This window comes from Devosia psychrophila, from assembly GCF_000971275.1.
GTDB lineage: Bacteria > Pseudomonadota > Alphaproteobacteria > Rhizobiales > Devosiaceae > Devosia > Devosia psychrophila.
In genome coordinates this window covers 1-55,568 of record NZ_LAPV01000235.1, presented here as the reverse complement: position 1 = coordinate 55,568, position 55,568 = coordinate 1, and the positions used below count along the sequence as shown (strand labels likewise).

Below are 55,568 nucleotides of genomic sequence, written 5' to 3'. Positions count from 1 at the left end.
GTATGCCGACCTGCCCTCCGGCACGACTACCGACCTGCCACGCCTTGCCAAGCCCTACCAGCAGTCCGAACTGGCGACGCAGGTATCACGGCTGCTGGTGGCACGAGTAGAAGTGCCGAGCTGATCTGCCAAAATCTCGGGCGGTTCTAGTCCGACGCCGTCTGTGCTAGACAGGCCGCTCCCGCGTCAACTGATTGCCCGTTCTGATGGATCTCCTTGTCGGCGTAACGCTGCTTCTTCTGCTGATCGGGATCAGCATAATCATCGCCCTGTCGGAAATCGCCTTTGCGGCGGCGCGGGAATTGCGCATCCGCTCGCTAGCCGAGGCCGGCAACAAGAAGGCGCTGCGCTTCATGGCGCTGCGGGCCAAGTCTGGCGAGGTCATCACCGCGCTGCAGATTGCCACCAATGCCGTTTCGATCCTCGCCGGTACGCTGGGCGAAGATACGCTGGGTCCGGTATTTGGCGGCGGGCTGTTGGCCCTCGGCGTCGAGCCGGGCGCGGCACGCATTGCCGGCTCGGTGCTGGCCTTCGTGCTGGTGACCAGCGCCTTCGTGCTGTTTGCCGACCTGACGCCAAAGCGCATCGCCATGCTGGTGCCCGAGGACGTCGCCTTGGGCGTCGTGTGGTTTCCCGAATTGGCGGTGAAACTGCTCAAGCCCCTGGTCTGGCTGTTCAGCCGAATGTCCGACGGGCTGATCGGGCTATTGCAGCTTGAACCCAAGGTGCCGGGCGACGCGGTGACGGCCGAAGATTTTCGCATGATCCTGGCCGGTGGCGCCGCTTCCGGCGTGCTGATGAAGAACGAGCATCGACTTATCGAGAACGTGTTGGCGCTGGAACTGCGCAGTGTCACCTCGGTGATGACGATCCGCGACGACATCGTCTATCTCGATATTTCCGACCCGCATGACGTGCAGGAAGACAAGGTTCGTCGCCGCCCGTTCTCGCACTATCCGATCTGCGACGGCGGCATCGATTCAGTGATCGGCTGCGTGCGCGCCGAGGACGTGCTGGCCACCGCCATCGACCGGCCGGCCGAGGTCGATTTCGCCAAGGCGAAACGGGATGTGCTGTCGGTGCCGGACACGCTCAACGTCTGGGAAGTGCTGGCGGAATTCCAGGCGCAGAGCACCGGTTTTGCGGTGGTGGTCAGCGAGTATGCGCTGGTCGTCGGCGTCGTGACCTTCAAGGACTTGATGGGCGCACTGATGCAGGGCTTGGCCAATCCCTTCGAGGAGCAGGCCATTCTCAAACGCGACGATAACAGCTGGCTGATCGATGGCATGGCGCCGTTTGTCGATGTGATGCGGGCGCTGGGCATTCGCCATCTGGAAGCCGAGGCAGCCTATGAAACCATCGGCGGTTTCATCGTGCACCGCATGCGTCGCGCGGCCCGCAGGGGCGACAAGGTCGAAGCGGCAGGCTTCGTGTTCGAAGTGGTAGACGCCGACAAGATGCGGCTCAATCAGCTATTGGTCAGCAAATCCGGCAAGGCCAGCAAGCAGGCCGTCTGATCGGATACTGTTGCTGCTAGGCCTGGCCCGGGCGGCTCAACGCAGACCCGCTTCTTTCAGCAGGCCGGCCCGCTTGGCGTCGTAGTAGAAGCCTCGGGCATAGAAGCGAACCGCCTGGTCGGGATTGCGGCGGGCGGTCACATAGGCGCCGGCAAGATAGCGCACGGCATAGCGAAGGTTGGTCTCGGCATCGAGCAGGCCAGACGGCGAACCGCGATAGCCCATGCCGGTGGCGGTGGCGTGGCTGATCTGCATCAAGCCATAATAAGGCCCGTTGCGTGCCGCCGGATTATAGCCGCTCTCGCGTACGATGATGCGGCGTACCAGGGCTTCGGGCACATCATATTGCTGGGCATAATGGGCGATCAGCGGATCGAGCGAGCTATCGGCATAGCCCAATGCGCTGGGTGCGGCAGGAACGGCCGCCGCGGCCGGCACATGACCGGCGGGTGTCGATGGGGCTGCGAAGGTGGCGAGTGCCGCTGTTGCGCCGCCACCCGGCGCCGGCTTAAACCCGCTCATCGAGCACCCCGAGACCGCAAGCGCCACAACTGTCAGTGCGCCAAGGAGCCGGGCATTGCCGAAAAACGTATTTGTCTGAGCCATGTCACTACTCTAGCGCATTTCACCGCATGGCGCGATAGGCGCCAAAAAAGGCAGACTGATGGCAATTGCATGACGGAGCCTGTGCAAGGCGGCGATTGGCAATTGTCATGGCCGGGGGCTAGGCTAAGAGTTTCCGGGCGGTGCCGCATGGGCGCACGGGGGATTTTAAATGGACAGGCGCAATTCAGTGGCAGCTCGGCTGCGCTATGGCTTTGATACCTCGATGTCGGCCGGACCGATTGCGCTGATTGGCTGGCTGGCCCTGCTGTCACTGGTGGTCATCGTTATCGCAGCGGTCTTGTTGACTGGGTTCCAGCTGGCACCCGAAGGGCAGCCGGCCGTCGATTTTCCCGAAGCCATGTGGGAAAGCCTGATGCGCTCGATGGATGCCGGCACCGTGGGGGGCGACACCGGCTGGGGTTTCCGCGCCATAGGCCTACTGGTCACCATTGCCGGTATTTTCATTTTCTCGACCCTGATCGGCGTGCTGTCCTCAGGCATCGAGGGCAAACTCGACCAGCTGCGCAAGGGCCGCAGCACCGTACTGGAGCAGGACCATACCGTGATCCTCAACTGGAGCCCGTCGATCTTTGACGTCATCTCCGAACTCGCGGTGGCCAATCGCAGCCGCAAGAAACCGCGCATCGTCATCATGGCCGAGCGTGACAAGGTCGAAATGGAAGACGAGATCGCCGCCAAGGTGCCGAACCTCGGCCGCACCCGCGTCATCTGCCGCCACGGCGCGCCCACCGATATCCACGACCTGGCGATCGTCTCGCCGCAGCAGGCCCGGTCCATCATCGTGCTATCGCCCGAGGGCGAGGACGCCTTCGACGCCGACAGCCAGGTGATCAAGACGCTGCTTGCCCTGGTCAACGACCCGCGCCGGGCGGCCAAGCGCTATCGCATCGCCGCCGAAATCCGCGACAATGCCAATGCCGAAGTCGCCCGCGTCGTCGGCGGCAGCGAGGCGCAACTGGTGCTGGCCGATGATCTCATCGCCCGCATCGTAGCCCATTCCAGCCGCCAGTCGGGCTTGTCTGCGGTCTATTCCGAACTGCTCGATTTCGATGGCTGCGAGATTTATACGATTGAGCAACCGGGGCTGACCGGCAACAGCTTCGGCGACGCACTGATGGCCTATGAAGCCTCGACGCTAATCGGGCTGGTGAGCCCTGACGGCCTGGTGCAGCTCAATCCGCCGATGGATAGCCTGATCCCGGCTGGCGCCCGCGCCATCATCATCGCCGAAGACGACGCGGCCATCGCCATTGCCACCGCGGCCATCAGCGTAGACCCCGTCGCCATCCGCCATGCCGTTCCCCATGCCGAACAGCCCGAACGCGTGCTGCTGCTGGGTTGGAACCGCCGTGCCCCGATCATCGTGCACGAACTCAGCCGCTATGTCGTGGAAGGCTCAGTGCTGACCATCGCCGCCGATACGCCTGACCTCGACGAGGCGGTGGCAGCAATTTCGGTGGCAAGCGGTAACCTCGCGGTTGAATACGGCCGCATCGATACCACCAGCCGTGCCGCGCTCGATGGCCTCGACATCGCGACCTACGACCACGTTTTGGTGCTGGGTTATTCCGATCTGCTGGCGCCGCAGCCGACCGACACCAGCACGCTGGTGACCCTGCTGCACCTGCGCAAGATCGCCGATACCGCTGGCGTGCATATCAACGTGGTTTCCGAAATGGTCGACGTGCGCAATCGCGAACTTGCCGAAGTGACTCGCGCCGATGATTTCGTGGTGTCCAACAAACTGGTCAGCCTGATGCTGGCGCAAGCCTCGGAAAACGACAGGCTTGGCGCCATCTTCGACGACCTGCTCGACGAGGAAGGCTCCGAAATCTACATGCGCCCCGCCGGGGATTACGTAGCGCTGGGGCAGGCGGTCAATTTCTACACCGTCACCCAGGCCGCCCGCGAACGCGGCGAAGTCGCCATCGGCTATCACCGCCCGCGTCCCAAAGCCAAAGCCAACGGCATCGTGGTCAATCCGGTGAAATCGGCTGCAGTCGATTATCAAGCAGGCGACCGGCTGATCGTGCTGGCACGGGATTAGCCCCCACTCACAATCACACGCGCGGCTTGTGTTTTGGTCTCGGAAGGGTCAGGTACTATTCTTTACAGAAAGAGGCATTCATGGCCCGTCAGCCCAACTATGATTTTGATCGACGCGAACGCGATCGGCTTAAGAAGCTGAAGAACGCTGAGCGCGCTGCGGCCAAGGCGAAGCCAGCCGAAGCCAAGACCGAAGACGAAGTTCCCGACCAGAGCACGGGCGAGGAATAGTTGTCATTGCGGGTGCCAATAGGCCGTCAGGTGCTGCTGTTGCGGGTCAAAGCGTGATGGCTGAGCACTCCGGTCTTTTGGGCCAACTCGGCTGGGACAGCTTTTTCGAGGACCAGCTTGCGGATGACGAAGCCAAGCTTTCGGCTTTGCGGATCGACGGGGTGCATCGCGCCCGACTGACTGGTCTTGTCGGCCCCGATCAGTTCGACATAGATCTGCCTGCGCGCACCGATACCGCTGAATTTGCGGTGGGTGACTGGGTGCTGGCTGATCCGCTGACCAGAATGCTGCATCGGCGCCTGGATCGCCGGACGCTTTTACAGCGTGCTGCAGAAGGCAAACGGCCGCCGCAACTGGTCGCGGCCAATGTCGATACGCTGTTCATCGTGGCCTCTTGCAATGGCGATTTCAATCTGGCGCGGCTCGAACGCTATCTGGCTTTTGCCAATGATGCGGGAACCAATCCCGTCGTGGTCTTGACCAAGGCGGACATGGCCGATGATGCGCAGGATTTCGAGCGCCAGGCATCTGGACTGCAGCGCGGCCTGGCTGTTATCCTGGTCAATGCCCGTTCGGACGAAGCTGCAGCGGCCTTGCAGCCCTGGTGTGGGCCTGGGGCGACGGTGGCAGTTATCGGCTCATCGGGAGTCGGCAAATCGACGCTGGTAAACACGCTGGTCGGCAATGGCTCACAGCAGACAGGCGGCGTTCGCGAAAGCGATTCCAAGGGCCGCCACACCACCACCGCGCGTTCGCTGCATGCGATGGCTGGCGGCGGTTGGGTGATCGATACGCCTGGCGTCAGAAGCCTCAACATGAAAGATCTCGGGCAGGGCCTCGATATCCTGTTCGCCGAGATCACCGAGCTGGCGCCGAACTGCAAGTTTCGCAACTGCACCCATGATCATGAGCCGGGCTGCGCCGTCCTTGCGGCCGTGGCGGCCGGTACGCTCGACCCCGACCGCCTTGTGCGCTGGCGCAAATTGCAGGCGGAAAGTCGGGGCTAATACCGACTTGGAGCCCTATTCCGCTGGTTTCCGACCTGCGGCCCAATCGGGAAAGCTGCTGGCGGGGCGGGCGCCGGTAATAACCTCGGCGAGGCCCGAAGCGATCAGCGGCCCCAGCTTGAAGCCATGGCCGGAACAGGCACTGAGCACCCAGCCAGCGCGGCCGATGGGCTCGACGACAAGGCCTTCATCATCGGTCACTGTGTAGTAGCAGACCTTGTGCTCGAGAACTTTGTAGTCCTCGAAGCGGGCAAAGATCGATGCGGCTGACGCCATGACGGGCGCGATGTCCGCTGCGGTGGCGATGCGGTCGTCGCTGCCCTTGCCGCGGCTGGTAAAGATATGGTCGCCGATCTTGAGGCGGGTGCCCCCGCGCGGTGGCAGGATGTAGGCGCCGTGGCCGCTACCGCTATCCACTAGAATCGGAGCTTCCGACCAAGCTTTGGCGAGGTCGGCGGGGGGCTCCAGATACAGCAGCAATTGACGAGACGGCACCATGCGGCCGGCCGTTTCGGACAGCAGTTCGGGCAACCAGGCTCCGGCTGCGACGACGACCAGATCGGCGTCATGGCGCGTACCAGCGGCGGTTAGCGATCCCTTGGTGGCGTCGATGTCTTCGACCCGGGTGTGCGGGTGTAGCGAGACGCCATGCTCGGCAACCCAGCGCGCGAGATCGCTGACGATACGGCTGGCAAACAACATCCCGGCGCCGCCTGCCTCGAATGCAGCGGTGACGCCATCGGCATGCAGCATGGGCAGGCGCAGTGCAACTTCCGCGGGCGAAACCAGACGGTGCGGGACGTTCACCCTGTCAAGTTCGGCTGCTGAGGCTGACCAGTCGGTTTCCTCGCGCGAGACGAAGACCATGTTGGTGGGCAGGTAATGGCTGGCGCCGATGTCGGTCCATAGCTGGTCATAGGTGGCGAAGGCCTGCGGCATCAGCGCGCCGTAGCCGGGCAGGCGGCCATAGGAGTGCCGGGTGATCCGGTGTTCGTCAAAAGACGACGAGACCGGGTTCGGAATCCGACCGGCATCAAACAGCGACACCTCGACGCCGCGCTTGCGTAGCGCCCAGGCCAGGGACAGTCCGGCAATGCCGGCGCCGACGATCGATACTCTCACGGCACGTTTCTCCATTTTGGCTCACCTCGCACAAAATCGGTTGCTTGTGCACGAGGCTTTAGGCGGGGCTTGCCGCGAAGCTGCGGAAACTGAAAAAGCCTACTGAAAGCGCGGTTTCGAGGCGACCTTCTGTTTATCTATCAAATTAGTAGACTTATAATTCCGGCACAAGAGACCGAACTGGCAGGAATGCAATGAGCTATGCTTTGAGTCTGTTGGACAAGAGCCCCATCGTCAGGGGGGGGACCTCGACGCAGGCCCTGGCCCGGACCGTGGCACTGGCGCGTCGCGCCGAGGCGCTAGGCTTTCACCGCTTCTGGGTGGCCGAGCATCACAACACGCCAGACCTCGCCAGTTCGTCGCCGGAAGTGTTGCTGGCCTATCTGGCAGCGCAAACCAAACACCTCCGCATCGGCTCCGGCGGAGTGATGCTGCAGCATTACAGCCCTTACAAGGTGGCGGAAAATTTCAATCTGCTGGCGGCTCTGGCGCCGGGGCGCATCGACATTGGCATCGGCAAGGCGCCCGGTGGGTTGCCGCTGTCGACGAGGGCGTTGCAGGCGGGTCGAGATCCGGACAAGCGGCCGGACTTTCGCACGCAACTCAAGGAGCTCGACAGCTTTCTCGATGCCGACGCAAGCCGGCGCCCCGAGGGATTGGACGCTACGCCCCGGCCGACTGATGCTAGCGAGCGGCATCTGCTGGGTGCCAGCGTCGAAAGCGCTGCCCTTGCTGCCGAGCTGGGCTGGAACTTCGTTTTCGCTCGCCATCTCAATGGCGACGATGCGACGCTTTCGGCGGCGATCACCACCTATCGCGATGTGACGGGGCGCAGCCCGATTGTGGCACTGGCGGCCATGGTCTCGTCGTCTGCGGCTGAAGCCAAGGCACAGGCCGAGAATTTCACGCCATATCGCGTGCATATTCCCGGCGCGCAGAGCGTTACCGTCGGCAGTGAGGCACAGGCGGCCGAATATGCCCGCCAGGCTGGCGTCACCGATTACACGGTCGAGCGACGCAAATCGACGGTTCTGGCAGGCAACGGCGAGGACATCGTCGAGGCCATCGACCAGCTCTCGATCGGTCATGGAATTTCGGAATTCATCATCGACCTGGCCAATACCGGCGACAGCCGCATCGAGGCGCTCGACCTGCTGGCGGCCGCCCATCGGCCTGCCCTTCCCACCGCCCTTTCCGCATAGAGGACCCTTCCAATGAGCCAGAAACGCATTCCCTTCGGCATCATGCTGCACGGCCCCGGCGGTCATATGAACGCCTGGAAGCATCCGAGTGTGCCGGCTGACGCCAGCGTCAATTTCGAGTACCTCCTCCAAACCACCAAGCGCGCCGAAGCGGCCGGCATTGCCTTCGCCTTCGTAGCGGATGGGCTCTACATCAACGAGCAATCCATCCCGCATTTCCTCAACCGTTTCGAGCCGATCGCGCTGCTGTCGGCACTGGCGGCCGTGACCAAGAAGATCGGTCTGGTGGGCACGCTATCCACCTCCTACAGCGATCCGTTTACCGTGGCCCGGCAGTTCGCCTCGATCGACCTGATCAGCAAGGGCCGGGCAGGCTGGAATGCGGTGACGTCGCCGCTGGAAGGCTCCGCCAAGAACTACGGCCGCGCCAATCACCCCGATCACGCGCTGCGCTATGAAATTGCCGGCGAGCACATCGAGATCGTCAAAGGCCTGTGGGATAGCTGGGACGACGACGCCTTCGTGCGCGACCCGGCTAGCGGGCAATTTGCCGACTTTTCCAAGCTGCACCGGCTCAATTTCAAAGGCAAGTTCCACTCGGCCGAGGGCCCCCTCAATATCCAGCGCTCGCAGCAGGGCCAGACGGTGCTGTTCCAGGCGGGCGGGTCCGATGCCGGTATCGAGTTGGCCGGGCGCCATGCCGATGCTGTGTTTGCCGGTTCGACCTCGATTGCCGAGAACCGCGAGCTGACTCAAAAGCTCAGGCAGAGCGCCATTGCGCACGGCCGCGGTGCCGATGCCTTGAAGGTGCTGCCCGGCATCGGTCCGATTGTCGGCTCGACCGAGGAGGAGGCTAGCCGCAAGTACCAGGAAATCCGCGATCTGGTGAATGTGAGCGAGGCGCTGGCCTATCTGGGCCGCTTCTTCGACCATCACGATTTCGCGCAATATGACGTTGATGCGCCATTCCCCGAGCTGGGCGATCTCGGTTCCAACAACTTCAAGTCGGGTACCGACCGCATCAAGCGGGTCGCCAAGGAGAAGGGCCAGACGCTGCGCGAAGTGGCGCTGGAATCAACGACGCCGCGCAGCGAATTCGTCGGTACGCCCGAGCAGATCGCCAGCAAGATCGAGGAATGGGTCGATACCGGCGCCTCCGACGGCTTCGTGCTGGGCTTTCCGGTACAGGGCATTGGCCTCGACGATTTCGACACCCAGGTGCTGCCGATCCTCGAACAGCGTGGGCGACACTCGCGCGATCAGGTCGGTGGCACCCTGCGCGACCATCTCGGCCTGCCATTCCGCGAGAGCCGTTATGCCCTCGCCGATGCCAAGGCGGCTGGCTGATGGGTGACAGCTTTCTCTATACTACATCAACGGCCGAGATTTCTCGGCCGTTGATCGAGCAATTGACCGTCGAATATCGCGCTCGCTACGGCGATCATTTCGGTGACGCCTCGGTGGAAATGAACCGTTATCCGCCCGAACGTTTTGCCGCGCCTGATGGGGCCTTCGTGCTGCTGCTGCGCGACGGCAAGCCGATCGCAGGGGGCGCATTCATGCGCTACGACGAGACCACGGCCGAGTTCAAACGGATGTGGACCGATACCGACCACCGCAGGCAGGGCCTCGCCCAGCGCGTGCTGGCCGAACTGGAAAGCCATGCCACTGCACTGGGCTACACGAGAGTCTACCTGACCACCGGCTTCCGCCAGCCTGAGGCTTCGGCGCTCTACCTCAAGACCGGTTATTCCGCTCTGTTCGACGTAACGGCCGACCCCGCGACTATCGAGAAACTGCCGTTCGAGAAGGCGTTGGTGCCGGGCGAAGCCGAACGCAACGAACGCCTGACCGCATAGCCTGCTCGGGACAAAATTGTCCCCGAAGTCCCCAAACTCAGAATGGCAGCACATTGAAGTGCGGGGTCGTTCGAAACTAATGTCTATAAATATTGTAGACTATGAGGTTAGCGACATGGCGTCGGCAACAGAAGTCGGGACGGAAACTCAGACTTTCAAACGCGATTCAGCGCGTGACCATGCTGGCCTGCGGATTGTCCCGGCGCGGCATCCCTGGCGCATCGTCGGCAGCGTGGTGGCGGCTTTCGTCATCGCGGTGACACTGCATTCAGTGTTCACCAACGAGCGCTGGGGCTGGGCGGTGTTTGCACAGTACTTCTTCTCGGAGCCGGTGCTGATCGGGCTTGGCCGGACCTTGCTGCTGACCGCATTGGCATCGGTCATCGGTTTCCTGCTTGGTGGTCTGCTAGCCTTTGCCCGCGTCTCCAAGTCGCCGCTGCTGTCGGGTCTGTCCTGGGGCTATATCTGGCTGCTGCGCTCGATCCCGCTGATCGTGCTGCTGCTGGTGCTCAATAATCTGGGCTACCTGTATGCCACCATCAACATCGGCGTACCCTTCACCAAAATCCTGTTTGCTCAATTCGACACGGTGCAGACGCTGAGCCCGTTCTCGGTGGCGCTGATCGGGCTGAGCCTGAACCAGGCGGCGTTCTCGTCCGAGATCATCCGTGGCGGCATCCTGTCGGTCGATCAGGGCCAGCATGAAGCGGCCGCGGCGCTCGGGCTGACCTCGTGGCGCCAGGGCATCCATATCGTGCTGCCGCAGGCGATGCGGGCCATCCTGCCGAGCGGCTTCAACGAAATCATCGGTCTCGCCAAGGCAACGTCCATTGTCTACGTGCTGGCGCTGCCCGAGCTGTTCTACACCGTGCAGGTGATCTATCGCCGCAATCTCGAGGTCATTCCGCTGCTGATGGTGGCAACCGTCTGGTACCTGATCATCATGATCGTGCTGTCCAGCGTTCAGTATTTCGTCGAGCAGCATTTCGCCAAGGGTGCACGCCGCGATGCAGGTCCCACTGCGATCGACAAGGCGCTGCGTTTCTTCGCTAGCCGCCCCGTCGAGAGCAACATCGCACCAATCGTCGCCCGCAAGCCGCTGAGCGCCGCCTTGCGCACCACAGGCGATGGCCATGTGGAAGTGCATGGCGTCAACAAGAGCTTCGGAACCAACAAGGTGCTCGACGATGTCAGCCTCACCATCGCGCCCGGCGAAGTCGTCGCCATCATCGGCCCGTCCGGCGCCGGCAAGTCGACGCTGCTGCGCACCATCAACCATCTCGAACGCGCCGATGCCGGCGTGGTCAGCATCGATGGCGAGTTGATCGGTTACGAGCGCCGCGGCGATGTGCTCTATGAGCTCAAAGAACCCGCCATCCGCCGTCGGCGTTCGGCAGTCGGCATGGTGTTCCAGAGCTTCAACCTGTTCCCGCACCTGACCGCTTTGCAAAACATAATCGAAGCCCCCGTTTCGGTAGGCGGCGTGCCGCGCGACGAGGCGATTGCCGACGCACGCGACCTGCTGGCGCGCGTCGGGCTGGGCGACAAGGCCGATGCCTATCCGCGCCATCTCTCCGGTGGCCAGCAGCAGCGTGTCGCCATCGCCCGCACTTTGGCGCTGCGGCCCAAGGTTCTGCTGTTCGATGAACCGACGTCGGCGCTTGACCCAGAACTGGTCGGCGAAGTGCTCGACGTCATCAAGGAGCTTGCCAAGTCCGGCACCACGCTGATCATCGTCACCCACGAAATCGGTTTTGCCCGTGAAGTGGCCGACCGCGTGGTGTTCATGGAAGGCGGCAAGGTGCTCGAAGTCGGGCCACCCGAGCGCCTGTTCAACGAGCCGTCGCATCCGCGGACCCGCGAGTTCATCGCCAAGGTTCTCTAGGTCATGTGCTCAGTTGGCCGGACTGGTCTGCAAATGGCGGTATTCTCCGCTTCCGGTGCTCACGTACCCAAAAGTACGCTCCGCTCCGGTTCTCGAAAACCGCCATTTTCGCCGCATTCCGACTCAACTGCCCACACGACCTAGCCAACAAACCCAATCGCCTGCGCCAGCCTGACCATGCCGTTCGCGCGGCAGGATGGCGCACGCCTCGACCAACCCAACAAGGTAGTTCTCAAATGCTCTCGCGAAAGTCTTTCATCCTCGGCACCTTTGCCTTGGCCCTCGCTGCATCGACGTCAAGCCTCGCACTGGCCCAGACCAGTTTCAGCCTCGAACCCAATCCGGCGAACCGGCTGCATGCCGACAAGGTCGACGCCATCGCGGCACTGGTTCCGGCAGACTATGATTTTGCAAGGGACGGCGCTCTGAGCATCGCCATTGCCGCCGGCGCACCGCCAATCGCCACTTACGCCACTGATGGCGCGACAGTCGTCAGTTTCGATCCCGATATCGGACGCCTGGTTGGTGAAGTGCTCGGCATTCCGGTCGAGATCGTGCCGATCTCCTGGATCGACTGGCCGCTCGGCCTCACCGCCGGCAAGTATGACGCGGTAATTTCCAATGTCGGGGTGACCGAGGAGCGCAAGGAGAAGTACGATTTCTCCACCTACCGCATCGGGGTGCATGGCTTTTACGTCAGGGCCGAAAGCCCGATCACCTCGATCAAGGAGCCCAAGGACATTGCCGGGCTCAAGATCATTACCGGCTCGGGCACCAATCAGGAGCGCATCGCGCTCGAATGGAATCGCCAGAACCAGGAAGCCGGCTTGGCGCCGATAGAGCTGCAATATTACGACGACGATGCGGCGGCCTCGCTGGCGATCAGCTCGGGCCGCGCCGACGTGCAGCTCAATCCCAATGCTCCACAGGCCTATCACGCAGCACTGACAGGTGACACGAGGCTTGTCGGCACCATCAGCTCGGGTTGGCCGAACCCCGCCGACGTGGGCATCACCACGCGCAAGGATGCGGGCCTCGCCGCGCCGTTCACCGCCGCGATCAACCATCTGATCGAGACCGGCACCTATGCCGAACTGCTGACGCAGTGGAACGTAACGCCCGAGGCCGTGCCGGAATCGCGCACCAATCCGCCCGGCCTGCCCAAGCCGAAGGCCTGAGGCAATCATGTCGCTCAGCATCCGCCATCTCGGCTTCCTCACGCCAGGCAGTTTCAGCAACGATAGCCCGTTCGAGGGCATCGACGCGACGCTGAACCTGATCGCTTTTGGCGAACGGCTAGGCTTCGACAGCGCCTGGGTGCGGCAGCGGCATCTGGAGCCCGGCATCGGCACGGCGGCGGTGTTTTTGGCCGCCGCCAGCCAGCGCACCAGCACGATCCAGCTCGGCTCGGCGGTAATCCAGATCGGCTACGAAAGCCCCTTCCACCTGGCCGAAGACCTCTCGATGGTCGATGTGCTGTCGCGGGGTCGGCTCAATGTCGGCCTCAGCGCCGGCTTGCCGCCCCATGCCGCGATCCTCGCGCCGCTCGTGCACGACGGCGACTGGCAGAGCCACGATCTGAGCCACGCGCGCATCGCCCGTTTCGCGGTCAATCTGCGTGGGAACTATCTGGGTGATGACGAGACCACAATTGCAACGCCATTCGGTCCGCAACGGCCGCGGCTGCAGCCGCACGCAACAGGTCTCGCCAACCGGCTCTGGTATGGCGGCGGCTCGCTGAAATCGGCCCATTGGGCGGGCGAGAACGGCTTTAACCTGCTCACCGGCAATGTCATTTCGGGCGAAGACACCGATGACTTCCACACCGCCCAGCGTAACCTGATCCTTGCCTATCGAGAGGCGCTGGATGGCAAGCCGGGCAGGGTGGCCGTGGGCCGGGTGATGTGCCGACCGACACTGCCCCCGCATCGCGGATCGCACGCTACGAGGCATTCGGAGCAGGTCGCTACGAGCGGACGCTCAGCCCGCAGGGCGAACGGAGAACGCTGTTCCCGCGCGACTTGGTCGGCACCGCCGAGCAGATCGTCGAATGGCTGCTCAACGATCCGGTGTTGCCGCTGGTCGACGAACTGCGGCTGGAACTGCCCTACGAATTCACCCTGCCCGAATACGAGCAGATTCTAACCGACACGATTCAGCGCATCGCGCCTGCCTTGGGCTGGTCGGCAACCCCCTCATTCCCGGCTGGGCGTAATCGCGCCACGGCCTGACCAAACGGCCCGGCGCTACGCAAGCCGGGACTTGATCCTGCGCATTCTTACCAAGAGAAAGACTAAAATGACCGCGTCAAAATCTCTCAAACTGCTGCTGGCGGGCCTAGCGCTTGCAGCCTTCTCGACCACCGCCTTCGCCCAAAGCGCCTTCGACCTCAGCCCGGAACAGCCGGGACGCATTCACGCCCAGCCCAATCCAGAGGCCATCGCGGCCCTGCCGGCAGATTTCAAATTTGCCACTGCTGGCGAGTTCACGGTTGCCCTGGCGCTGGGCGACGCGCCGCTCGGCACCTACGCCACCGATTCCAAGACGCCGGTCGGCTCCGAGCCGGACTTCGCCTGGCTTATCGGTGAAGCGCTTGGCCTCAAGCCGAACCTGGTGCCAGTCGCCTGGGCCGACTGGCCGCTTGGCGTTACCTCGGGCAAGTATGATGCGGTGATCTCCAACGTCACCGTGACGGAAGAGCGCAAGGAAAAGCTGGATTTCTCGACCTATCGCCAGGACGTGCTGGGCTTTTACGTCCGCAATGACAGCCCGATTCAGGCGATCACCGAGCCCAGGGATATTGCCGGTCTCAAGGTAATCACCGCCTCCGGCACCAACCAGGAAACGATCATCCTGGAATGGGATCGGTTGAATGTCGAAGCCGGGCTCGCCCCCCTAGAAATCCATTATTACGACGACTCGGCGGCCAGCCAGCTGGCGATCCAGTCTGGCCGCGCCGACGTCAATTTCAACCCGAACCCGACGCTGTCCTATTCGGCCGCTGTCACCGGAGCTACCCGGCTCGTCGGGGTGCAGAACGGCGGCTGGCCACAGACGGCCGAAATTGCCGTTGCCCTGCGCAAGGACACCGGCCTCGTCAAAGCCGTGACCATCGCCATCAATGGCCTGATCAAGAGCGGCGACTATGCCAAGCTGTTGGAACGCTGGAACCTAGCGGCCGAGTCGGTGCCGGAGTCGCGGACCAATCCCCCCGGCCTGCCCAAAACCTGATCGATCTCGATCCATACCCACTACAGCCGCCCGGACCGGGGCGGCTGTTCCCATTTTCGACACTGCAAGGATGCGCCATGGCCAAGGACAAGCTCTACCTGATCAAACCCGGTTTCACCGATGCCAATCGCGACGACGGTCCGTTCGTCTGTCCATTCTGCAACCAGATCGAAGGCCTGCTGGCGAGCTTCCCCGAGCTTGCCGCCAACATCGAGGTCGAACGCGTGGACTTCCCACGCCCGCGCGCCGCAGTGATTGCAGCGGTTGGTGAGGCCAATCAGGGACTGCCGCTGCTGGTATTCGGCGACGCGCCAGCGGAGGACGCCAAACGCCATGGCGAAACGGCCTACCTGCAGGACACCAATGGCATCCTGACGTGGCTGGCGGAGCGACATGGCTTTCCCAAGCCGCACAAGTTCCTGGGCTAATCGGCGAGGAATGGGTAGTCGGAGTAGCCCCGCTCGCCTTGCGTATAAAACGTCGCCTTATCGGCAGGGTTGAGCGGGGCGCCGCGCTTGAAGCGCTCGGGCAGGTCGGGATTGGCAAGGAAAGGCTCGCCAAAAGCCACCAGTTCAGCCCGGCCCTCGGCAATTGCTGCTTGCGCGGAATGCAGGTCATACTTGCCAGCGAGGATCAGTAGCCCGCTGAAGGCCTGGCGAATGACTGGCGCCACTTGCGGCAGGCTCTCGGGCTGGATCGCGGGCTCGACAACATGCAGATAAGCCAACCCTTCTAAGTCAAGCAAAGCGGCGATGAGGCCATAATGGCTGACGGGGTCGCTATCGGACATGCCCTGGAAATTGTTGGTCGGCGACACCCGGACGCCGATCCTCTGGCTTGGCCAATGCGTCTTTGCGGCAGCGATTACATCCAGCAGGAAGCGCGCACGCCGCTCAGCGCTGCCGCCATAGCGGTCGTCGCGCTGGTTGCTGGCGTCGCGCAGGAACTGGTCAATCAGATAGCCGTTGGCGCCATGCAGTTCAACGCCGTCAAAGCCTGCCTCGCGCGCCAGGCGCGCAGCCTCGCCATATTGCGCGACGACCGTGCCCATCTCGTCTTCGGTTAGAGCGTGCGGCACTTCATAGGGCAGCGGGCCGTTTGCCGTATAGATGCTCCCGGTGGCGGCAATCGGCGAGGGACCCACCACGCGCCCGCCGGCTTCGAGCTGGCTCGAATGCGCGCCCCGCCCCATATGGGAAAGCTGCGCGAAAATCCGTCCACCCGCCGCATGCACCGCGTCGGTGACTGCCCGCCAGCCCTGCTGTTGCGTGGCGTTGAACAGGCCGGGTCGTGTCGGCGCGGCAAGGCCGCTCAATGGATCGACCTCGATGGATTCGCTGATGATCAGCCCTGCGCTGGCGCGCTGCGCGTAATATTGCGCCATCAAAGCCGTCGCCAGCTTACCCGCCGCGGCGCGTCGCCGCGTCATTGGCGCCATCACGATGCGATTGGGCAGGTCGATCTCGCCCAAATGCAGCGGGGCGAAGAGAGCGTTGGTCAAGGTATCCATTCAGTCCAAACCAAAGAAGAAGTTGGTGGCCGCCGCAAGGCGTTGGGCAGGATCCTACCGCCCGGACGGTTTAAGTCTACAGAACTTGTAGATATAAATACTCCGCCCCGGCGGAACTTGAAAAAACTGTGCTCGCTGAGCCCCTCCCCTGATTGCCAACGGCAATCTAGGCTGATTCCAGTCGTGAAGCCCTGACAGTCGATCGTGACAGGAGGCCATACGTGTCTATCATCGATCTTGCGAATTACATGCCCAGCTACCACCCCAGCGTCGATGTTCCCGCCTTCAAGCATGCCATGGGGCGTCTGGCAGGCGCCGTCAGTGTCATTACCGTCGGCACCGGGCAGGCACGTACTGGCTTTACGGCCACGTCGGTCTCGTCTTTTTCAATCGATCCGCCCACCATTCTGGTCAGCCTCAACAAGGCCTCGTCGTCCTGGGCGGCGGTGCTCGATGCAGGCTCGTTTGCCGTCAATATTCTGGCCAATGGACAGTCAGATGTCGCCGACCGCTTTGCCGGTCGCGGTGGCATCAAGGGTAACGACCGCTATGTCGGCTGGGATTGGGATCGTCTCGGTAGCGGCACGCTGGGGCTTGCCGGTGCGGTCTCGGTTATCGATTGCGATCTGGACGAGGCCATCGAGCGGCATTCCCACGCCATCCTGCTCGGCCGGGTCCGTTCGGTCGAGACGTCTACCGATGTTTCCCCGCTGCTCTATTGGCACGGTAGCTATCAGAACCTGGCAGGCGTCTAGCCAGCAACAGAGGAGTTGAGAACTATGGTCGTTCCTTTCTTTGGAATTTTCACGCCTGATTTCGGCCAGCGCAAAATGACTGACGAGGCGCCCTACAAGGCAGGCTTCTTTGGTGGCTTGCCTGATGCGGCAGCCGGCGCGGTGCCGCTCAGCAAGGCTGAACAGGACGCCTGCTATCTCAATGGCAAGTCGTGGGAGCCCGACCCGGTCGAGAGGGCGGCGACGCGGCCCTATTCATTCGTGAGCCGATACACCCCCTAAGCACCATGAGCCGACCCACGCTTATCGTGCCGGGCCTGCATGGCTCCGGTGCCGGACACTGGCAACACTGGTGGCAGCAGGACCAGTCGCAAGCTGTTCTGGTCGAGCAGGCGGATTGGTCGAACCCTGACGAGACACGATGGACCCAGGCACTTGAGCGGGCCATCGTGGCGCGACCGGGCAGCCTGATCGTGGCTCACAGCCTTGGTGCCATACTGGTCGCCAAATTGGCCCGAAGCCGAGTCTCTTCCATGATCGCCGGGGCACTGCTGGTGGCGCCAGCCGACATAAGCCGAACTTCCGCCCGGCATCAGCGCACCTACGAATTTGGCACCATGCCGCAGGACGTCCTGCCGTTTCCCTCGATTGTGGTGGCCAGCCACAACGACCCCTATATGCCGTTCGCCAAAATCCAGATATTGGCTCATGCGTGGGGCAGCCGTCTGCATGACCTTGGCCATGTCGGCCATATCAACATCCAGAGCGGCTTCGGACGCTGGTCAAACGGCTATCTGCTGGCGTCTGGCGTCGGGCACCAGTTGCACTGACCGGGTGGGAGTTTCGTCACCATCATCGTCATTGGCAAAATCTGCTCTTGTTTAGAATTTTTCTAGACATTATTTGCATTCAGGAATTGTCTGCCTACAGTGGGCAGACAGCCAGGATTGCACGACGCCATGCTCACCAAAAAAGGCAAATACGGCCTGAAGGCGCTTTCGGCGTTGTCGGAGCTTGCGCCCGGCCAGCTCGCCTTCGTGGGTGAAGTTGCCAGCGCCAACAGGATTCCCAAGAAGTTTCTCGACGCCATCCTGGCCGAGTTGCGCAATGCCGGTTTCGTGCAAAGCCGCAAGGGCAAGACCGGTGGTTACTGTTTGGCGCGGCCTGCCGACGAGATCAAGATCGGCCATGTTGTGCGTGTGCTTGATGGTCCGCTGGCCCCGATCCCCTGTGCCAGCAAGACCCGCTACCAGCCCTGCACCGACTGCGACGAGGCGACCTGCCAAATCCGCCATCTGATGCTGGACGTGCGCAATGCCATCGCCGACGTGCTGGACAACACCAGCCTGTCGCAGATGCGCGCCATGGGCGGCGCCGACGCCATCGAACTGGGTGCCATGATCGCCTGACAGACTTGTGAATGAAGATGCGGCGCTATCTCCGATAGCGCTGGAAGAGTTGGGGAATGCCGACGTGCGGGACCCATGTCATAAAGTTCGGCGACACGGATGGCGCATTGCGACATCATCCGATCAGTTCACCGGCACGGAGGCGGAAGCTTGAAGGTCATCATTCTGGGCGGCGGCGTTATTGGGGTCACCTCGGCCTATTACCTGGCCAAGGCCGGCCATGAGGTTGAGGTCATCGAGCGGCAGCCGGGCGTGGGGCTCGAAACCAGCTTTGCCAATGCCGGTGAAATTTCGCCCGGCTACGCGTCGCCCTGGGCTGGGCCGGGCATTCCGCAAAAGGCCGTCAAATGGCTGATGATGCGGCATCCTCCCCTGATCGTTAAGCCGACGCTCGACCCCTACATGGTGCGCTGGGTGCTGCAGATGCTGACCAATTGCACCGTGTCGCGTTACGCCATCAACAAGGCCCGCATGGTGCGCGTGGCCGAGTATAGCCGGGACGTCATGGTCGCGCTGCGCGCCGATACCGGCATCAAATATGACGAGCGGACGCGGGGCACGCTGCAGCTGTTCCGCACCCAGAAGCAGGTCGATGGCGCGCATAAGGATATCGAGGTACTCGACGAATATGGCGTAGCCTATGAGGTGCTCGATCGTGCCGGCTGCATCGCTGCCGAACCGGGTCTGGGTAACTCTCCGGCCGATATTGCCGGCGGCCTGCGCTTGCCCGGCGACGAGACCGGCGATTGCCACATCTTCACCAAACGCCTCGCCGAAATGGCCGCCGAACTCGGCGTTGTTTTTCGCTATGGCGTGAACATCGACGGGCTTGACGTGACAGGCGGTGCCGTGACCGGCGTTCGCACCTCCGTAGGCACGGTAACGGGCGACCGCTATGTGCTGGCGCTGGGAAGCTATAGCCCCATACTGGCGCGACAGGTTGGCGTCGACCTGCCCATCTATCCGGTGAAGGGTTATTCCATTACCGCGCCGGTGACCGATGCCAGCGTGGCGCCGGTGTCGACCGTGCTCGACGAGACCTACAAGATCGCCGTAACCCGGCTGGGCGACCGCATCCGTATTGGCGGCATGGCCGAACTCTCGGGCTACACCAACCACCTGCCGCCACGCCGCCGTGAAACGCTGGCGCATTGCGTCAACGAACTGTTCCCCGGCGCGGGCGATACGGTGAGCGCCAGCTACTGGACCGGCCTGCGCCCCATGACGCCCGACGGCACGCCGATTATCGGCGCGTCAAAGCTGGGCAACCTGTTCATCAACAGCGGCCATGGCACGCTGGGATGGACCATGGCCTGCGGATCGGCGCGGGTCACAGCCGATCTCGTGGCCGGCAGCACGCCGGACATCGATATCTCCGACCTGGGACCTGGTCGCTACTAGCCGATCGTCACCGCTTCGCCATCACGCGAAGCAGAGAGCTTGATGGCGTCCCACAGCCGGGCAAAGCGCAGGCCATTGGCCACGGTGGATGGATTGGCCATGCGGCCGTCGCGCACCGCCTGGAACGTGTGCATCGGCGTATCGCGGATTTCGCTTTCTTCGCGCGGTTCGGCGACATCGCCGATCGTAACTTCGCGCCACTTGCCCCAGGCATCGATGCGCACGATGGCATTGGTGTAAAAGAAGGTGATGGCCGAGGCGCAGCCCGGTGGGCCTTCGCCGGCGGCATTGAAGGTGACGACGGCGCCGTTTGTCAGCCGCGCGGCGACGGCCGTCGCCAGGTCCACGGCAATGCCACGATTGTTGGCAAAGGCCGAAAGCCGGGCGAATTCGGCGTCGGCAAGCACGCAGACCGTGTTCATCATATGCGCGCCGGTATCGAACATGAAGCCGCCGCCCGAAATGGCCGGGTTTTGTTTCCACTGGCCGGCATAGCTGGCTTTCCAGCCTTCCCAGATCGACGCATTGACGCTGACCAACTCGCCGAAATCGCCACGCCGCGCTCGGTCGCGCGTGTCATGCACCAAGGGAGACAACCCGCCCTGAAAGGCGATCACCACGGTGCGGCCGCTTTGCTTTTCCGCCTCGACCAGTGCCAGGGCTTCCTCGACCGTGGTCACCATCGGCTTTTCCAGCAGCAGGTCATAACCTGCTTCGATCACTGCCAGCGCATTGGCGCCGTGAAACGCATGCGGGGTGGACACATAGACCGCATCCATCTGGCCCTGCATCGCAGCCAGCATGACCTCGGCATCTGGATACTCAGCAGGGCGCGGCGCACCGGCTGCCTCGCAGGTATCGGCAAAGCGCTTGCGCGACACCTCGCTGACCTCGGCGGTGGCAGCGATGCTGACGTCCTCCATGGCCGCCCAGCCGCGCGCATAATCCGCCGCCTTGAGCCCCGCCCCGATCACTCCAAGTCGCAATGCCATAGCTCTCTCTCCCGTTGCGACCAGCTCTGCACGGTGTGAAATATTCGCACAAGAGGCAGAATTAGGGACTAGCGAACAGCGCCTGGCGCAAGGGCGCAGCGAGGCGCATTCTCGTCCCAGACGATCTCGATGGTGGAGTGGCTGATGCCATAATCGGCCAGCAGCAGCGCCTTGACCGACCGCGTCACCAGTGGAGCATCGGCACCTGACGCCAGCACCACTTCCAAGGTCGCCACCGGCTTGCCCGAGGTGATCGACCAGACGTGGACGTGGCGAACCTCGCGAACCCCCGGCACCTTGCTGACCAGCGCCGTGCTGAGCTCCTCGATCACCACATTGCCCGGCGTGCCCTCCATCAGGATATGCAGCGAGTTGCGGAACAGGGCCCAGGCGCTGCGCAGCACCAGCAGCGACACCAGCACCGACAGGATTGGATCGATCGGCATCCACCCGGTCAGCCATATGGTGACGGCGGCAGCAATCGCCGCGACCGAGCCAAGCAGGTCGCCCAGCACATGCACCATGGCGCCGCGGATGTTGACGTGCTCCTTGTCGCCCCGTGACAGCACGAGGAATACCACCACATTGATGACGAGGCCGAGCACTGCGACGATGAACATCGGTCCCGCCAGCACTTCATGCGGCGTCATGAAGCGCTTGATCGCCTCGTAGATGATCCAGCCGACCAGCGCGAACAGCGTCACCGCGTTGATCAGGCCGGCTACCACTTCGAGCCGCATGTAGCCAAAGCTGCGCTGGTTGTCCGAGGCCCGGCGGCCAAAACGGAACGCCGCCCAGGCCAGCAGCAGTGCCGCGGCGTCGGTCAGCATATGTCCGGCGTCCGCAATCAGCGCCAGCGAGCCCGATAGGACGCCCGCGATGATCTCTGCAAACATGAAGACTGCGGTCAGCAGGAAGCCGATGAACACCACGCGCTCGTTGCTGGCGCTCACCGTCGGCGCGTGGTTGTGCCCGGCATGGTCGTGGTCCGAATGTTCGTGCCCGGCGTGGTCATCGGTGCCGTGAGTGTGTCCTGCGTGGTCATGATCTTGATCGGCGTGACCGTGGCCCGTCGCGCCACGCTCCTTGTGATCTGCCGCCATCGCCACGCTCCTCGAATGTCATTAACATGAATGCATGATCATATGTGCAGATAAAGGCAATTGTCGGGTGTTGCCTGCGCTCATGTGTCGCTGCTGTCGTCATGCTCTTCCATCGCATGCTCGATCATGTCGGTGAGCATGTGGGCGATGTGTTGGTCCGCCGTCTCGTAGAACACCTGCTTGTTGCGCCGCGTTCCCCGCACCAGCCGGGCGCTACGCAGCAGCCGCAGATGGTGGCTGACCGAGGACGGCGAAGCGTTGACCGCCTTGGCGATATCGCCGACTGCGATGGGTTGGGAGAGGCACGCTAGCAGCACGCGCAACCGGGTCGGATCGCCGAGCAGGCGGTAGGTTTCGGCGATGACGTTGATCTGGGCGTCGCTTGGCGTGGTCACTTCGGAAACTCTTGGGCTTGCTTGTTTAACAGGTAAGGCGCTTTGCCGCCTCGCGCCAGAGGGTGGTCCCTCGCGGCCCATCATGCCAAGTTGCGCCAAACATCAAGGGAGTCGAACCATGAGTTTCCGAGCATTGCTGACCGACAAGCATGCCGACGGCAAGGTAACGTCAGCCGTCCAGGAGCTGGATGAGGCCCGCCTGCCCAAGGGCAATGTCACGGTCGACATTGAATGGGCCGGCCTCAACTACAAGGATGGGATGGTGCTGACTGGCGCCGGCAACATGGTCCGCGACTATCCCCATGTTGCCGGGATCGACTTTTCCGGCACGGTCAGCGCCAGTGACGACTGGCGCTATCACAAGGGCGACAAGGTTCTACTAACCGGCTGGCGCGTCGGCGAAACCCAGTGGGGCGGCTATGCCGAAAAAGCGCGCGTCAATGGCGACTGGCTGGTGCCCATGCCCAAGGGCCTCTCGCCGCGCGATGCAATGGTGCTGGGCACGGCGGGCTTGACGGCTATGCTGGCGATAGATCGCCTGGAGGCGGCGGGCGTCAGCAAGACTATCGGCCCGATCCTGGTCACCGGCGCGGCAGGCGGGGTTGGTACCATCGCGATCTCGCTTCTGGCCAAGCTCGGCTACGAAGTCGCGGCTTTGTCTGGTCGACCACAACATGCAGAGGCATTGAAGGCACTTGGGGCAACGACTGCGGTTGACCGGCAGGATTTCATCAGCGGGCCGGACAAGCCGCTCGAAGCCGCCCGCTGGGCCGGCGCCATCGACAATGTCGGCGGCCCGCTGCTCGGCAAGGTTTTGAAGCAGGTACATTACGACGGCGTCGTCGCTAGCATCGGCATGGCCGGCGGTACCGACCTGCCCACGACGGTGCTGCCATTCATCCTCCGAGGCGTAACCCTGATCGGCATCGACAGCGTCATGCGCCCGATGGAGCCGCGCGTTGCCGCATGGAAGCGGCTGGGCGAACTGTTCGACGCCAAGGCTTATGCAGGGCTGGTCGAGGAGATCGGGTTGGAAGGACTGCCGGAGGCTGGGGGGCGGATATTGGCGGGTGAGGTGAAAGGACGCGTGCTGGTGAAGCTGCGGTAGAGCCCTCTTTGGGGTACCCCCACCCAACCTCCCCCTGAAAGGGGAGGAGCTCTATCGAGTATCTGGCGCAATCTTGTCTCACTCACCGGCCGGATTCCTCCCCCTTTTCAGGGGGAGGCTGGGTGGGGGTATTCTTGCTGCTTGTTACCGATACCCGGCCGCCTGCAGCTCGAACAGCTCCGCATACCGTCCGCGCAGGCCCAGCAGCTCCTCATGCGACCCTGACTCGAGGATCGCGCCATTCTCCAGCACCAGGATTCGATCCGCCATCCGCACCGTCGAGAACCGGTGCGAGATGATCACCGCCGTCTTGCCTGACGCCAGGCTCTTGAACCGCGAAAACACTTCGGATTCCGCTTTGGCGTCGAGCGCTGCAGTAGGCTCGTCGAGGATAATCAGGTCCGCGTCGCGCATATAGGCTCGGGCGATGGCGACCTTCTGCCATTCCCCGCCAGATAGGTCGCGGCCCTTCTTGAACAGGCGGCCAAGCTGCTGGTCGTATCCTTCCGGCAACTTGGCTATCACCGCATCGGCAAGGCTGCGCTCGGCTGCATCACCGATCCGCGCCATGTCGTCCTGGTCCTCGATGCGTCCGACGCCGATATTCTCGCGGGCCGACAGGCTGTAGCGGATAAAGTCCTGGAAGATCACGCCGATATGGGCGTGGATATCGCCGACGGCGAAGTCCTTGAGGTCGATCCCGTCAACGGTAATGCGCCCCTCGCCGGGGTCGTAAAGCCGCGTCAGCAGCTTGACGATGGTGGTCTTGCCGGCGCCGTTTTCCCCCACCAGTGCCAGCGTCTCGCCCGCCATCAGCGTGAAGCTCAGGTGCCGGATCGCCCAGCCTTCGGTATCGGGATAGCGGAAGCCGACATTCTCGAAGCTGATGCCCCGCCGGATCGGCTGGGGGAACGGCTTCGGACTTACCGGCGACAGAATGGTCGGTTCGATTTCAAAGAACGAAAACAGGTCGTCCAGATACATCGACTGCCCCGCAATGGCGGTAAACCCGAGCAGGATTTTTTGGAACAAGCCGTTGAGCCGCAGGAACGAGCCGGACAGGAATGCCAGGTCGCCGATGGAGAAATCGCCGGTCACGGTGCGCCAGACGATGAAGGCGTAGGCGCCATAATATGTCAGCGACGAGATCGACGAAAACAGCGCACCCCAGACGGCGCGCTGCGTCGAGAGGGATCGGTTCTCGACATAAATGGTCTGCGCCAGCTGCTTGAAGCGGGCGATCAGGAAATCGCCAAGCCCGAACAGCTTGAGCTCCTTGGCCGTCTCGGCGCTGGCCCCGATATAGCGGATATATTCCAGCTCGCGCCGCTCCGGCGTGCGCCAGCGGCTCATGAAATAGGCCAGCGTATTGAACCGCGTCTCACCCCAGATGGCGGGCACGAAACTCAGGGGCAGCAGCAGGACCAACCACGGTGCGTAAAAGAACAGGCCACCGGCCAGCGTGACCACGGTGATCATGTCCTGCGCCTGGCCGAACATCTGGCTCAGCAGCGCATTGCGTCCCGCCGCCTGCCGTCGCGCTCTCTCAAGCCGGTCCTGATATTCGGCGGACTCGAAATGCATCAGGTCGAGCCGGGCGGCATGCGCCATAAGCTCGACGCTGACCTGGTTGGAATGCAGTTCCGACAGGATCGAATCGACCAGCCCGGTGGCACGGGCAATCAGGTCATTGGCCAGCACCAGCGCAAATTCCAAAGCTAGCAGCAGGAACACGTGGTTCAACTCGCCGCTTTGCCACCAGTCCAGGAAACCGGGGCCGGGCGGTTGCACGCCGGTCAACCGCACCACCTCGTCGACGATCAGCTTGGCGGCATACAGCACGGCGACGGGCTGCAACGACGCGATCAGTCGCAGGCCAATGCTGGCTGACGTCATCGAGCGGCTGGTGCGCCAGATCTGCGCCACCAATCGGCCAAGATGGCGCAGGTTTTCAAGGCGTTCGCGGAATGTGGGAGCTTTGTCAGGCGTAGGCGGCGGGCGGCGCCCGGGGAGATCGGTCATGGGATGATTGTATCGGGGAGCGATGGAGCGTGGAAGTTACCGAGTGGTAAGGATTGGCAACAATCCACGCCCACCGATTTTCCCTCGGACTTGATCCGAGGGTCTTTCGCGGCTTGTGCCGTGCTGAGGGTGGCCCTCGGGTCGAGCCCGAGGGAAAAAAATTGTGGGCGGGATGTATCGTCGAGATCAATACCGCTCAAACGCCTTGGGCTTGTTGCCCATGATAGCTTCGATTTTTTCCGCCACGTCGGGGGTCAGCTTGGCCTTGGACTTCAACGCCGAGAGATTGTCCGCGAGCTGGGATTTTTTCGATGCGCCGAGAATGACCGTCGAGACGTGCGGGTTGGACAGGCACCACAGCAGTGCCAGGTGATGCACCGGCAGGCCGATTTCCTTGGCCAGCGCCGCCAGCTGCTTGATCTGTTCCAGCTTGGCCTTGCCCTCTTCGCTGGTCCATTCCGTCTTGAGCCATTCATAGCCCGGCAAGTTCATCCGGCTGTCTTCGGGGATGCCGTCATTGTATTTGCCGGTCAGCGCGCCCGAGGCGAGCGGCGACCAGATCGTGGTGCCGAGGCCCATCAGGTCATACAGCGGCAGGTAGTCATGCTCGACCTTCTCGCGGGTGAACAGGTTGTACTGCGGCTGCTCCATGGCTGGGCCGATCAGGCTGTTGGCGCGGGCAAAGGCCCATGCCTCGGTGAGCTGCTGGGCGTTCCATTCCGACGTGCCCCAATACAGCACCTTGCCTTGGGTGATCAGGTTATGCATCGCCCACACGGTTTCCTCGATCGGTGTATCGATGTCGGGGCGATGGCAGAAATAGAGGTCCAGATAGTCCACCTGCAGCCGCTTTAACGCCGCATGGGCGGCTTCGGTCACATGCTTGCGGCTGAGGCCCTTCTGCGTCGGCTTTTCGCCACCCCAGAATACCTTCGACGAAACCGAGTAGCTGTCACGGCTCCAGCCCAGCTTGCTGAGTGCGGCACCCATCAGCGCTTCGGATTCTCCGGCCTCATAGCCTTCGGCATTGTCGAAGAAGTTGACGCCTTCGTCATAGGCCAGGCTCATAAGCGACAGGGCTTCTTTTTCGTCCACCTGCTTCGAGAAAGTGACCCAGCTGCCCAGCGACAGTTCGCTGACCTTGAGGCCGGATTTGCCCAAGCGACGATATTCCATAGCAGTGTTCCTAATTTTGCATCGGTAGTTGCCGATGAAGTTAAAGTTGCGCCGGCTGTCTGTAAAGCCGCTTGCCATTCGTCATTGAACGAGGCGCCGCCCACGGCGTTGCATCAGGCACACAGGAAAGGATGCGAAATGCTCAAGCACCAGGATTCTGCCGCCATAGTCGCCGTCACCGACATGGCCCGCGCCAAGGACTTCTATGCCAACACGCTCGGCCTCGATCTGGTCGAAGGCAATGACAATGTGATGCAGTTCCAGACCGGTGCCACGACGCTCGTGGTCTATAAGTCAGACTTCGCCGGCACAAACATGGCCAATGCGGTGGTCTGGGGCGTCGGCGACGAAATCGAGACCATCGTCGCCGATCTGCGGGCGAAGGGCGTTCGCTTCGAGCACTATCCCGGCATGGACTACAAGGACGGTATCCACTCGGGCGGTGATTTCAAGATGGTCTGGTTCAAGGACCCGGACGGCAACATCCTGCACCTGAACAATATGTAGCTCAGGGCCGCTCGCGCAAAAACTTGGCTAGGTCATCGGTGACGTGATGCACATGCGGGCCGATGGCGCGGTCGAGTTCCCAGGCATCGACTTGCTCGTGCACGAAGTCGGGACCGGCCACCACCTGCACGGTGGACATGCCGACGTCATGCGGCACCACGAGGTTCTTTTCGAGATCGTCGAACATCACGGCGCGGGTTGGGTCGATATCGTGCAGCGCAAAGAACCCGTCATAGGCCGCCTTGTGCGGCTTGGGCACATAGGTCATGGCGCGGATGTCATGCACATGCTCGAACAGGTCATCGCCACCCAGGCGTTTCAGCACCGAACGGGCATGGCCGACGTCGCCATTGGTCAGGATGAACTTGCGCCCGGGCAAGGCGCGAATAGCCTCGACGAGGTCAGGATGGGCATCGACCGGTGCATAGTCGATGGCGTGGACGTTGTTGAGAAAGTGATCGGGATCGATAGTGTGGCGGGTCATCAGCCCGTTCAGCGTGGTGCCGAAGTCTCGGTAATAGCTCTTCTGCAGGCTCCGCGCCGCGTCGAAATCGAGCTGCGTAACATCCATCACATAGTTAGTGATGCGGATATCGATCTGCGCGAACAAGTTGCAGGTGCGCGGATAGAGGGTGTTGTCGAGATCGAACACCCAATCGGTAATGTGGCTGAGACTGCGAGGAGCGAGGGGCGACATGTCATTCATGGTCACGCCGATATAGTGCGGATTGGTGAAGTTTTCACGTCAAGAATTCCGGAGCGGGACAAATGCACCGCTCCGGAGGGTTTTATTCGTCGGCAGTGTTGGCTTCGACGGCAAGTCCGAGCGCGGTGATCAGGCCGGCCGGGTTGGCGGCAGCGGCCATCAGCACCAGCAGCGAGGTCGGCGACGGCGGCGCAACCTTGATTTCAAGGCTCTGCGGATCGTCGAGGAAGGCCTCGACTGGTGGGATAACCACATCGTTCAGCGCCGGAATGCCGGTACCAGCCAGCATCAGCGGCAGTTGCGCCTTGAGGCCCGTGACAAACGTGGCGCGATCAGTGCCGGACTGCTCGGCGAAATAGTCGAGCAGCTTGCCCGCCAGCGAAGCGTCGTCATAGCGCACCGAGGTGTTGACGATATTGACGCCCTGCATGATGGCCATGCCCTGCATCATCTGTGCCTGGGCCTGCTCGTCGGTCGGCGCTGCATCGCCAGTCGTCCCCATCGCGGCCTGCATGGCATAAAGCTGGTCGAGCACAGCCGGGGTCAGCCCGGTGAAATCGGCCGTCAGGTTGAGCGCGCCAACATCGGCGAAGTCGAACAGGAATTCGTTCAATGCCATATGGCCGTCAGCCATCGACCATTCCAAATCCTGGGTAATGTCGCCGGTTATGGACGTCAGGCCGAGCGCCTCGATGGTCGCCGCCGCCGACGGGTCTTCTTCGCCGACGGTCGACAGGTCGAGCGAAATGCCGGAGATGTTCAGCACGGACTTGAGATCCACGAGATCGGCAGTGCCCTGCGACGGAGTGAAGGTCGAGGTGGCGTCCATGCCTTCGACCGAGAACACTTCCTCGCCATCGCGCGTCACGACGACCGAGCCGCTGCTCAGCGATCCGACCAGTTGCAGTAACATCACGGCGGGCACGGTCTCGCCAGTGGGGATATAAAGGCTATCAGCGCGAATATCGCTGGCGGTGACGTGGCCAACTGGCTCGGGCGCGCTGGCAAATTCGGTATCGATATCGGGAATGGTCAGCGACTCGACGGTGTAGCTGCCATCGGTGCCTTCGGCGACGCCGGAAAAGGTCAGTTCGGTGTCAAAGGTCATCGGCTCCATCGTGTCGGCACTGGCGCCGACAAAGCCAACCGTCACGCCATCGACAGTGACGGTATCGCCATCCAGCGTCGCCGCGCCAAAGCTGAGATCATAGCCAATATGCTTGTAGACCTCGGCAACGCGATCAACGAACACCTGTGCGTCCAGCGCCATGGCTGGGCTCATCAGGGCGGCGGTCGCGACGCTGCTCAGCAGCAGCAGGCGGGCAGTCTGGTTGGTCCTCATCGTCTTCTCCGGCATTTGTTATAGTTGGTCGGGTGAGCGCCTATCGACAGTAGAGCCAACGCCCGTGGGCGGCAGATGGGTCCTTGGGCATTGAATTGCAATAGATTCTGGCCACAAAGCGACGTGTCGCCTCTATTGTCGATTTACTGCAGCATAGCGCCGACGACACGATTGTGACACTCCCGGTTTTAACCGCGATCGTGATCGAGAAACTGACGGTAGGCCGGGTTGTTGGTCTCGTCCCAATAGGGAAAGCCGATGGCTTCGATATGGGCGATAAAATCGGCGCGGGTGGCCGCCGGCACCTGGATGCCGACCAGTACGCGGCCATAATCGGCGCCGTGATTGCGATAGTGGAATAGCGAGATGTTCCACTCGTCGTTGAGCCCTTCGAGGAATTTCAGCAGGGCGCCGGGTCGCTCGGGAAACTGGAAGCGATAGACGACCTCATCGTTGAGATCGGCAACCCTGCCGCCAACCATATGGCGGACGTGTAGTTTTGCGACCTCGTTGTCGGTCAGGTCGAGCACGCCCAGGCCGTGGCCTTGCAGCAGGGCGATGATCTCCTGCTTTTCGACGTCGCCACCGCTGAGCTTGATGCCGACAAAAATGCGGGCCTTGGCGCCATGCGCGTAGCGATAGTTGAACTCGGTGATCGAGCGCTGGCCGAGCAAGCGAATAAAGGCGCGATAGCTGCCGGGCTGTTCCGGAATTTCGACGCTGAGCAGCGCCTCTGCCCGCTCGCCGATCTCGGCGCGTTCGGCCACATAGCGCAGCCGGTCGAAATTGACATTTGCGCCAGAATTGATGGCGATCAGCGCACCTTTCGGCGCCACGCCGGTTTCCACCTGACGCCGCAACCCGGCCAGCGCTAGCGCGCCAGCGGGTTCGGCAATGGCCCGCATGTCGTCGAAAATATCCTTGATCGCGGCACAGATTTCGTCGGCGGTCACGGTGACGATATCGTCGAGCAACTCGCGGCAAATCCGGAACGTCTCGTCGCCGACCTGGCGCACGGCGACGCCATCAGCGAACAGGCCGACCTGATCCAGCGCCACCGGATGACCTGCCGCAATGGCGGCCTTCATGCTGGCGGCCTCCTCCGGCTCGACCCCGATAACGCGAATTTCGGGGCGCAGAAATTTGACGAAAGCTGCAATGCCGGCCGCCAATCCGCCACCGCCTACGGGCACATAGATGGCGCCGATTTCACCCGGATGCTGGCGCAGCAATTCCATGCCGATTGTGCCTTGGCCAGCAATGACGTCGGGATCGTCAAACGGGTGCACGACCACATAACCATGCTTTTCGGCCAGGTCAGCCGCATGGCCGCGCGCCGCGTCGAAGCCGTCGCCAAACAGCACGACCTCCCCACCCAGCCGGCGCACCGCACCGACCTTGATGGTCGGCGTGGTGGTGGGCATGACGACAATGGCGCGAATGCCCAGCCGCGACGCCGACAAAGCCACGCCCTGCGCATGATTGCCGGCCGAGGCACAGATCACGCCACGCGCACGCTCTGCCTCGGTCAGTTGCGCAATCCGATTATGCGCACCACGGATCTTGAACGAGAACACCGGCTGCATATCCTCGCGCTTCAGCAGCACCTTGGCCCCAAGGCGCGCCGATAGCAGGTTCATGGTGTCGAGCGGCGTTTGCTCCGCGACTTCATAAACCGACGAAGTGAGAATACGGCGGACATAGTCCTGCATGCGGTAGCTCCGGTGTGGCCGTGATGGAGCGCCCGACTGAGAGTTTGTCAAGCCGCAGGCCGGGTCCAAGTCTGCGGAAATTGCATGGCAGGATTGTCTACTCAATCATTTGATTGATTGAGGTTTGGCGCTATAGCCTCCCGCCATGAAAGCTGACTCCACCCCATGTGCCTTCCCGGCCAGCAAGCGCGAGAGCGGCGATGAGCGTCGTATCGCGGTTGCCAGTGCAGCCCGGCAGATCATCGTCGAGAAGGGGCTCGAAGGCCTGCGCACGCGCGACATCGCGGCCCGCGTCGGCATCAATATTGCCACGCTGCATTATCATGTGCCGACCAAGGAAGCATTGGTCGCCCTCGTTGCTGAGAGCATCCGTCATGACTTCCGAACCCAGGCCATGCGCCACCCCCGTGTCGGCAAAACCGGCCTCGAACAACTCCACATGGAGTTTGACGATTTCCGAGAAACCACGCGCGAAATGCCCGAGCTCATCATCATACTGACAGAACTTGTCGAACGCGCGAGACGTGATGCGACAGTGGCAGAGATCGTGCTGCCGATGCACCGATTCTGGCGCGGTCAGTTCGTCGATATTTTCCGCCTCGGCGTCGCCGACGGCTCCTTCCGTCCCGACCTCGATCCCGAGGCGGGTGCAATGATTGCCACTGGCGCCCTGTCCGACTGCTGGCGTCGGCCCGACACTTCGCCTTCCATGATCGAGCAGGCTTTGGCCGAACTCGAACGCGCCTTTATCCGAAAATCGTAAGTCCAAGGAAAATCCGATGTCCACCGATACAATCAATCCTCGAGCGCCGGCCGCTCCCGATGAGCGCCGCTGGCTAGCGCTGTTCATCCTGCTGATCGCCAATTTCATGAACCTGATCGACGTGACCATCGTCAACGTCGCACTGCCGTCGATGCGCACCGACCTCGGCGCCACCGATAGCCAGATCGAATGGGTCATTGCCGCCTATATCCTGGCCTTTGCGCTGGGCCTGTTACCCTTTGGTCGCCTCGGCGATATCCTGGGCCGCACCAAGCTCTTCCTGTGGGGCGTTGCCGGCTTTACCGCCGCCTCGGCTCTGTGCGGTCTGGCGCCCAACATCGAATTCCTGATCGTCGCTCGCGTGATCCAGGGTCTCGCTGGCGCCATGATGACGCCGCAGGTGCTGGCCATCGCCACCGTCACCTTCCCGCCGCATGAACGCGGCCAGGCCTTCTCGCTGTTCGGTCTTTCGGCCGGTCTTGCCTCGGTTTGCGGTCCCATCCTCGGCGGCGTGCTGGTTTCGGCAAATCTGTTCGGCATGGAATGGCAGCCGATCTTCCTGGTCAACATCCCAATCGGCATCGCTGCCGTCATCGCCGGCTGGTTCCTTATTCCGCGCCTGCCGGGCCACGCTGCGCTCAAGAACGACTATGTCGGTATCGGTCTGTTCGGTCTTGGAATTCTCGCGGTGGTGTTCCCCATCGTCGAAGGCCGCACCTACGGATGGCCGCTGTGGGCCTTTGCCATGATCGCCGCCGGCGTCGTACTGCTGGTGCTGTTCGTGCTGTGGACCCGCTCGCGGGCCAAGATCGGCGCGCCACAACTGCTCAACTTCGATCTGATCACCAACCGGCAGTTCATGTTCGGCGCCTTTGTCACCACCGTGTTTGCCTCGGGCATTCCCGGCATGTTCATGGTGATTTCGCTGCTGCTGCAGGGTGGCTTCGCATTCACCCCGCTTGAATCCGGCCTGACCAACACGCCGTTCTCGGTCGGCGTGCTGATCGCCTCGGCTATTGCCGGTCGATTTGGCTCGCACTATCTGCGCGCCCGCCTTGCCTCGTCCGGTGCGCTGCTGGTTATCGGCATCGGCTGGATGCATTTCTACATCGCAGGCGTTGGCGACAGCATCGATCACTGGCAGCTACTGCCGCCGCTGCTGATCGCCGGTATAGGCCTCGGCCTTGGCTTCTCGGCGCTGTTCCAACTCGTGTTGTCCAATGTGCCACCGCGCGATGCGGGCGCAGGCTCGGGTGCCCTGCAGGCCTTCCAGCAGGTTGGTGGAGCGCTTGGTGTCGCCATCATCGGCCAGATATTTTTCACCAACCTGGGAAATTCAATGGCCGCAGGCTCCGCGCCGCATGCCGCCTTCGCCAATGCCTCGAGCCTGGCGCTCTGGTACGTGGTGGGCAGCTTCGCATTGGTGTTGCTGATGTCGCCGTTCTTCAAGCGACCCGCCGCCCCGGCCCACGGCCATGGCGCGCCGGCCCAGCAAGTTGCCATCGAAGTCTGACCCAACAAAAAGGCCGCCCCTCGGGGCGGCCTTTTAATTCATATTCGGTAGGTCCTAGAACTTCCAGGCAAGGCCCGCGCGGATAACCGCATTGCTCGGCTCGCTGGTGCGGCCCGCTGGGCCCGGCACGGTGTTGACGCCATAATGCGTCCATGTCGCGTTAAGGCGCGCCATGATATTCTGGGTGACCATCATGTCGACACCCAGCCCGAGCTGGAAGCCGCCGGCTGTGAACTCGGAACCGCCGCCCAGACCTGGCGACAGGTCAAACCGGCCCCACGAATAGCCCACGGTACCATAGGCCAGAACGTTGTTGGCGATGGGATAGCCCAGCGTCGCGCGGACTGCGGTGTCCCACTTGAGCGCGCCGTAGTTGAGGCCGTTATATTCGAACTGGGTCGCAACATTGTTCAGCTCGGCATCCACGCCCAGCACGAACCAGTCACTGAGCTGCATGCGATAACCGGCAAACACACCAGCGCTGCCGCCGATATCGCCTAGCAACTGTTCCTTTGCGGGAGGAGCAGCGACGACGGTATTTGTCTCGTGGCTCTTCATGCCGATCAGGCTGCCCTGCGCACCGATATAGAACCCGTCCCAGGCCGAATAGGCAGGCTGATAGGACTGGTTCGTAATCACCGGTGCAATCAGCTGCTGCGCGTTTGCGCCGACGACGGGCGCTCCGACAGCTACTGCGATCAGCGCTGCGGCCAGCTTGATCTTGAAACCCATGAAACTATCCCCAAAACTGAACTGGCTAAAATTTGCCACGTTTTGTTAAGGTGAGCCTATGACCAATGGGCCACACACCCGCCAAAACGTATTGCGAGCTCGCCATGGTTAGCGAACGATGAGCGTACCGGCGCCGAACTCTGTGAAAAGCTCGACCAAAACCACATGCGGCATCTTGCCGTTGAGGATCACCACGCCCTCGACGCCATTCTCCAGCGCCTCAAGGCAAGTCTCCACCTTGGGAATCATGCCGCCCGAAATCGTACCATCGGCGATCAGCTCCTTGGCTTCGCGCACGCTGAGCTCGGAGATCAGCTTGCCGTCGCGGTCAAGTACGCCCGGCACGTCGGTCAGGAACAGCAGGCGCTTGGCGCCCAGCGAGCCGGCAATCGCACCAGCAAAGGTATCGGCATTGATATTGTAGGTGTTGCCGTCGCGCCCGGGTGCCACCGGAGCGATGACGGGAATCATTTCCGAGCGCGCCAGCAGGTCGAGCAGCGTGCGATCGACTTCCACCGGCTCGCCGACAAAGCCCAAATCCAGCACCCGCTCGATATTGGAGGTCGGGTCCTTGACGGTCTTTACGGCCTTCTTGGCAAACACCATGTTGCCGTCCTTGCCGCACAATCCGATGGCCCATTCGCCTTCGGCATTGATCAGCGCGACGATTTCCTTGTTGATCGAGCCGGCCAGAACCATCTCGACCACTTCCATCGTACGCGCATCGGTGACGCGCAGCCCGCCCTCGAACTTGGATTCGATGCCCAGTTTGGCCAGCATCGAGGCAATCTGCGGCCCGCCGCCATGCACCACGATCGGGTTGACCTTGCTCTGCTTGAGCAAGGCGATATCCCGCGCAAAGGCCTGGCCGAGCTTGGCATCGCCCATGGCATGGCCGCCGTATTTCACCACGACGGTCTTGCCCTCATAGCGCTGCATGTAGGGCAGGGCCTGTGCGAGGATGCCGGCGTCATGACTGAAGCGGTCGTTCGAAGTCTGATCGGTCATGGACGGACCCATTCTGTTAGCAAGGCGGCATAAAAGATCGGAACGGGTCTAGAGCATCAATGCAGAAAGGAAAAGACAGTTCTGCCGCAAATGCCAATTGATCCAAAACCCTTTTTAGGGCGTTGTAGCCACGCCAGACATCGCGCCGGGCAAGGGCGAGACAGGCAATATGGGAGGCACGCTACCGATATGGCCACGCAGAACACCCCCACGCAGGATATTGCGGATCTGATCGCACGCTGTGCATTGCGAGATCGTGATGCATTCCGCACCCTATATGAGCGGACCAGCGCGAAACTCTTCGGGGTGACGCTGCGTATCTTGAAGGACCGATCAGAAGCCGAAGAGGCAGTTCAGGAAGTCTATGTGAAGGTTTGGCAGCGTGCCGACCGTTACGTCGCCGGCAATACCAGCCCAATAAGCTGGCTCGTTGCAGTCGCACGTAATCATTCACTCGATATTCTGAGGGCCCGACGTCCGCCTTCCGCCGATATCGATGTGGCTCTCGAAGTGCCTGACGCTGCTCCCTCTCCCGAGCGGGCAGCCCAGAACAACGAGGAAAGAGGCCAGATTGAGAAGTGCCTGGGCACGCTTGAAAGTGATCGTGCCGATGCGGTGCGCGGCGCCTACCTCGATGGCTATAGCTACGAGGAACTGGCTAGCCGCTACGCCGTGCCCCTCAACACGATGAGGACCTGGCTACGCCGGAGCCTCATCAAACTGAAAGAGTGTTTGACAGCATGACCACGAGCGATGACATCTCCGGAGATTTCGAGGGACGCAATGCCCTTGTGGCCGAGTATGTGCTCGGCCTGCTTTCATCCAGCCAACATGCCCGCATCGGCAATCTGATCGACAATGACCAGAACTTGCGCGCCGATCGCGACTTTTGGATTTCGCGTTTCGCTTCACTGAATGACGAATTTTCCGAAGCCCAGGTTCCTGGCCATATCTACCCGGCAGTTGCTGCGCGGGTCTTTGGCGAGCAAGGGCGCGCCTCTAAATCCTCGTCATTCTGGGAAAGCCTCATGGTCTGGCGCGGTATCGCTGCGGGAGCCGTGGCTATTGCAGTCGCGGCAGTTGGTTTCAACTTGGCTCAACCCGGCCCCGACATCGGCGCCCTGACTACGCAATTGGTTGCGGCTCTTGAAGAAGAGGGGAGCGACGTCAAGTTTGTCGCGCTGTACGACGGTAGCGGCAACGTTCGGTTGACCGCGCTGTCGGGGGCCGCTGTTCCGGATAAGGACTTCGAGCTTTGGGCGATCCAGGGTGGCAACAGCCCGATTTCGATGGGTGTCATTCCCGTTAACGAGCGCAGCTCAGTCGTTGTGTCGCCAGATGTGATGTCCGGTCTGGGCGATGGATCGGTGCTGGCAATCACCCTTGAGCCTAAGGGCGGCTCGCCGACCGGTAATCCCACTGGTCCCGTCGTGGCAAAGGGTGCCGTTACGGAAATATAGCGGTTTTGGATCACTGAATAAATTTGTGATTTCAGGTAGTAATAATGACATATCGCAGGCCATCACTGGTCTGCGATTTTTCGTTTAAGTCCTTGCATTGTAAGGTGAAAAGTAGCGTCGCCCACGGGCGAGAATTTTACTTTTGCTAAAATATCAAAAACTGAAACTTTGCCTGAAACCGCCCGTTCCTCTCCATGTCCCAGCCGAACAATGGGAACGAAACACAGGAAGGAACTACCATGAATTTCCGTACCCTCACGCTTGCTGCCATGCTTTCGGTTTCCGCTCTTTCGGGCGCTGCTTTCGCCCAGGAAAATCCGATGGTCGGTGGCGCTGCCATGTCCGCTGAAAAGAACATCATCGAGAACGCCGTGAACTCTGCTGACCACACCACCCTGGTCGCTGCAGTCAAGGCTGCCGGCCTTGTCGAGACCCTGTCCGGCCCTGGCCCGTTCACCGTTCTGGCCCCAACGAACGAGGCGTTCGACGCACTGCCCGCTGGCACCGTCGACACGCTGCTGAAGCCAGAAAACAAGGAAATGCTGTCGACCATCCTGGCTTGCCATGTGATTCCGGCCAAGGCCCTCTCCACCGACATCGTCGGCATGGTTGAAGCCGATGGCGGCGAGCATGTTGTTGACACCGTGGGCGGCTGCAAGCTGACCCTCAAGGCTGTTGACGGCAAGGTCACCGTGACCGACGAAAACGGCACCGTTGCCAATGTGACCATCGCCGACGTGATCCAGTCCAATGGCGTGATCCACGTCATCGACGCCGTCCTGACCCCCAAGTCGGCAATGTAATAAGACCGGTCCTTCGGGATCGGCGATGTAACCAAAGGCGATGCCACTTCGAATGGCGTCCATAGAGAGGGTGCCCGCCCCCGGCGCCCTCTCAAAACAACTCGACGAGCCAATACCTTGCCCTAGGATTTATATTGGCCGTCACTTCCCCCGCGCCGCCGCCCGCAACCTCCGCGGACCGGGGCGCGGGGTTACTTCTGGAAGGGAAGAGAAATGGCAATCGATCGTCGCAACGTGCTCCTAGGTGGTTCAGCCATCGCCGTGCTTTCCGCTTTTGCCCTGCTGCGCCCCATGAGCGGCCCGGCCGAGGCTGCCGAAGGCGATTTCCCCTTCAAGCTGACCGACGCCGAATGGAAAGCCAAGCTCTCGCCCGAGGCCTACGACGTGCTGCGCAACGAGGGCACCGAGCGCGCCTTCACCTCGCCGCTCAACGATGAGCATGCTGCTGGCACCTTCGTCTGCGCCGGCTGTGACCGGCCCCTGTTTGCCTCCGAGACCAAGTTCGACAGCGGCACCGGCTGGCCGAGCTTCTATACCTTCATCGAAGGCGGCATCGGCGATTCCGTCGACGATAGCCTCTTCATGAGCCGCACCGAAGTCCATTGCTCCAACTGCGGCGGTCATCAGGGCCACGTCTTCGAAGACGGCCCGCAGCCAACCGGCCTGCGCTACTGCATCAATGGCGTATCGCTGAAGTTCGTGGCGGCTTAGGCCCGTCGCGATAAATCTGGCCTTGGCGCGCTAACCGTCGCCAAGGCCTTGCTTTGTTCAGCGCTATATCAAATGCTGGATCGACCCGATCCAATTCGGCTACTGCGATATCGACTCCGTCGCCGCAGCGCGCCAGCCAGTTCCCATCCGGTCCTATAATCCCTGACGCAGGATCGGCGTGGTTGGATGCGGTAGCGACTGCCAGCCAAAAGCAGTTCGTTGCGGCATGACTGCGCAGCAGAACATCCCCTATCGCACCCATTCCATAAGTCGCGTGCAGCACGCAATCCACGTCCTGCGCTTCATAAGCAGCAAAGAGTTCGGGAAACGACGTCTCAATGCAAATGGTCATGCCGAAGCGATAATTGCCGAGCTCGAATTCCACCGGCTCGAACCCCGGCGAGTACCAGTCCGTGATTTCCGTATTTGACAGGAAGCGCTTGTGGTATCGAAGCCCTGTTGGGATCACCTCAAGACTGTTGTATGGCCGTTTACCCGGTAGTTCAGTTGCCGTGCCCACGTCGGCCACGATTCCAAGTTTTTTGGCTAGGGTAGCGATGTCGTGCCGCTGCTGCTTCAACTCCGCCCAATCGACCTGTGCCCAATCAGTAATCTGCGATTTAACGTAGCCGGAAAGCGCACCCTCACCGAACAAGGCCAGTTGCGCGCCCCGCGCCCCGGCCTGTTCCAGCAAGTCCCGGATATGCGAGCCATTGGCGGCAATATCCGGCTGTACGAGGCTCTGCACCACTGCAATGCGTATTGTGTTGGGCATCGTCCCTCCTGAAGCGGTTGATTCCATTGCCGACATTGTCGATATGTCTCGTCGTCCGTGTCCAGCCCGAATGATCCGCCGATGAAACTCACCATCATCCAGACCGGCGATGTGCCGGCACCGCTGCGGGGCCGATTTGGGCCATACCGCCGCATGTTCGAGACCATGTTCGATGCGACCGGGCAGGGCTTTACCTACGACATGATCCCGGTCTCCGATGGCGCGCCGCTGCCCGATCCGGCCAGCCTCGAGGGCATCGTCATCACAGGTTCGGCCGCCGGGGTTTACGACGACCATGCTTGGCTCAATCCCCTGCGCGCTTTCATCCGCGATGCCTATGGCAAGCGCACCCCGATGCTCGGCGTTTGTTTCGGCCATCAAATCATGGGCGATGCGCTGGGCGGCGATGTGCGCAAATCCGAAAAGGGCTGGGGCCTCGGGCGCCACAATTACAAAGTCAAATCGCGGCCCGATTTCATGCCCAGCGGTCCGCCTGCATTGGCGGTGGCCTGCTCGCACCAAGACCAGGTTATCACCCGGCCCAAGGACGCCGACGTGATCCTTGCCTCGGATTTTACGCCAAATGCAGGCCTCGTCTACCGCAATGGCGCGGCGCTGAGTTTCCAGCCGCATCCCGAATTTGCCGACGATTACACGCTGGCATTGGCCGAGTTGCGCCGCGGCTCGGCGCCGGATAATCTGGTGGATAGGGCCGTGGCCTCCGTTGCCACGCCTTCAAATAGCGGCGACGTTGCCGGATATATCGGGCAGTTCTTCAAGAGGCGCTGACATTGCTGTGGCGGAAAAGCTGGCTGCGGTCGACAGGATGACCTGCAGCACGGACGCAAAGCGGAGGTCGAGGCATTGCGCCGGCTGGTTCTCGATGCGGTCCCAGAACTGAACGAGCGCATCAAGTGGAATGCGCCGAGCTTCGGCAAGGGCGACGATGACCGCATCACCATGCGTCTGCATCCCGGAGACGGGCCGCAACTGATCCTGCATCGCGGCGCAAAGTCAGCTGCCGACGGCCTGTTCCGCTTCGAAGAGCCGGACCAGTTGATCACCTGGGCCGCGCCAGACCGTGGCGTCGTCACCTTTAAGGACGCGGATGACCTGTCGGCCAAGTCCGCCGCGCTACCTGACATCTTGCGCCGCTGGGTGGCCTGCACCACCCGCTAGTCCGGCAATCAGTCCTGCTTGGGTGTAACGCCTGCGCTCTCGAGCAGCATGGCGATCTCGGTCCGCAGTTCCTTGAGGCCTTCGCCCTTGACCGACGAGGTCAGGATGACATGCGGATGCGCGGCGGGGCGCTTAAGGATCGCCGCCTTTGTCGCCGCGATAACCTTGACCAGCTCTTCTGCACTCGGCTTGTCCGACTTGGTCAGCACCACTTGGTAGCTGACCGCAGCCTTGTCGAGCTCGTTCATCACCGTCAGGTCGTTGTCCTTGGGCCCATGGCGGCCATCGACAAGCACATAGACCCGGCGCAGCGTGGCGCGGCCGGTCAGATAGCGATGCACCAGCTTGGTCCACTGCCTAACCTTATCTTCGGGTGCGCGGGCATAGCCGTAGCCGGGCATATCGACGACGCGAAGCTGCTCGCTCTGGCTCTCGAAGATATTGAGCTCCTGCGTGCGTCCGGGCGTGTTCGACGTGCGGGCCAGCCCCGAGGTGCCGCACAGCGCATTGATCAGGCTCGACTTGCCAACATTGGAGCGCCCGGCGAACGAGATCTCGACTTTATCCATCGGTGGCAGGTCGGCAATGCTGACGCAGCCCTTGATGAACAGAAATGGCCGCGCGAACAGCAGCCGGCCACGCTCGATCATGTCGGTAGGATAGTCGATGTCGCTCATGGTCTGCTCACTTTAAACAAGAAGCCCGCCGGGGATCTCCGGCGGGCAGTATCATTTCTGATCGGGTCTGGCGATCAGGGCTTGGCCGGCTCGTCCGCCTTGGACTTGCGCTTGAAGGTGTCGAGGATATTGCCGAGCAGGTTCACTTCGGCGCCATGGCGCTTCATGATGAACCACTGCTGGGTGACCGACAGGGTATTGTTCCATGCCCAGTAGATCACGAGGCCCGCCGGGAATGTGCCCAGCATGAAGGTGAAGATGATCGGCATGTAGTTGAAGATCATCGCCTGGGTCGGATCCGGTGGCGGCGGATTGAGCTTCATCTGGACCCACATGGTGATGCCCATGATCACCGGCCAGATGCCGAGATGCAGGAACGAACCGAAGAACGGCACCATGGTCGGATCCCAAGGGATCAGGCCGAACAGCGTGAAGATATTGGTGGGATCGGGTGCAGCCAGATCCTGGATCCAGCCAAAGAACGGCGCATGGCGCATGTCGAGGCTGATGAAAATGACGGTGTAGAGCGAGAAGAACACCGGGATCTGGATCAGGACCGGCCAGCACCCGCTGAGCGGATTGATCTTTTCCCGCTTGTACAGCTCCATCATCGCCTGCTGCTGGGCAGGGCGATCTTCCTTCAGACGTTCCTGGATCGACTTCATCTCGGGCTGTACGCGACGCATCGCAGCCATCGAGGCATACGAGCGGCTGGCCAGCGGGAAGAAGATCGCCTTGACGATAACCGTCACGGCCAGCACGGCGACGCCGAAGTTGCCGATGATGCCGTTGAGGAAGGTCAACAGGTAATACATCGGCTTGGTGAGGAAGTGCAGCCAACCCCAGTCGATCAGCAGTTCGAGCCGGTCGAAGCCATATTCGGTCTGGTAGGCCGAGATGACGGCTTCTTCCTTGGCGCCGGCAAACAGGTAGCTCTCGCGCTCTGCGGTGGCGCCAGCGGCGATCACTACCGGCGTCGTTTCGACATAACTGGTCTGGTAGTCGTCATAACCGGCCGAATTGGACCAGTTGAAGCGCGCATTGAGCGTGGTGCCGGGCGGCGGCAGCACGGCAGTGGCCCAGTACTTGTCCGAGAAGCCGAGCCAGCCCGTGGTGTTCTCGTAATCGGCCCGCAGATCCTTCTGCAGGTCGGTATATTTCTTCGAGATCAGGTTGTTGCTGCCCAGCACGCCATGCGGGCCTTCATGCTGGATGAAGAAGTTGGCGACCTTGGGCGTATTATGACGGGTCACGCGCGCATAAGGATACAGCGCGACGTCGCCGCCAGACTGGTTGTCGATGCTCTGGCTGACGGTGAACAGGTAGTGCTCATCGACCGAAATGGTGCGGCGGAAAATCAGCCCGGCGCCATTGTCCCAAACCAGCGTCACCGGCGTCTCGGCGGTCAGCGTGGTGTTGGCGCCATCGACGGCCCAGACGGTCTGGGCGTTCGGCGTGACGATGGTATTGCCCGATACCGGCAGCCAGCCTTCTTCGGCGAAATAGGCATTGGGCAGGCCCGATGGAGTCAGCAGCGTAATGATCGGCGACGTGTCCGACGTGGTCTCGCGGTACTGCTTGAGGCGCAGGTCATCGAGCAGCGCGCCGGTCAGATTGATCGAACCCGACAGGTCTTCGGTGTCGATGCTGACGCGCTGGGTCGCGGCAAGCGCCGCATCACGGCTCTCGAACGTCGCAGTGCCGGTTGCAGCCACCGGCGCTCCCGCTACTGCTGCGCCGGGGGTGCCCGGCGTTGCGAGGCCCGGATTGGCGGCAACCTGCTGCTGGGCGGCAATCTCGGCCTGCTGCTGTGCCCGTTGCATCTGCGGCCCGGCAACGAAGAACTGCCAGCCGAACAGCACTGCCATGCTGAGCACGATGGCCAGGATTATGTTGCGATTGTTTTCCATTATCTCGGTTTCCGTGGGCCGCGGCCGGAAGATGAGCGCTCGTCGGGGGACCTGGGTTTGTGTACGCGCACGATCAGCGCGCCCAGATCGTCAACCAGCTTCGTAAAGGGTTCTGTCAGCGCTTCACGCCGACCGACCAGCACATAGTCATGGTGGGGCACAAAGTCACGCGCACATGCTGTCACAGCCGCGCGAAGACGACGTTTTATGCGATTGCGCTCGGGAGAATTGCCGGTCTTTTTGGTGACGGTGAAACCGACACCGGGTGGCGCTTCTTCAGCGGCAATCACCTGCAGCCCAAACGCAGAGCGCCCGGCGCGATTGCCCCGGGCAGCCCGTTGAAACTGGCTTCGTTTGATCAGCCGACGCAGCGCGTCAGGCGTCTGCTCTATGGCCGTCATCCGGCCACAGGGCCTTACGCCGTGAGCTTGTTGCGACCGTCGCGGCGACGCTTGTTGATGATCGCGCGGCCGTCCTTGGTGGCCATACGGGCACGGAAACCGTGGCGACGGGCACGCACGAGCTGGGACGGCTGATAAGTACGCTTCATGACATCAAACCGCGCCGGGCACGGTTCCTCTAGTTTGGCTCTGCACAAGCAGGAAATTTCAGACACACATGAAGCGGCTAGCGCCCACGGTGCGGGTTGGTGGCGTCTATAGGGAAAACTCGGGCTCAAGTCAACGCGGCAGCAGCCACTTCCTTGCCTGCTGTCCCCCGTTGTTTTCAAGGCCATATCCGCTCATAAGTCCAGCAGCATTCGAACTGGCCGTTGGCGGTAATGGCGGATTTATTGAAACCTGACCTTTGCGTCATCGGCGCCGGCGCTCTTGGCACGGCCCTCGCCACCATGGCCCGGCAACACGGCCTCAACGTCGTCCTGCTCCGGCGCCCCAATGATGAGGCTAACGATCCAACGGCTGGCAGCCTGCGCCGCGGGGCCTTCAGCGCCAGCGCCGAGCGGGCACAGGCGTTGCGCACCGCTGGCAGCCTTGGCCTCAACAATGCCGAACCCAAGCCCAATTTCCGCACCATCGGCGAACGCGCCGATGCCATCGCCGATGCCGTGGCACTGCGCGATACCGACGACCGTCTCACAGCGCTGGGGATCACGGTTCTCTCCGGCGATGCGGCCTTCCTCGACCGCAACACTTTGCGCTGCGGCGAGCAGACCATCCGTCCGCGCCAATTCGTGCTGGCCACCGGCTCCCGGCCGATGATTCCTGCGTTGCCAGGGCTCGATCATGTCAACTATTTTACGCCCGACAGTATCGGCGATAACCTGCGCAAGCTCAGCCATCTGGTGGTCATCGGTGGCGATCCGTCGGCGTTCGAGTTGGCCCAGGCCTATCGCCGGCTTGGCGCCATGGTCACGCTGGTGCCACAGGATGGGCTGCTGCCGGGGTTCGATGCCGAACTGGTTGCCGTCCTGCTGCGCGATCTGCGCGAAGAAGGGCTGGTCATTCTCGACGATGCCGAGGTGACCGCCATCCACAAGCGCAGCCAGGGCACCGGAATTATGCTCAGGCACGGCGACGGCGAAGACAATCTCGACGTCTCCCACATTCTCGTCGCCATGGGACGGCTGCCCGATTTCGACGGCGGGTGGCTCGACGCAGCCCAACTCCGACCCAACCGCCTCCGCGCCGACCAACTGCTACTCGGCCCCGACGGCCAGACCTCGAATGGCCGGATAACCGCCATTGGTGGTGCCGCCGGCACGGACGCGCCCCATGTTGCCCTGCGCCAGGCCAACCTGTTGCTCGACCGTCTGACCGGCCGCGGCAATGGCCGGCTCGATCCCGCCCTCGTGCCCCGCCTGGTCCAGACCCAGCCCCCTTTGGTCCAGCTTGGCCCGCTTTCAGCCGAACTCCGCCCTGGTCAGCTCGTGCTGCGCAGCAACCTCGCCGAGAACGACGCGGCGCGGGCTCACAGCCTGCCGCAAGGCGCCGCCAAGCTGGTCGTCGATAGCAAGGGAACCATTAGCGCAGCCGGCATTGTCGGTCATGGGGCCGGCGAGATTGCCGGCGTGCTGGCACTGGCTTTGTCGAATGGGCTCAGGCTCGGCGAGTTGGCACACCTGGCCCTGCCGCAACCGAGCGCCGCCGCCGCACTGATCGATCTGGCCGATCAGTTCCAGGTGCAGCACCAGCCGCCCGCCGGCTGGAAGGCGCGGCTGCCGCGCCTCTCGCGCTGATCTAGCGTCGAGGGGCTTCCGTGCGCGCCCGGTTTCCCTATAATGATTTGCAATGACAGCCGAACGCAGCGTACTGCCCGGCCGGTTTTCCGGCCTCTCGATCAAGCTCATCGCCACTATCATGGCGGTGATACTTCTGGTCGAGATTGTGGTCTATCTGCCCTCCCTCGCCAATTACCGTGCCAGCTGGCTCGATGACCGCCTGCGTGTCGGCGTGGTGGCGGCGCGCGTGCTCGACGCCGTCCCCGACGTCATGGCCCTGCCGCGTAACCTCACCGATCGCCTGCTGACCTCGGCCGGGGCCAATGCCATCGTCTATCGCCGCGAGGGCCAGAGCCAGCTGATCGAACTCGCCGATCCGGTCACGCCGGATGTCGTGGTCACCGCCGACATGCGGCAGCGCGATCTGATGACGCTGATCGCCGGGGCACTCGATACCCTGTTTGCCGGTCCCGGCCGCACCCTGCGCATCGTGGGGGAGGGGGATGTTGATCAAAGCCTCGTCGAGCTATTGATGCCCGAGCGGCCACTGCGTCAGGAAATGCTCTCCTATTCACGCCAGATCGGCTTTATTTCGCTGACCATTGCCGCTATCACCGCAGTGGCGCTGTATCTGCTGGCCAGCTACCTGTTCATCTATCCCGTCCGTCGCCTCACCCAGAACATCTTGGCCTTCCGTCAGGCGCCGGAAAACGCCAGCCTGGTCATTGTTCCCTCCAAGCGCCGCGACGAAATCGGTATCGTCGAGCGCGAGCTGGCCGCCATGGAATCCGACCTTTTCTCCATGCTGCGCCAGCGCCGCCATCTCGCCGACCTGGGCCTAGCCGTCGCCAAGATCAATCATGACCTGCGCAACACCCTGACCTCGGCGCAATTGCTGTCCGACCAGGTGGCGACGCTCGACGATCCCAAGGTGCAACGTCTCGCCCCGCGCCTAGTCACCACGCTCGACAAGGCCATCGGCTTTGCCCAGTCGGTGCTCGACTACGGCCGCGAGACCAGCGCCCTGCCGGTCCTGGCTCCGGTCGTGCTGCGCACTCTGATCGATGATGCGGCCTTCGATGCACGGCTGGTCGGTCACCCCAATGTGGTCTTCACCAATGGCGTACCCGAGAACCTTGTGCTGACGCTCGATGCCGGCCAACTCGGCCGGGTCTTCCTCAATCTGCTCAAGAACGCCCGCGAAGCCCTCGAGGCCTCCGGCGCAAATATCGAGCATCCCGAGGTTTCGGTCAGCGCCAGCGAAGATGCCGAAAACATCACCATCACCGTGTCCGACAACGGCCCCGGCCTGCCGCCCCGCGCGCGCGACAAACTTTTCGTCGCCTTCGAAGGCTCGGCGCGGGCAGGGGGCACTGGCCTGGGTCTGGCCATTGCCCGTGAAATTACCGAGGCCCACGGCGGCAAGCTGGTGTTCATCGACCAGCCCCACGGCACGCGTTTCGATCTCATCCTGCCCGTGAGCCTGCGCGTCACAAGCTAGCCGGTGCTGGTTTCTCCAACCCAATGCAGGCCCTAAGTCCTTGTTGGGCCGCGTCTCCCTGTGCAAAACCGGCAGCCGCCGAAAAACTGTCATCTGTCCGCTTGCCAAGCCCGGATCGCCCATGTATGGGTTGCGCCGCTTCAGGACGTTGAGCGTTTCGCCTCCGCCCTGAACCGCCGATCACATCGGCAGTGCGCGCCCTTAGCTCAGCTGGATAGAGCACCAGACTACGAATCTGGGGGTCAGGAGTTCGAATCTCTTAGGGCGCGCCATTTATTTAAACAACTTAGCTGTTGTCTTGCCTTCGCCGCGGTCCGTGGTTTGCAGCCGGTTTGCAAAATCTGTGCTGCTTGCGTTCTCGAACTTCTCGATAGCGGCTGTTGCCAGCGTCGCCGTGCGGGCCAGATAGCGTTCAATAATGCCGTGCACCGACTTTAACGTGTGGCCGGTGATCGAGGCAATCTCTGGAACGCTACAGCCGGCCTCGGCGAGCATTGTTACAGCCGTCCCCCGGAGATCATGAAAGTGCAATTCGGTGATGCCAGCGGCCTTGCTGGCTTCCTCCCACTGGCGCTTAAAATAACGTGCCGCCCACGGCCGGCCGGTCTTGGTGCTGAGGATGACCATAGCGGACCTTTCCATGCCGTCCAGCATGCGCGAAAGGGCCTGGGTGCAGGGCACGGTGACACGCTGCGCGCCCTTCCTCTGTCGCAAGCTGATCCTGCTGCCATCATAGTTGGTCCAGACCAGCTTCAGAAGGTCGCCCTGCCGCTGACCAGTGTGAAGGGCTAGGATGAGCGCCCTCTGCATCTCGCGTGGGGCAACCTTCATGAAGGCCTCGATGTGTTCCGGAAGCCAGAGCTTCTCGGACCGATCGACCTTGTGAAGACGCTTGAACCCCGACACTTGGTTGCTGAACACCTGTCCGTTGTCGATACCCCATGACAGCATCGCAGAGACCACGCTGAGCCGATTGTCCGCCTCGCGTTCGCCCGAACTTATTGCGATGTCCGCGCGCCACTTTAGAAAGTCGCTACGCACCCTCGGATCTTCTAGAACTGCCAGCGGCATGGTGCCGAACTGGATTTCTACCTTGGTTAGCATGCGCCGATATTCCTTCTGCGTGCTCTCAGCGCGCTTCGCGAACTCGGGCGACAGAGTATAGTCACGGATCAAGCCGACGATTGTCCCCTTGCGTTTTTGCACCTGTGTCTGTTCCGCGTCCGCGTAATCCCGCACGAACTCGGGCGACCCAAGCGAACCCTTAAGACGCCGGCCGGTAGCCCGATGATAGTAATAGAGGACCACCGTCCCGCCTGCGAGCGTCTTGCGGACGGTGTTGACGCCCTTGAGGTTAGCCCTGACCACGAGCGCTGCTCCAAGCTTCGTAGGCACTGGGCGCGACCTCGTTAGAATCAGCGGTGCCACTCATGTCGTCAAGGACCGTGTTGAGTGCTGCTTTGTCCCAGCGGCGGACACAACCTAGGTTCGCCAGCGGCATCGGCATATCGCCGTTGTCGACCAGTTTTTTGAAGTGTCCGGGACTGACGCCGACATAGCTGGCGGCTTCCTCGCGGTTGAAAACGCGACGCTCGTGGACGGGCAGCGCATGGATAAGGCCGGCAGTGAGGTGCATTTGGCAGATTTCTCCATCTTACACTTCATATTATAGCGGCGGGGTCGACGGAGTGCAGAAGATCGAGTTTTCGCTTGCTAGGCGTCAGAGCCTGTTCCACCTCCGCCCTTGAGATCGCCCAGCGTTCGTCGATTGTAGATGCGGCTATCAAAGCCAGGCTGATGCTCTGCAATTTATGCCCCCAAAGGTATGCCCAGAGCCACTCAATGTGACGGACCCACACTCATCACAGAGGGTCGCGAGAGCATGCATCACGACTTCGGCAGCGTCGCTGGGAAGAAGGCTCCAGAAGGGCGCTGGCGGCGCTTAGGGGTATTGATGTGACCCAAAAGCTGCCCGATATCATGAAGGCTGGTGGAGGCCCCTCGCAGGGACTCCGGAGGCGACTTGCCTCCACAGACCAGGACAAGCATGCCGCTCTCCCTGAGACGGCATGCTAGCGGGTCGAAGAGGCGTCGCTGTCTACGATGACGAAGGTGTCGACATCCAGGGTCAACAGCACTTCGATGGCATCAATAGCAAGTGCGATTTTGATCGCGTTCCTTCCCGGAATTAGGGACCGCATCTGGCGTGCGATGTTCCTCAAACTGCGAATGAGCTTCCCCAGGCTTTCATAGGCCCAGGCGGCGCGAGGGGTCTTAGCAGACCCCGCCATCACGTCGAAATCGCGTGCGACACCCTTCCATTCGCAAAAGCTGCTGCCTTGCACCGGGCGCAGTGTGGCGTGGATATCTTAGGGCGGCAGGGTAATAGGTTGGCGCGTGGTGGGTTTCCAACACCCGCAGGCCGCGGCTGGTGTCAGCCACGATCACACCACCAAGCCGGATGGTGATCCGTTGGGGCACCGGTTCCAACGCAAGGGGCGCGTGGGTAGGATTGCACGTTTTCGCGCGGCACGTCGGTCATGCAACGGACCCCGCGTCAACGGGCTTCCGCGCAATCCCCATGTAGAGGATGGAAGTCAGCGGCAGGGGGCCGAAGGTCAGGTCAAGGCGTCGGTTGATCCCGCGCGGGCCAAGGCCTGTCGTCGCACCCGGCACCAGCCCCGCGAGCTGCATCGCCGCGCGCAGTTCGGCGGGCTTGATGAACATGGCCGGATCATGCGTGCCGCGCGGAAGCAGGCGCAAAATATCTTCGGCGATGGTGATGGTGGCCAGCCGTGCCAGCGGATTGCGGTTGATTGTGTCGAACAGGAACATCCCGCCCGGCCGCAGGGTGCGTGCAACTTCGGACAGGACCTTGGGCAGGTCGGACACATGCTCCAGCACATCGACGCACACTACGGCATCGAAACTGGCGGAGTCGTAGGGCAGGGCCTCACCCACGCCCACGTCGTAGCCGATCCGCAGGCCACCCTCGCGGGCATGGGCGCGCGCGGCGTCTATCGCGTCGGTGGCCGGGTCGATCCCCGTCACCCGCGCGCCGCGCAACGCTAGCGCCTCGGCCATGAAGCCCCCGGCGCAGCCCAGATCCAGCACCGCCTTGCCCTGCCAGTCGATCTGGCCGTCGAACCACTTGAGGCGCCCCGGAACAAGGTTCTTCAGCGTGCGGACCCAGCGGATATCGTCCGACCACCAGCGGTCGGCCACCTTGTCATAGATTGTCAGGTCATTGCGCATCGGGGCGGTCCTTGGCTTGGGTCAGGCGGGGCAGGACGTAGGGTACGTCGGCGCGGTATCGATCAAACCGGTCGCCATAGCGGGCGGCAAAGCGGCGTTCCTTCAGGCGCGGCGCAAGCAGGCAATAGACGGTGAAGCTGACGGCCAGCGCCAACTGGTCCGGCGTCCAGACTGGCACGGTCCACAGCGTCAGCGCAAAGGCCACATAGATCGGCTGGCGGATCAGGCGAAACAGCCCCTGCGTCGGCATGTCGGGGAACACCGGGCGAACGCGCGCCAGAAGCGACATCCAGCCAAGCGCACCCGACTGCACCTCGGCCCCGGCGTCAAAGGTGGCTTTCAGCAGGATCAGCCAGCTTGTGGCGTAGGCAGCCGTAACCGCCCAGAACACCGCCCCGTCCGCTCGCCACCAAACGATGCCCGACGGTGTCCACAGCGCAAACAGTGCCAGAAGCTGGGCCGAGGCAATAATGGCATAGGTGGTGGTGGCCAGTGTCTGCCCATGCGGGCCGGGGATAAGCCGGGCCAGCAGTCTTCCGCCGGGGCCGGTCAGCAACAGCGAATGGGCCAGCGGGAACTGCAAGATCAGTGCGGCATTGGTCAAAGCCGCCCAAGGCCATGGCACATTGCCAAAACTTTCGCTCAGGCCAAAGAACATCGCCACGATCATTGCCAGCACGCCCGCCGCAAAGAGGATGTGGCACAGCGCCCCGAGGCCAAGCGCAAGGGCGATGCGCGCCGTCCCGGCAGGCGGGTGCAGGGCGATGCGGATCAGGGTGACCAGCCGGGCGATGCGCGGGTCCGTCAGCGTCATGCGGGCAGCACCTGATCAAGGATGTGGGGGATGTTCTGCTTTACCCTGAAAAAACCTGCAGTAGCGTGGGGCCAGATCGCCGTGTCCCAGTCCCGCCGCCATTCGCAGAAGGAAATCCCCGCTTTGGCAAGGGAAGGGGCCGCCTCATCCAGCCAGTCGTGCAGCGGGCCGCGCGTGATGTATGGCGTTGCAATCTGCATAGCCCCGGCGCCTGTGGCCCACTTGGCCAGAGCGGCCGGGTCACTGGCGCGCATGACGGTTAAGGTGAAGCCCGACCGCAAGGCGGCATCGGCGAGCGCGCCGTCTTCGAACCGCTGCACCAGATCCGACACGGGGAGGGGAGAGCGCAAGTGGCTAACCGACAGCGTAGCAGTCGTGCGGATATCGAGGGCTGCAAGATCGAAATCCTCGACCCGGCAATCCTCATCCGTGATCAGCAGCGCGGTCGGGCGGCCCGGTTGCGGTGGCTTGAACGCGCGCAACGGCAGCACGGTCGGCAGGCCGTCAGGCTCGGTCGCCTCCAGCCCCTGCGTCACGTCGGCCAGATCGCCGTGGCGCGGCGTGAAGCGTCCGGCGGTGAAGGTGGCGATGTTCTGCGCGTCGGCGAGATAGGGCTTGCCCCGCGTGTGCAACCCCGCCACCCATCGCCAACCCAGCGTGTTCGATGCCGCGTCGCCATCCAGCAGATGCCGGTAAAAGAAATCCGCCCCCAGCCGCCACGGCAGCCCCAGCGTGAAGATCCAGATCGAGGCGAACCACATCCGCGCGTGGTTGTGCAGATAGCCGGTGTCCATCAGTTCGGTAGCCCAGGCATCGAAACAGGCAAGCCCGGTCTGACCGTTCATCGCGCGGTCCACATCGCGGCGCAGACGGCGGTCGCGGTCAAGGGCGGACAGATCACCCTCCAGCCCGGTGCGATAGCTGGCCCAGACCTGCGGGCGGCGTTCCAGCCAGCCTTTAAAATAGCCGCGCCAGATCACCTCTTGCACGAATTTCTCGGCATCCTCCGGCCCGTGTTCGGCAAGAGCGGCAGCAACGGCATCGGATTCCAGCACCAGCCTGCGCCGGATATAGGGCGACAGCACCGACACCGCTTTGTGCGCGCCGGGGCCATGGTCGGTGTTCCGGCCATTGGCATAGCGCCGCCCCATGCGGCGGGTGAAGGCGGCCAGGAGTTTCTCACCTTCGGCGCGGGTCGGGGTCCAGTCGGTCATCGGGTCCATCTTGCTTTGGTTGTAACGAGACGTGGTGTCCGCGCCGGGAATGTCAACGCGGCGGGATGTCCGCGCGGTAATAGAAATCGACCATCGGGCGCAGGGCAATGCGCGCCCGAAGTCTCGCCTCCGTCAGATACATGCCGCGGATTTTGCGGTGCAGGAACAGCGTGGCGGCTGGCGGGACATGGGCAAGCTCTGCCCATATCGCGCAGGCGCCCCAGCAGATCGCTGCGGCCGAAATCGAACGGGGTATCCTGCCGCAAGGGGCGGTCGGTTGCGGTCGGGCGGTGAAGGTAGAGCGAGAAATCCTCGGGTAACCTTTCATTCCTGAAAATCTCGGCGAGCCAATTCGCGGTGGCCGGTGCCAAACCAGATGGTGTGGTGCGCCACATCCGCCCATTGCCGCTGCGCGCCGAAGTACATCACGTACAGCCCCATCGAGGATGTCGCATGTTTGGCGCGGAACCGGGCAAGCGGCGAAGCCGTCTTTTGCGGCAGCATGTTGCGGCAAAGGCGGACCGGGTCAACATCGGTGACCACAATGTCAGACCGGATCACTTTTCCACCGGCCAGCCACACACCACGGGCACCGCCATTTTCCAGTTCAATCTGATCTACCGTTTCCCCGGCTCTGATCTCGATCCCTTCCTCAGTCATCAACGTTGACAGTGCATCCACCAGTGCCCGTGTGCCGCCCATCGCAAACCAGATGCATCACGTTGTTCTACATAGGTGATCAGTCCGTAGATGCCGGTGTTGGCATAGGGATTGCCGCCGACCAACAGGGGCTGCACCGAAAATGCCTGACGCAAGCGGTCATCGGCCAAATGCCGGCCGACCATCTTCCAAACGCTTTGATAGCTTTTCAGCCGCAGCAGATCGGGGATTTGCCCAATCATAAACCACAGGCTGTGAAAGGGCCGGTCTGACAGTTTCGTAAAGCCCACGTCATAAATCGTCTTGGAATGTGCGATCAACCTGCGAAACCCTGCCACATCGGCATAGTTGAACCGGGCTATTTCGGCTTCGGTCCGTTCCTGGGTCGGGCCATAATCTAGCGTCGCACCATCGGGAAAGTGAAAGCGATACCAAAGGTCTGGCGTCACCAGCGTCACATAGTCTGACATTTTCTTGGCAAAAAGCGAGAACAGCTCTTCTAACAAAAAGGGGCCGTGATGACTGTCGGCCCGGCATCATGGCGAAACTCGTCACGTTCGAACACCTGCGCCCGCCCGCCAAGCCGCGCACAGCGGTCGATGATGGTCACGTGATAGCCGCGTGCGCGAGGTCGCAAGGCTGCAGCCAACCCACCAAAGCCGCCACCCACAACAATCGTGGTCGTTGCTGACTTGGTTCGAAAATCGCGTGGCATTATTGATATCCATGCAGTTTATAGGTGATGCGTTGGGCAAGCTCTGACAGGATCGCGTCTGTCTCGCTTGGCAGATCGGCCGCTATGGCAAGCGCCCTCTGCCAGCCTGATGCGCGCCATCTGATCGGCGGCCATCTTTGCAGTTGCGCGGTCGCGACCGCCCGAAGTTTCCAGAACAACCACGATGTTCGTTGCGGCGCCACGAGCAGTGCGCGTTTCGGCTTCAAGGTCGGCCAGATCATCGGCAATCTGATAGGCGATCGAGAATGCACGAACGGCACGGACCGAAGTCGCCGCGAGGTCGGGCCGGTTGCAGTAACTAAGGACCAAAGCGAATGGCAGGCTTAGAAGTGGTCCGGATTTTGCGCCTGCCATCACCTGATAGGCTGCAAGCCGGTGAAAATCGGCGTGCGGTGGCAAGGCAGGAGACGCTTGCCCGTGAATGATTTGTGCGACTGCCGCGTGTGTCGGCGCGACCAAGCGCGGGATTGCAGCATTGTCTGTCACATCTGACAGCGCCCAATAAGCTTCCAAAAACAAAAGATCGCCCGCACACAGGGCGACATCATCGCCAAACAGGCTCCACACCGCTTGCTTGCCCCGGCGCAGATAATCGCGGTCCTGCAGATCATCGTGGATCAAAGATGCGGTGTGCAAGAGCTCGCAGCAGGTGGCCATAGTTAGGGCGGACGGCGCATCAACGCATAGGCAATCGGCTGCATGCAGCGCAATCTGGCTGCGAACCCGCAATCGGGGGTGCCAAGGTGGTTGCTAACAGCGTGGAACACGGGTGACCGTGGATCGCCGGAACATCTTTTGGCTTACTTTCGCAAGCCGTACCGTCATGTCGGGTTTGATGGGGGCATAATGCATGTCTGGGGGGGCGCTCTGACTTGATGGGCTGTGCGAAGAGTTCCGGTGGCGACGAAGCCGTCACCGGTCAGGCTTTCCAACGATCAGGCTGTTTGAGCGCGACCCATGTCCGCTTCAGACTTCCGCACCGCGATCAAAAAGATCAGCACGCCAAAGCCCGCTTTTGCGACCAGATCGGCGATGGTGTAGCCGACCTGCACCACGGTCAGCGCCGTTGTGCCTTCAAGCCCGACAGCACCCGCAAAGAACACCACCGGATAGAACGACCACGACAGAACGGTCACCCAGATTGCCGCTTTGACAAGTCCGCGCGCACTTTCGGGTTGCTGTGCGACAGACCGGCTGAGGCCGACAAACAGTTCATAGACAATCCACAGGAACGGGATCATCGACAGCCCACCCCACAGCCAACGTCCAGACGCGGCATCGGCAATCTCGCCGGGGTAACCCAGACCGACCATCAGAGCTGCAAGCAGACCCAGACGAATGGCCTTAGATGAGGTTTCCTTGCGGCTCAGACCCATGACAAGGATAAGTTCAACAAGCAACAACGGTACCGTCAGAAACCAGTCGACATAGCGGTAGGCATCGTTGAAGCCGATGGGTGACGCAGTGACGACGCCGTTTGCTGCGGTGTAAGCCTCTGCCCAGCTTTGCGAGATTCGCAGGTAGTGGTAAGCCGCAACAAATGTGACCAAGCCGGTCACTGTCATTGCGGTTTTGTACGCGTCCGACACTTGCGAGCGGCCGAACCAGAAAAACAGCGTCGCCGCCATCATCGCTGCAAAAGTGAACGAGAACACGTTATAAATAAGGTCATATTGACCGATAGAGATGGTTTCCACAGAACTTTCCTCATGTTAAGCGATCGACTTAAAAGAGTTGAGCAGTTTCAGCAGGTTGTGATTCAGTTCGGTTGTGAGACTGAACGGAGACCACGATGGCATGGACCGAAGCTGCCCGGCGCGAGTATGCGCGACGTGGGCGGCGCTATTCAAGTGACCTGAGCGACGATGAGTGGACACTGGTCCATCCGTTTCTACCATCAGCCCGGCCGACTGGGCGCTCCAGAACGACAGATTTGCGGGCGGTGGTGGACGCGGTTCTCTACATGGCCTCGAGCGGCTGCCAATGGTCGCTACTGCCCCAGGATTTTCCACCGCCATCGACAGTGCAGCGCTACTTCTATGACTGGCGTGACAGTGGCCTGCTCGCCACCATCAACCACCACCTGGTGATGGCCGTCCGCGAACTCGAAGGTCGCGAGGCGTGCCCCTCGGCCGGGGTGATCGACAGCCAGAGTGTGAAACAGCGCAGGGTTTGGACGTCGATCAGCATGATAAAAGAGACGATTTACGAAAGAATTTGAAGCCGAAGCTGTTCGTCTGGTGCAGACCAGTGGGCGCACGCAGCGCGAGGTGGCCGACGATCTGGGGATCGGGCTTTCGACGCTGGTGCGCTGGGTTGGTCGCAGTCGGGACCGTTTGATCGACGAGCCTGCCAAGCCCGGTTCAGAAGATGTATTGGCCGAGTTGAAGCGGCTTCGCCGGGAGAACGAAATTCTTCGGCAAGAACGCGAGATTCTCAAGCGCGCCGCCGCTTTTTCGCCAAGGAGGGAAGTCGATGAAGTTCTCGTTCATCGATGCGAAGAAGGCAGAGTTCCCCATCAACCGCATGTGCAAAGTGCTTGGCGTCAGCCCGAGCGGCTTCCATGCCTGGAAGGATCGACGCCTGGAAGGATCGACGCCTGGAAGGATCGACCGGCCTGTTCCAGGCAGCGTCAGGACATGGTTCTACTCGCCCATGTTCGATCGGCGTTCAAACTCTCGAATGGCACTTATGGGAGCCCGCGCACGACGCGGGAGTTGCAGGATGAGGCGCATGCCGTCGGGCGTCGCCGCACCGCCAGACTGATGCACGAGAATGGCTTGGTGGCGCGCCAGAAGCGCCGCTTCAAGCGCACCACCGACAGCGAGCATTCC

Annotated in this window: 59 protein-coding genes, 1 tRNA gene and 3 pseudogenes (1 of these 63 running past the window's edge); 33 read left to right on the top strand and 30 right to left on the bottom strand. The window is 62.0% G+C overall.

Translation table 11 applies throughout. The features are described from left to right. Together WH91_RS21615 and WH91_RS21610 are read left to right on the top strand one after the other, a co-directional pair. On the top strand, positions 1–124 hold the end of the coding sequence (locus tag WH91_RS21615) for a hybrid sensor histidine kinase/response regulator (RefSeq protein ID WP_046173073.1). It extends 2,228 nt beyond the left edge of the window; the window shows 124 of its 2,352 coding nt (coding positions 2,229–2,352); the start codon falls outside the window, past its left edge; its stop codon occupies positions 122–124. 82 nt (positions 125–206) lie between these two features. After that, positions 207–1,517 carry a hemolysin family protein gene (locus WH91_RS21610; protein ID WP_046173072.1) on the top strand — a complete coding sequence of 437 codons (1,311 nt, stop codon included), beginning with the start codon at positions 207–209 and terminating at the stop codon, positions 1,515–1,517. 36 nt (positions 1,518–1,553) lie between these two features. Here WH91_RS21610 and WH91_RS26290 read toward each other — a convergent pair whose 3' ends face one another. Next, on the bottom strand, positions 1,554–2,123 hold the full coding sequence (locus tag WH91_RS26290) for a lytic transglycosylase domain-containing protein (protein WP_046173071.1): 570 nt from the start codon (positions 2,121–2,123) through the stop codon (positions 1,554–1,556). Between the two features lie 169 nt (positions 2,124–2,292). On the opposite strand from WH91_RS26290, the gene WH91_RS21600 reads away from it, so the two are divergent. The 3 genes from WH91_RS21600 (at position 2,293) to rsgA (ending at position 5,428) form a co-directional block, all read left to right on the top strand. Further along, positions 2,293–4,191 carry a CASTOR/POLLUX-related putative ion channel gene (locus tag WH91_RS21600; RefSeq protein WP_046173070.1) on the top strand — a complete coding sequence of 633 codons (1,899 nt, stop codon included), beginning with the start codon at positions 2,293–2,295 and terminating at the stop codon, positions 4,189–4,191. Between the two features lie 80 nt (positions 4,192–4,271). After that, the gene (locus WH91_RS25045) at positions 4,272–4,421 is read left to right on the top strand and encodes a hypothetical protein (RefSeq protein WP_171910586.1); all 150 of its coding nucleotides are present in this window, start codon (positions 4,272–4,274) and stop codon (positions 4,419–4,421) included. Between the two features lie 56 nt (positions 4,422–4,477). Continuing rightward, positions 4,478–5,428: a ribosome small subunit-dependent GTPase A gene (rsgA, locus tag WH91_RS21595; RefSeq protein WP_046173069.1), complete on the top strand. Its 951-nt coding sequence runs from the start codon at positions 4,478–4,480 to the stop codon at positions 5,426–5,428. A gap of 15 nt (positions 5,429–5,443) precedes the next feature. On the opposite strand, the gene WH91_RS21590 is transcribed toward rsgA, so the two are convergent. Beyond that, complete coding sequence (locus tag WH91_RS21590; protein ID WP_199533570.1) at positions 5,444–6,565, bottom strand: NAD(P)/FAD-dependent oxidoreductase; 1,122 nt, start codon at positions 6,563–6,565, stop codon at positions 5,444–5,446. Positions 6,566–6,744: 179 nt separating this feature from the next. Between WH91_RS21590 and WH91_RS21585 the strand changes: the two genes are divergently transcribed. From WH91_RS21585 to WH91_RS21545, 8 genes and pseudogenes are all read left to right on the top strand, one after another. Next, complete coding sequence (locus tag WH91_RS21585) at positions 6,745–7,752, top strand: MsnO8 family LLM class oxidoreductase (RefSeq protein ID WP_046173068.1); 1,008 nt, start codon at positions 6,745–6,747, stop codon at positions 7,750–7,752. A 12-nt stretch (positions 7,753–7,764) separates the two neighbouring features. Continuing rightward, on the top strand, positions 7,765–9,099 hold the full coding sequence (locus tag WH91_RS21580; RefSeq protein WP_046173067.1) for an LLM class flavin-dependent oxidoreductase: 1,335 nt from the start codon (positions 7,765–7,767) through the stop codon (positions 9,097–9,099). Continuing rightward, positions 9,099–9,611, top strand: coding sequence for a GNAT family N-acetyltransferase (locus WH91_RS21575; protein ID WP_046173066.1), 513 nt, complete (start codon positions 9,099–9,101; stop codon positions 9,609–9,611). The genes WH91_RS21580 and WH91_RS21575 overlap by 1 nt, the downstream gene beginning before the upstream one ends. Positions 9,612–9,726: 115 nt before the next feature. Further along, complete coding sequence (locus WH91_RS25880) at positions 9,727–11,496, top strand: amino acid ABC transporter permease/ATP-binding protein (protein WP_074797690.1); 1,770 nt, start codon at positions 9,727–9,729, stop codon at positions 11,494–11,496. Positions 11,497–11,732: 236 nt separating this feature from the next. Next, complete coding sequence (locus tag WH91_RS21560; RefSeq protein WP_046173065.1) at positions 11,733–12,674, top strand: ABC transporter substrate-binding protein; 942 nt, start codon at positions 11,733–11,735, stop codon at positions 12,672–12,674. A 7-nt stretch (positions 12,675–12,681) separates the two neighbouring features. Continuing rightward, positions 12,682–13,727, top strand: a pseudogene (locus WH91_RS21555) (LLM class flavin-dependent oxidoreductase). A 67-nt stretch (positions 13,728–13,794) separates the two neighbouring features. Beyond that, a complete protein-coding gene (locus tag WH91_RS21550) occupies positions 13,795–14,727 on the top strand; it encodes an ABC transporter substrate-binding protein (RefSeq protein ID WP_046173064.1) in 933 nt (310 codons plus the stop codon). 77 nt (positions 14,728–14,804) lie between these two features. Then, positions 14,805–15,155 carry a DUF3088 domain-containing protein gene (locus WH91_RS21545; RefSeq protein ID WP_046173063.1) on the top strand — a complete coding sequence of 117 codons (351 nt, stop codon included), beginning with the start codon at positions 14,805–14,807 and terminating at the stop codon, positions 15,153–15,155. Here WH91_RS21545 and WH91_RS21540 read toward each other — a convergent pair. Then, positions 15,152–16,237 (bottom strand): alkene reductase, encoded by a 1,086-nt coding sequence (locus WH91_RS21540; RefSeq protein WP_052953040.1) that lies wholly within the window; start codon positions 16,235–16,237, stop codon positions 15,152–15,154. The genes WH91_RS21545 and WH91_RS21540 overlap by 4 nt on opposite strands. 221 nt (positions 16,238–16,458) lie before the next feature. Between WH91_RS21540 and WH91_RS21535 the strand changes: the two genes are divergently transcribed. The 5 genes from WH91_RS21535 to WH91_RS21515 all read left to right on the top strand — a co-directional run bounded on the left by WH91_RS21535 (position 16,459) and on the right by WH91_RS21515 (position 19,781). Further along, positions 16,459–16,992, top strand: coding sequence for a flavin reductase family protein (locus WH91_RS21535; protein ID WP_244542429.1), 534 nt, complete (start codon positions 16,459–16,461; stop codon positions 16,990–16,992). Between the two features lie 24 nt (positions 16,993–17,016). Beyond that, on the top strand, positions 17,017–17,253 hold the full coding sequence (locus WH91_RS21530) for a hypothetical protein (protein ID WP_046173062.1): 237 nt from the start codon (positions 17,017–17,019) through the stop codon (positions 17,251–17,253). 5 nt (positions 17,254–17,258) lie between these two features. Further along, positions 17,259–17,801 (top strand): RBBP9/YdeN family alpha/beta hydrolase, encoded by a 543-nt coding sequence (locus WH91_RS21525; RefSeq protein ID WP_046173061.1) that lies wholly within the window; start codon positions 17,259–17,261, stop codon positions 17,799–17,801. A 129-nt stretch (positions 17,802–17,930) separates the two neighbouring features. Next, positions 17,931–18,380, top strand: a complete 450-nt coding sequence (locus WH91_RS21520; RefSeq protein ID WP_046173088.1) for an RrF2 family transcriptional regulator — start codon at positions 17,931–17,933, stop codon at positions 18,378–18,380. A 99-nt stretch (positions 18,381–18,479) separates the two neighbouring features. Beyond that, complete coding sequence (locus WH91_RS21515; RefSeq protein ID WP_342028127.1) at positions 18,480–19,781, top strand: D-amino acid dehydrogenase; 1,302 nt, start codon at positions 18,480–18,482, stop codon at positions 19,779–19,781. On the opposite strand, the gene WH91_RS21510 is transcribed toward WH91_RS21515, so the two are convergent. From WH91_RS21510 to WH91_RS21500, 3 genes are all read right to left on the bottom strand, one after another. Further along, positions 19,778–20,773: a Gfo/Idh/MocA family protein gene (locus tag WH91_RS21510; RefSeq protein ID WP_046173059.1), complete on the bottom strand. Its 996-nt coding sequence runs from the start codon at positions 20,771–20,773 to the stop codon at positions 19,778–19,780. The genes WH91_RS21515 and WH91_RS21510 overlap by 4 nt on opposite strands. Positions 20,774–20,841: 68 nt before the next feature. After that, positions 20,842–21,876: a cation diffusion facilitator family transporter gene (locus WH91_RS21505; RefSeq protein WP_082102317.1), complete on the bottom strand. Its 1,035-nt coding sequence runs from the start codon at positions 21,874–21,876 to the stop codon at positions 20,842–20,844. Between the two features lie 80 nt (positions 21,877–21,956). Further along, positions 21,957–22,271: an ArsR/SmtB family transcription factor gene (locus WH91_RS21500; RefSeq protein WP_046173058.1), complete on the bottom strand. Its 315-nt coding sequence runs from the start codon at positions 22,269–22,271 to the stop codon at positions 21,957–21,959. 118 nt (positions 22,272–22,389) lie between these two features. On the opposite strand from WH91_RS21500, the gene WH91_RS21495 reads away from it, so the two are divergent. Next, positions 22,390–23,379, top strand: a complete 990-nt coding sequence (locus tag WH91_RS21495; RefSeq protein ID WP_046173057.1) for an acrylyl-CoA reductase family protein — start codon at positions 22,390–22,392, stop codon at positions 23,377–23,379. 144 nt (positions 23,380–23,523) lie between these two features. Here the strand turns inward: WH91_RS21495 and WH91_RS21490 are convergent, their stop codons facing one another. Both WH91_RS21490 and WH91_RS21485 read right to left on the bottom strand, forming a co-directional pair. Next, positions 23,524–25,401, bottom strand: a complete 1,878-nt coding sequence (locus WH91_RS21490) for an ABC transporter ATP-binding protein (RefSeq protein ID WP_046173056.1) — start codon at positions 25,399–25,401, stop codon at positions 23,524–23,526. Positions 25,402–25,587: 186 nt separating this feature from the next. Next, positions 25,588–26,577, bottom strand: a complete 990-nt coding sequence (locus WH91_RS21485) for a potassium channel beta subunit family protein (protein WP_046173055.1) — start codon at positions 26,575–26,577, stop codon at positions 25,588–25,590. A 138-nt stretch (positions 26,578–26,715) separates the two neighbouring features. Here WH91_RS21485 and WH91_RS21480 point away from each other — a divergent pair, with 138 nt between their 5' ends. Further along, complete coding sequence (locus WH91_RS21480; protein WP_046173054.1) at positions 26,716–27,084, top strand: VOC family protein; 369 nt, start codon at positions 26,716–26,718, stop codon at positions 27,082–27,084. A 1-nt stretch (position 27,085) separates the two neighbouring features. Here WH91_RS21480 and WH91_RS21475 read toward each other — a convergent pair whose 3' ends face one another. From WH91_RS21475 to ilvA, 3 genes are all read right to left on the bottom strand, one after another. Beyond that, entirely contained in the window at positions 27,086–27,790 is a 705-nt protein-coding gene (locus WH91_RS21475) for a pyrimidine 5'-nucleotidase (RefSeq protein WP_074797688.1), read from the bottom strand. Between the two features lie 82 nt (positions 27,791–27,872). Continuing rightward, positions 27,873–29,132: a hypothetical protein gene (locus tag WH91_RS21470; protein WP_046173053.1), complete on the bottom strand. Its 1,260-nt coding sequence runs from the start codon at positions 29,130–29,132 to the stop codon at positions 27,873–27,875. A gap of 188 nt (positions 29,133–29,320) precedes the next feature. Further along, positions 29,321–30,844, bottom strand: coding sequence for a threonine ammonia-lyase, biosynthetic (gene ilvA / locus WH91_RS21465; protein ID WP_046173052.1), 1,524 nt, complete (start codon positions 30,842–30,844; stop codon positions 29,321–29,323). A 145-nt stretch (positions 30,845–30,989) separates the two neighbouring features. Between ilvA and WH91_RS21460 the strand changes: the two genes are divergently transcribed. Further along, a complete protein-coding gene (locus WH91_RS21460) occupies positions 30,990–31,607 on the top strand; it encodes a TetR/AcrR family transcriptional regulator (RefSeq protein ID WP_052953039.1) in 618 nt (205 codons plus the stop codon). 16 nt (positions 31,608–31,623) lie between these two features. Next, entirely contained in the window at positions 31,624–33,120 is a 1,497-nt protein-coding gene (locus WH91_RS21455; protein ID WP_046173051.1) for a DHA2 family efflux MFS transporter permease subunit, read from the top strand. A 54-nt stretch (positions 33,121–33,174) separates the two neighbouring features. Here WH91_RS21455 and WH91_RS21450 read toward each other — a convergent pair whose 3' ends face one another. Beyond that, positions 33,175–33,852 carry an outer membrane protein gene (locus WH91_RS21450; RefSeq protein WP_046173050.1) on the bottom strand — a complete coding sequence of 226 codons (678 nt, stop codon included), beginning with the start codon at positions 33,850–33,852 and terminating at the stop codon, positions 33,175–33,177. A gap of 108 nt (positions 33,853–33,960) precedes the next feature. After that, a complete protein-coding gene (argB, locus tag WH91_RS21445) occupies positions 33,961–34,860 on the bottom strand; it encodes an acetylglutamate kinase (RefSeq protein WP_046173084.1) in 900 nt (299 codons plus the stop codon). 189 nt (positions 34,861–35,049) lie between these two features. On the opposite strand from argB, the gene WH91_RS21440 reads away from it, so the two are divergent. From WH91_RS21440 to msrB, 4 genes are all read left to right on the top strand, one after another. Next, on the top strand, positions 35,050–35,604 hold the full coding sequence (locus WH91_RS21440; RefSeq protein WP_046173049.1) for a sigma-70 family RNA polymerase sigma factor: 555 nt from the start codon (positions 35,050–35,052) through the stop codon (positions 35,602–35,604). Continuing rightward, positions 35,601–36,320, top strand: coding sequence for an anti-sigma factor (locus tag WH91_RS21435; protein ID WP_046173048.1), 720 nt, complete (start codon positions 35,601–35,603; stop codon positions 36,318–36,320). Before WH91_RS21440 ends, WH91_RS21435 begins: the two co-directional genes overlap by 4 nt. A 239-nt stretch (positions 36,321–36,559) precedes the next feature. After that, positions 36,560–37,123 (top strand): fasciclin domain-containing protein, encoded by a 564-nt coding sequence (locus WH91_RS21430; RefSeq protein ID WP_046173047.1) that lies wholly within the window; start codon positions 36,560–36,562, stop codon positions 37,121–37,123. Between the two features lie 213 nt (positions 37,124–37,336). After that, the gene (msrB, locus tag WH91_RS21425; RefSeq protein WP_046173046.1) at positions 37,337–37,834 is read left to right on the top strand and encodes a peptide-methionine (R)-S-oxide reductase MsrB; all 498 of its coding nucleotides are present in this window, start codon (positions 37,337–37,339) and stop codon (positions 37,832–37,834) included. Here msrB and WH91_RS21420 read toward each other — a convergent pair. After that, complete coding sequence (locus WH91_RS21420) at positions 37,800–38,609, bottom strand: carbon-nitrogen hydrolase family protein (RefSeq protein ID WP_046173045.1); 810 nt, start codon at positions 38,607–38,609, stop codon at positions 37,800–37,802. The two genes, msrB and WH91_RS21420, sit on opposite strands and share 35 nt — an antisense overlap. Before the next feature lie 81 nt (positions 38,610–38,690). Between WH91_RS21420 and WH91_RS21415 the strand changes: the two genes are divergently transcribed. Beyond that, positions 38,691–39,398: a glutamine amidotransferase-related protein gene (locus WH91_RS21415; RefSeq protein WP_046173044.1), complete on the top strand. Its 708-nt coding sequence runs from the start codon at positions 38,691–38,693 to the stop codon at positions 39,396–39,398. Positions 39,399–39,440: 42 nt separating this feature from the next. Further along, positions 39,441–39,788: a DUF1801 domain-containing protein gene (locus WH91_RS21410; protein WP_046173043.1), complete on the top strand. Its 348-nt coding sequence runs from the start codon at positions 39,441–39,443 to the stop codon at positions 39,786–39,788. Positions 39,789–39,796: 8 nt separating this feature from the next. Here the strand turns inward: WH91_RS21410 and yihA are convergent, their stop codons facing one another. The 4 genes from yihA to rpmH form a co-directional block, all read right to left on the bottom strand. After that, positions 39,797–40,465 (bottom strand): ribosome biogenesis GTP-binding protein YihA/YsxC, encoded by a 669-nt coding sequence (yihA, locus tag WH91_RS21405; protein WP_046173042.1) that lies wholly within the window; start codon positions 40,463–40,465, stop codon positions 39,797–39,799. 74 nt (positions 40,466–40,539) lie between these two features. Next, the gene (gene yidC / locus WH91_RS21400) at positions 40,540–42,375 is read right to left on the bottom strand and encodes a membrane protein insertase YidC (RefSeq protein WP_046173041.1); all 1,836 of its coding nucleotides are present in this window, start codon (positions 42,373–42,375) and stop codon (positions 40,540–40,542) included. Further along, positions 42,375–42,776, bottom strand: coding sequence for a ribonuclease P protein component (gene rnpA, locus WH91_RS21395; protein ID WP_046173040.1), 402 nt, complete (start codon positions 42,774–42,776; stop codon positions 42,375–42,377). The genes yidC and rnpA overlap by 1 nt, the downstream gene beginning before the upstream one ends. 14 nt (positions 42,777–42,790) lie before the next feature. Beyond that, positions 42,791–42,925, bottom strand: a complete 135-nt coding sequence (rpmH, locus tag WH91_RS21390; RefSeq protein WP_046173039.1) for a 50S ribosomal protein L34 — start codon at positions 42,923–42,925, stop codon at positions 42,791–42,793. Positions 42,926–43,168: 243 nt separating this feature from the next. On the opposite strand from rpmH, the gene WH91_RS21385 reads away from it, so the two are divergent. The 3 genes from WH91_RS21385 (at position 43,169) to WH91_RS21375 (ending at position 46,327) form a co-directional block, all read left to right on the top strand. Then, positions 43,169–44,572 carry an FAD-dependent oxidoreductase gene (locus tag WH91_RS21385; RefSeq protein ID WP_046173038.1) on the top strand — a complete coding sequence of 468 codons (1,404 nt, stop codon included), beginning with the start codon at positions 43,169–43,171 and terminating at the stop codon, positions 44,570–44,572. Between the two features lie 52 nt (positions 44,573–44,624). After that, entirely contained in the window at positions 44,625–46,055 is a 1,431-nt protein-coding gene (locus WH91_RS21380; RefSeq protein ID WP_046173037.1) for a sensor histidine kinase, read from the top strand. 195 nt (positions 46,056–46,250) lie between these two features. Beyond that, positions 46,251–46,327, top strand: a tRNA-Arg gene (locus WH91_RS21375). Position 46,328: 1 nt separating this feature from the next. Here the strand turns inward: WH91_RS21375 and WH91_RS21370 are convergent. The 12 genes from WH91_RS21370 to WH91_RS21330 form a co-directional block, all read right to left on the bottom strand. Then, the gene (locus WH91_RS21370) at positions 46,329–47,423 is read right to left on the bottom strand and encodes a tyrosine-type recombinase/integrase (RefSeq protein WP_046173036.1); all 1,095 of its coding nucleotides are present in this window, start codon (positions 47,421–47,423) and stop codon (positions 46,329–46,331) included. Beyond that, on the bottom strand, positions 47,410–47,691 hold the full coding sequence (locus WH91_RS21365) for a MerR family transcriptional regulator (RefSeq protein WP_046173035.1): 282 nt from the start codon (positions 47,689–47,691) through the stop codon (positions 47,410–47,412). The genes WH91_RS21370 and WH91_RS21365 overlap by 14 nt, the downstream gene beginning before the upstream one ends. 436 nt (positions 47,692–48,127) lie before the next feature. Further along, complete coding sequence (locus WH91_RS25675; RefSeq protein WP_425285359.1) at positions 48,128–48,409, bottom strand: DUF427 domain-containing protein; 282 nt, start codon at positions 48,407–48,409, stop codon at positions 48,128–48,130. Beyond that, complete coding sequence (locus tag WH91_RS26285) at positions 48,330–48,536, bottom strand: DUF427 domain-containing protein (protein WP_199533567.1); 207 nt, start codon at positions 48,534–48,536, stop codon at positions 48,330–48,332. The genes WH91_RS25675 and WH91_RS26285 overlap by 80 nt, the downstream gene beginning before the upstream one ends. A gap of 57 nt (positions 48,537–48,593) precedes the next feature. Further along, positions 48,594–49,310 carry a bifunctional 2-polyprenyl-6-hydroxyphenol methylase/3-demethylubiquinol 3-O-methyltransferase UbiG gene (gene ubiG / locus WH91_RS21355; protein ID WP_046173033.1) on the bottom strand — a complete coding sequence of 239 codons (717 nt, stop codon included), beginning with the start codon at positions 49,308–49,310 and terminating at the stop codon, positions 48,594–48,596. Further along, positions 49,300–50,124, bottom strand: coding sequence for a methyltransferase family protein (locus WH91_RS21350; protein WP_046173032.1), 825 nt, complete (start codon positions 50,122–50,124; stop codon positions 49,300–49,302). The genes ubiG and WH91_RS21350 overlap by 11 nt, the downstream gene beginning before the upstream one ends. Continuing rightward, the gene (locus WH91_RS21345; protein ID WP_046173083.1) at positions 50,121–51,338 is read right to left on the bottom strand and encodes an FAD-binding domain-containing protein; all 1,218 of its coding nucleotides are present in this window, start codon (positions 51,336–51,338) and stop codon (positions 50,121–50,123) included. The genes WH91_RS21350 and WH91_RS21345 overlap by 4 nt, the downstream gene beginning before the upstream one ends. Positions 51,339–51,662: 324 nt before the next feature. Further along, positions 51,663–52,001: a phytoene desaturase family protein gene (locus tag WH91_RS25030; RefSeq protein ID WP_199533566.1), complete on the bottom strand. Its 339-nt coding sequence runs from the start codon at positions 51,999–52,001 to the stop codon at positions 51,663–51,665. Beyond that, complete coding sequence (locus tag WH91_RS25025; RefSeq protein ID WP_052953036.1) at positions 51,998–52,504, bottom strand: phytoene desaturase family protein; 507 nt, start codon at positions 52,502–52,504, stop codon at positions 51,998–52,000. Before WH91_RS25025 ends, WH91_RS25030 begins: the two co-directional genes overlap by 4 nt. Next, complete coding sequence (locus WH91_RS25020; RefSeq protein ID WP_052953035.1) at positions 52,498–52,713, bottom strand: NAD(P)-binding protein; 216 nt, start codon at positions 52,711–52,713, stop codon at positions 52,498–52,500. Before WH91_RS25020 ends, WH91_RS25025 begins: the two co-directional genes overlap by 7 nt. Before the next feature lie 18 nt (positions 52,714–52,731). Further along, positions 52,732–53,463: a polyprenyl synthetase family protein gene (locus tag WH91_RS21335; protein ID WP_074797682.1), complete on the bottom strand. Its 732-nt coding sequence runs from the start codon at positions 53,461–53,463 to the stop codon at positions 52,732–52,734. 206 nt (positions 53,464–53,669) lie between these two features. After that, positions 53,670–54,431 (bottom strand): bacteriorhodopsin-like, encoded by a 762-nt coding sequence (locus WH91_RS21330; protein WP_046173031.1) that lies wholly within the window; start codon positions 54,429–54,431, stop codon positions 53,670–53,672. Positions 54,432–54,526: 95 nt separating this feature from the next. Between WH91_RS21330 and WH91_RS21325 the strand changes: the two are divergent. Both WH91_RS21325 and WH91_RS24470 read left to right on the top strand, forming a co-directional pair. Continuing rightward, positions 54,527–54,895: pseudogene (locus WH91_RS21325) on the top strand (transposase); the annotation flags it as partial. Positions 54,896–54,971: 76 nt separating this feature from the next. Further along, positions 54,972–55,568: pseudogene (locus WH91_RS24470) on the top strand (IS3 family transposase); the annotation flags it as partial.

Bases quoted from the DNA above. Each gene is read 5' to 3' on its own strand.
- WH91_RS25020 (WP_052953035.1), bottom strand. From the start codon at position 52,713: ATGCCACGCGATTTTCGAACCAAGTCAGCAACGACCACGATTGTTGTG.
- WH91_RS21450 (WP_046173050.1), bottom strand. From the start codon at position 33,852: ATGGGTTTCAAGATCAAGCTGGCCGCAGCGCTGATCGCAGTAGCTGTC.
- WH91_RS21610 (WP_046173072.1), top strand. From the start codon at position 207: ATGGATCTCCTTGTCGGCGTAACGCTGCTTCTTCTGCTGATCGGGATC.
- yidC (WP_046173041.1), bottom strand. From the start codon at position 42,375: ATGGAAAACAATCGCAACATAATCCTGGCCATCGTGCTCAGCATGGCA.
- WH91_RS21590 (WP_199533570.1), bottom strand. From the start codon at position 6,565: ATGGAGAAACGTGCCGTGAGAGTATCGATCGTCGGCGCCGGCATTGCC.
- WH91_RS21430 (WP_046173047.1), top strand. From the start codon at position 36,560: ATGAATTTCCGTACCCTCACGCTTGCTGCCATGCTTTCGGTTTCCGCT.
- WH91_RS21365 (WP_046173035.1), bottom strand. From the start codon at position 47,691: ATGCACCTCACTGCCGGCCTTATCCATGCGCTGCCCGTCCACGAGCGT.
- WH91_RS21505 (WP_082102317.1), bottom strand. From the start codon at position 21,876: ATGGCGGCAGATCACAAGGAGCGTGGCGCGACGGGCCACGGTCACGCC.
- WH91_RS21530 (WP_046173062.1), top strand. From the start codon at position 17,017: ATGGTCGTTCCTTTCTTTGGAATTTTCACGCCTGATTTCGGCCAGCGC.
- WH91_RS21380 (WP_046173037.1), top strand. From the start codon at position 44,625: ATGACAGCCGAACGCAGCGTACTGCCCGGCCGGTTTTCCGGCCTCTCG.
- WH91_RS21345 (WP_046173083.1), bottom strand. From the start codon at position 51,338: ATGACCGACTGGACCCCGACCCGCGCCGAAGGTGAGAAACTCCTGGCC.
- WH91_RS21440 (WP_046173049.1), top strand. From the start codon at position 35,050: ATGGCCACGCAGAACACCCCCACGCAGGATATTGCGGATCTGATCGCA.
- WH91_RS21460 (WP_052953039.1), top strand. From the start codon at position 30,990: ATGAAAGCTGACTCCACCCCATGTGCCTTCCCGGCCAGCAAGCGCGAG.
- rnpA (WP_046173040.1), bottom strand. From the start codon at position 42,776: ATGACGGCCATAGAGCAGACGCCTGACGCGCTGCGTCGGCTGATCAAA.
- WH91_RS21435 (WP_046173048.1), top strand. From the start codon at position 35,601: ATGACCACGAGCGATGACATCTCCGGAGATTTCGAGGGACGCAATGCC.
- WH91_RS25880 (WP_074797690.1), top strand. From the start codon at position 9,727: ATGGCGTCGGCAACAGAAGTCGGGACGGAAACTCAGACTTTCAAACGC.
- WH91_RS21545 (WP_046173063.1), top strand. From the start codon at position 14,805: ATGGCCAAGGACAAGCTCTACCTGATCAAACCCGGTTTCACCGATGCC.
- WH91_RS21580 (WP_046173067.1), top strand. From the start codon at position 7,765: ATGAGCCAGAAACGCATTCCCTTCGGCATCATGCTGCACGGCCCCGGC.
- WH91_RS21515 (WP_342028127.1), top strand. From the start codon at position 18,480: ATGGCGCATTGCGACATCATCCGATCAGTTCACCGGCACGGAGGCGGA.
- WH91_RS26290 (WP_046173071.1), bottom strand. From the start codon at position 2,123: ATGGCTCAGACAAATACGTTTTTCGGCAATGCCCGGCTCCTTGGCGCA.
- WH91_RS21585 (WP_046173068.1), top strand. From the start codon at position 6,745: ATGAGCTATGCTTTGAGTCTGTTGGACAAGAGCCCCATCGTCAGGGGG.
- ilvA (WP_046173052.1), bottom strand. From the start codon at position 30,844: ATGCAGGACTATGTCCGCCGTATTCTCACTTCGTCGGTTTATGAAGTC.
- WH91_RS21495 (WP_046173057.1), top strand. From the start codon at position 22,390: ATGAGTTTCCGAGCATTGCTGACCGACAAGCATGCCGACGGCAAGGTA.
- WH91_RS21525 (WP_046173061.1), top strand. From the start codon at position 17,259: ATGAGCCGACCCACGCTTATCGTGCCGGGCCTGCATGGCTCCGGTGCC.
- WH91_RS21575 (WP_046173066.1), top strand. From the start codon at position 9,099: ATGGGTGACAGCTTTCTCTATACTACATCAACGGCCGAGATTTCTCGG.
- WH91_RS21540 (WP_052953040.1), bottom strand. From the start codon at position 16,237: ATGGATACCTTGACCAACGCTCTCTTCGCCCCGCTGCATTTGGGCGAG.
- WH91_RS21350 (WP_046173032.1), bottom strand. From the start codon at position 50,124: ATGACGCTGACGGACCCGCGCATCGCCCGGCTGGTCACCCTGATCCGC.
- WH91_RS21550 (WP_046173064.1), top strand. From the start codon at position 13,795: ATGACCGCGTCAAAATCTCTCAAACTGCTGCTGGCGGGCCTAGCGCTT.
- rpmH (WP_046173039.1), bottom strand. From the start codon at position 42,925: ATGAAGCGTACTTATCAGCCGTCCCAGCTCGTGCGTGCCCGTCGCCAC.
- WH91_RS21485 (WP_046173055.1), bottom strand. From the start codon at position 26,577: ATGGAATATCGTCGCTTGGGCAAATCCGGCCTCAAGGTCAGCGAACTG.
- rsgA (WP_046173069.1), top strand. From the start codon at position 4,478: ATGGCTGAGCACTCCGGTCTTTTGGGCCAACTCGGCTGGGACAGCTTT.
- WH91_RS21560 (WP_046173065.1), top strand. From the start codon at position 11,733: ATGCTCTCGCGAAAGTCTTTCATCCTCGGCACCTTTGCCTTGGCCCTC.
- WH91_RS21510 (WP_046173059.1), bottom strand. From the start codon at position 20,773: ATGGCATTGCGACTTGGAGTGATCGGGGCGGGGCTCAAGGCGGCGGAT.
- WH91_RS21475 (WP_074797688.1), bottom strand. From the start codon at position 27,790: ATGAATGACATGTCGCCCCTCGCTCCTCGCAGTCTCAGCCACATTACC.
- ubiG (WP_046173033.1), bottom strand. From the start codon at position 49,310: ATGCGCAATGACCTGACAATCTATGACAAGGTGGCCGACCGCTGGTGG.
- WH91_RS21455 (WP_046173051.1), top strand. From the start codon at position 31,624: ATGTCCACCGATACAATCAATCCTCGAGCGCCGGCCGCTCCCGATGAG.
- WH91_RS21415 (WP_046173044.1), top strand. From the start codon at position 38,691: ATGAAACTCACCATCATCCAGACCGGCGATGTGCCGGCACCGCTGCGG.
- WH91_RS21490 (WP_046173056.1), bottom strand. From the start codon at position 25,401: ATGACCGATCTCCCCGGGCGCCGCCCGCCGCCTACGCCTGACAAAGCT.
- argB (WP_046173084.1), bottom strand. From the start codon at position 34,860: ATGACCGATCAGACTTCGAACGACCGCTTCAGTCATGACGCCGGCATC.
- msrB (WP_046173046.1), top strand. From the start codon at position 37,337: ATGGCAATCGATCGTCGCAACGTGCTCCTAGGTGGTTCAGCCATCGCC.
- WH91_RS21480 (WP_046173054.1), top strand. From the start codon at position 26,716: ATGCTCAAGCACCAGGATTCTGCCGCCATAGTCGCCGTCACCGACATG.
- WH91_RS21420 (WP_046173045.1), bottom strand. From the start codon at position 38,609: ATGCCCAACACAATACGCATTGCAGTGGTGCAGAGCCTCGTACAGCCG.
- WH91_RS21600 (WP_046173070.1), top strand. From the start codon at position 2,293: ATGGACAGGCGCAATTCAGTGGCAGCTCGGCTGCGCTATGGCTTTGAT.
- WH91_RS21520 (WP_046173088.1), top strand. From the start codon at position 17,931: ATGCTCACCAAAAAAGGCAAATACGGCCTGAAGGCGCTTTCGGCGTTG.
- WH91_RS21470 (WP_046173053.1), bottom strand. From the start codon at position 29,132: ATGAGGACCAACCAGACTGCCCGCCTGCTGCTGCTGAGCAGCGTCGCG.
- yihA (WP_046173042.1), bottom strand. From the start codon at position 40,465: ATGAGCGACATCGACTATCCTACCGACATGATCGAGCGTGGCCGGCTG.
- WH91_RS25045 (WP_171910586.1), top strand. From the start codon at position 4,272: ATGGCCCGTCAGCCCAACTATGATTTTGATCGACGCGAACGCGATCGG.